General features: G+C 58.8%; 43 protein-coding genes and 1 pseudogene. 20 read left to right on the top strand and 24 right to left on the bottom strand.

What is annotated here, in order from left to right:
* The first annotated feature begins 5 nt into the window (after positions 1 to 5).
* From IAE50_RS18905 to pqqF, 9 genes are all read left to right on the top strand, one after another.
* Positions 6 to 848 carry a 23S rRNA (adenine(2030)-N(6))-methyltransferase RlmJ gene (locus IAE50_RS18905; RefSeq protein ID WP_128481943.1) on the top strand — a complete coding sequence of 281 codons (843 nt, stop codon included), beginning with the start codon at positions 6 to 8 and terminating at the stop codon, positions 846 to 848.
* A gap of 84 nt (positions 849 to 932) precedes the next feature.
* A complete protein-coding gene (gorA, locus tag IAE50_RS18900; protein ID WP_200580950.1) occupies positions 933 to 2,285 on the top strand; it encodes a glutathione-disulfide reductase in 1,353 nt (450 codons plus the stop codon).
* Between the two features lie 56 nt (positions 2,286 to 2,341).
* Positions 2,342 to 3,382: a dipeptidase gene (locus IAE50_RS18895; protein WP_200580949.1), complete on the top strand. Its 1,041-nt coding sequence runs from the start codon at positions 2,342 to 2,344 to the stop codon at positions 3,380 to 3,382.
* Positions 3,383 to 3,422: 40 nt separating this feature from the next.
* Positions 3,423 to 3,494, top strand: coding sequence for a pyrroloquinoline quinone precursor peptide PqqA (gene pqqA / locus IAE50_RS18890; RefSeq protein ID WP_071789594.1), 72 nt, complete (start codon positions 3,423 to 3,425; stop codon positions 3,492 to 3,494).
* A 55-nt stretch (positions 3,495 to 3,549) separates the two neighbouring features.
* A complete protein-coding gene (gene pqqB, locus IAE50_RS18885; protein ID WP_200580948.1) occupies positions 3,550 to 4,461 on the top strand; it encodes a pyrroloquinoline quinone biosynthesis protein PqqB in 912 nt (303 codons plus the stop codon).
* Between the two features lie 8 nt (positions 4,462 to 4,469).
* Complete coding sequence (gene pqqC / locus IAE50_RS18880) at positions 4,470 to 5,225, top strand: pyrroloquinoline-quinone synthase PqqC (RefSeq protein WP_076769366.1); 756 nt, start codon at positions 4,470 to 4,472, stop codon at positions 5,223 to 5,225.
* Entirely contained in the window at positions 5,225 to 5,503 is a 279-nt protein-coding gene (gene pqqD, locus IAE50_RS18875; RefSeq protein ID WP_076769365.1) for a pyrroloquinoline quinone biosynthesis peptide chaperone PqqD, read from the top strand. The genes pqqC and pqqD overlap by 1 nt, the downstream gene beginning before the upstream one ends.
* Positions 5,496 to 6,629, top strand: coding sequence for a pyrroloquinoline quinone biosynthesis protein PqqE (gene pqqE / locus IAE50_RS18870; protein ID WP_094422491.1), 1,134 nt, complete (start codon positions 5,496 to 5,498; stop codon positions 6,627 to 6,629). Before pqqD ends, pqqE begins: the two co-directional genes overlap by 8 nt.
* Positions 6,630 to 6,631: 2 nt before the next feature.
* The gene (gene pqqF, locus IAE50_RS18865; protein ID WP_200580947.1) at positions 6,632 to 8,815 is read left to right on the top strand and encodes a pyrroloquinoline quinone biosynthesis protein PqqF; all 2,184 of its coding nucleotides are present in this window, start codon (positions 6,632 to 6,634) and stop codon (positions 8,813 to 8,815) included.
* Positions 8,816 to 8,824: 9 nt separating this feature from the next.
* Here the strand turns inward: pqqF and IAE50_RS18860 are convergent, their stop codons facing one another.
* From IAE50_RS18860 to IAE50_RS18850, 3 genes are all read right to left on the bottom strand, one after another.
* Positions 8,825 to 9,259, bottom strand: a complete 435-nt coding sequence (locus IAE50_RS18860) for a putative T6SS immunity periplasmic lipoprotein (RefSeq protein WP_157737692.1) — start codon at positions 9,257 to 9,259, stop codon at positions 8,825 to 8,827.
* 2 nt (positions 9,260 to 9,261) lie between these two features.
* Positions 9,262 to 9,795 (bottom strand): type VI secretion protein, encoded by a 534-nt coding sequence (locus IAE50_RS18855; protein WP_232045140.1) that lies wholly within the window; start codon positions 9,793 to 9,795, stop codon positions 9,262 to 9,264.
* 205 nt (positions 9,796 to 10,000) lie between these two features.
* Positions 10,001 to 10,894: a LysR family transcriptional regulator gene (locus tag IAE50_RS18850; protein WP_200135016.1), complete on the bottom strand. Its 894-nt coding sequence runs from the start codon at positions 10,892 to 10,894 to the stop codon at positions 10,001 to 10,003.
* A gap of 131 nt (positions 10,895 to 11,025) precedes the next feature.
* Here IAE50_RS18850 and aguB point away from each other — a divergent pair, with 131 nt between their 5' ends.
* The 3 genes from aguB to IAE50_RS18835 all read left to right on the top strand — a co-directional run bounded on the left by aguB (position 11,026) and on the right by IAE50_RS18835 (position 15,086).
* On the top strand, positions 11,026 to 11,913 hold the full coding sequence (aguB, locus tag IAE50_RS18845; RefSeq protein WP_094422496.1) for an N-carbamoylputrescine amidase: 888 nt from the start codon (positions 11,026 to 11,028) through the stop codon (positions 11,911 to 11,913).
* Entirely contained in the window at positions 11,913 to 12,995 is a 1,083-nt protein-coding gene (gene aguA, locus IAE50_RS18840) for an agmatine deiminase (protein ID WP_200580945.1), read from the top strand. Before aguB ends, aguA begins: the two co-directional genes overlap by 1 nt.
* A gap of 408 nt (positions 12,996 to 13,403) precedes the next feature.
* Positions 13,404 to 15,086 carry an alpha,alpha-trehalase gene (locus IAE50_RS18835; RefSeq protein WP_200580944.1) on the top strand — a complete coding sequence of 561 codons (1,683 nt, stop codon included), beginning with the start codon at positions 13,404 to 13,406 and terminating at the stop codon, positions 15,084 to 15,086.
* A 111-nt stretch (positions 15,087 to 15,197) separates the two neighbouring features.
* Here IAE50_RS18835 and IAE50_RS18830 read toward each other — a convergent pair whose 3' ends face one another.
* Positions 15,198 to 16,790, bottom strand: a complete 1,593-nt coding sequence (locus IAE50_RS18830; RefSeq protein ID WP_200580943.1) for an STY4199 family HEPN domain-containing protein — start codon at positions 16,788 to 16,790, stop codon at positions 15,198 to 15,200.
* Between the two features lie 277 nt (positions 16,791 to 17,067).
* Between IAE50_RS18830 and IAE50_RS18825 the strand changes: the two genes are divergently transcribed.
* A complete protein-coding gene (locus IAE50_RS18825; RefSeq protein WP_076769361.1) occupies positions 17,068 to 17,466 on the top strand; it encodes a YdeI family stress tolerance OB fold protein in 399 nt (132 codons plus the stop codon).
* Between the two features lie 42 nt (positions 17,467 to 17,508).
* Here the strand turns inward: IAE50_RS18825 and IAE50_RS18820 are convergent, their stop codons facing one another.
* Entirely contained in the window at positions 17,509 to 18,267 is a 759-nt protein-coding gene (locus tag IAE50_RS18820; RefSeq protein WP_200580942.1) for an SDR family NAD(P)-dependent oxidoreductase, read from the bottom strand.
* Between the two features lie 118 nt (positions 18,268 to 18,385).
* On the opposite strand from IAE50_RS18820, the gene IAE50_RS18815 reads away from it, so the two are divergent.
* The 3 genes from IAE50_RS18815 to IAE50_RS18805 all read left to right on the top strand — a co-directional run bounded on the left by IAE50_RS18815 (position 18,386) and on the right by IAE50_RS18805 (position 21,968).
* Positions 18,386 to 19,288, top strand: a complete 903-nt coding sequence (locus IAE50_RS18815) for a LysR family transcriptional regulator (protein ID WP_200580941.1) — start codon at positions 18,386 to 18,388, stop codon at positions 19,286 to 19,288.
* Positions 19,289 to 19,400: 112 nt separating this feature from the next.
* Positions 19,401 to 20,381 carry an inner membrane protein YhjD gene (yhjD, locus tag IAE50_RS18810; RefSeq protein ID WP_370569036.1) on the top strand — a complete coding sequence of 327 codons (981 nt, stop codon included), beginning with the start codon at positions 19,401 to 19,403 and terminating at the stop codon, positions 20,379 to 20,381.
* A gap of 270 nt (positions 20,382 to 20,651) precedes the next feature.
* A complete protein-coding gene (locus IAE50_RS18805; protein WP_042713238.1) occupies positions 20,652 to 21,968 on the top strand; it encodes an MFS transporter in 1,317 nt (438 codons plus the stop codon).
* 38 nt (positions 21,969 to 22,006) lie between these two features.
* Here the strand turns inward: IAE50_RS18805 and IAE50_RS18800 are convergent, their stop codons facing one another.
* Both IAE50_RS18800 and pdeH read right to left on the bottom strand, forming a co-directional pair.
* A complete protein-coding gene (locus tag IAE50_RS18800) occupies positions 22,007 to 24,061 on the bottom strand; it encodes an AsmA family protein (protein ID WP_200580940.1) in 2,055 nt (684 codons plus the stop codon).
* Between the two features lie 67 nt (positions 24,062 to 24,128).
* Entirely contained in the window at positions 24,129 to 24,899 is a 771-nt protein-coding gene (gene pdeH, locus IAE50_RS18795; protein ID WP_042713240.1) for a cyclic-guanylate-specific phosphodiesterase, read from the bottom strand.
* Between the two features lie 231 nt (positions 24,900 to 25,130).
* Between pdeH and IAE50_RS18790 the strand changes: the two genes are divergently transcribed.
* A complete protein-coding gene (locus IAE50_RS18790; RefSeq protein WP_200580939.1) occupies positions 25,131 to 26,060 on the top strand; it encodes a sugar kinase in 930 nt (309 codons plus the stop codon).
* Positions 26,061 to 26,109: 49 nt separating this feature from the next.
* On the opposite strand, the gene IAE50_RS18785 is transcribed toward IAE50_RS18790, so the two are convergent.
* The 10 genes and pseudogenes from IAE50_RS18785 to bcsR all read right to left on the bottom strand — a co-directional run bounded on the left by IAE50_RS18785 (position 26,110) and on the right by bcsR (position 42,181).
* On the bottom strand, positions 26,110 to 26,481 hold the full coding sequence (locus IAE50_RS18785; RefSeq protein WP_375287630.1) for a putative T6SS immunity periplasmic lipoprotein: 372 nt from the start codon (positions 26,479 to 26,481) through the stop codon (positions 26,110 to 26,112).
* Between the two features lie 75 nt (positions 26,482 to 26,556).
* Entirely contained in the window at positions 26,557 to 28,047 is a 1,491-nt protein-coding gene (locus IAE50_RS18780; RefSeq protein ID WP_042713242.1) for a pitrilysin family protein, read from the bottom strand.
* A gap of 216 nt (positions 28,048 to 28,263) precedes the next feature.
* Positions 28,264 to 29,550, bottom strand: a complete 1,287-nt coding sequence (locus tag IAE50_RS18775; protein ID WP_124967047.1) for a dicarboxylate/amino acid:cation symporter — start codon at positions 29,548 to 29,550, stop codon at positions 28,264 to 28,266.
* A gap of 213 nt (positions 29,551 to 29,763) precedes the next feature.
* Positions 29,764 to 31,410: pseudogene (locus IAE50_RS18770) on the bottom strand (EAL domain-containing protein); the annotation flags it as partial.
* A 219-nt stretch (positions 31,411 to 31,629) separates the two neighbouring features.
* A complete protein-coding gene (gene bcsC / locus IAE50_RS18765) occupies positions 31,630 to 35,118 on the bottom strand; it encodes a cellulose synthase complex outer membrane protein BcsC (RefSeq protein WP_200580936.1) in 3,489 nt (1,162 codons plus the stop codon).
* Positions 35,100 to 36,206 (bottom strand): cellulose synthase complex periplasmic endoglucanase BcsZ, encoded by a 1,107-nt coding sequence (gene bcsZ, locus IAE50_RS18760; RefSeq protein ID WP_200580935.1) that lies wholly within the window; start codon positions 36,204 to 36,206, stop codon positions 35,100 to 35,102. Before bcsZ ends, bcsC begins: the two co-directional genes overlap by 19 nt.
* Before the next feature lie 6 nt (positions 36,207 to 36,212).
* Entirely contained in the window at positions 36,213 to 38,609 is a 2,397-nt protein-coding gene (gene bcsB, locus IAE50_RS18755) for a cellulose biosynthesis cyclic di-GMP-binding regulatory protein BcsB (protein WP_200580934.1), read from the bottom strand.
* Between the two features lie 25 nt (positions 38,610 to 38,634).
* Positions 38,635 to 41,238 (bottom strand): UDP-forming cellulose synthase catalytic subunit, encoded by a 2,604-nt coding sequence (gene bcsA, locus IAE50_RS18750; RefSeq protein ID WP_200580933.1) that lies wholly within the window; start codon positions 41,236 to 41,238, stop codon positions 38,635 to 38,637.
* Positions 41,235 to 41,981: a cellulose biosynthesis protein BcsQ gene (gene bcsQ / locus IAE50_RS18745; protein WP_094422523.1), complete on the bottom strand. Its 747-nt coding sequence runs from the start codon at positions 41,979 to 41,981 to the stop codon at positions 41,235 to 41,237. Before bcsQ (IAE50_RS18745) ends, bcsA (IAE50_RS18750) begins: the two co-directional genes overlap by 4 nt.
* Positions 41,982 to 41,992: 11 nt before the next feature.
* Positions 41,993 to 42,181: a cellulose biosynthesis protein BcsR gene (bcsR, locus tag IAE50_RS18740; RefSeq protein ID WP_023482010.1), complete on the bottom strand. Its 189-nt coding sequence runs from the start codon at positions 42,179 to 42,181 to the stop codon at positions 41,993 to 41,995.
* 172 nt (positions 42,182 to 42,353) lie between these two features.
* Between bcsR and bcsE the strand changes: the two genes are divergently transcribed.
* Genes bcsE through bcsG form a run of 3 tightly spaced genes read left to right on the top strand, consistent with a single transcriptional unit; the run spans position 42,354 to position 45,779 of the window.
* The gene (gene bcsE / locus IAE50_RS18735) at positions 42,354 to 43,913 is read left to right on the top strand and encodes a cellulose biosynthesis c-di-GMP-binding protein BcsE (protein ID WP_200580932.1); all 1,560 of its coding nucleotides are present in this window, start codon (positions 42,354 to 42,356) and stop codon (positions 43,911 to 43,913) included.
* The gene (gene bcsF / locus IAE50_RS18730; protein ID WP_023482035.1) at positions 43,910 to 44,110 is read left to right on the top strand and encodes a cellulose biosynthesis protein BcsF; all 201 of its coding nucleotides are present in this window, start codon (positions 43,910 to 43,912) and stop codon (positions 44,108 to 44,110) included. Before bcsE ends, bcsF begins: the two co-directional genes overlap by 4 nt.
* Positions 44,100 to 45,779 (top strand): cellulose biosynthesis protein BcsG, encoded by a 1,680-nt coding sequence (gene bcsG, locus IAE50_RS18725; RefSeq protein WP_200580931.1) that lies wholly within the window; start codon positions 44,100 to 44,102, stop codon positions 45,777 to 45,779. Before bcsF ends, bcsG begins: the two co-directional genes overlap by 11 nt.
* A 269-nt stretch (positions 45,780 to 46,048) precedes the next feature.
* Here the strand turns inward: bcsG and IAE50_RS18720 are convergent, their stop codons facing one another.
* The 7 genes from IAE50_RS18720 to bcsO are packed head-to-tail and all read right to left on the bottom strand — an operon-like array spanning position 46,049 to position 57,091.
* Complete coding sequence (locus IAE50_RS18720; protein WP_200580930.1) at positions 46,049 to 47,044, bottom strand: glycosyl hydrolase family 8; 996 nt, start codon at positions 47,042 to 47,044, stop codon at positions 46,049 to 46,051.
* Between the two features lie 8 nt (positions 47,045 to 47,052).
* Complete coding sequence (bcsD, locus tag IAE50_RS18715) at positions 47,053 to 47,529, bottom strand: cellulose biosynthesis protein BcsD (RefSeq protein ID WP_232045453.1); 477 nt, start codon at positions 47,527 to 47,529, stop codon at positions 47,053 to 47,055.
* On the bottom strand, positions 47,526 to 51,488 hold the full coding sequence (locus IAE50_RS18710) for a cellulose biosynthesis protein BcsC (protein ID WP_200580928.1): 3,963 nt from the start codon (positions 51,486 to 51,488) through the stop codon (positions 47,526 to 47,528). The genes bcsD and IAE50_RS18710 overlap by 4 nt, the downstream gene beginning before the upstream one ends.
* Positions 51,485 to 53,740, bottom strand: coding sequence for a cellulose biosynthesis cyclic di-GMP-binding regulatory protein BcsB (bcsB, locus tag IAE50_RS18705; RefSeq protein ID WP_200580927.1), 2,256 nt, complete (start codon positions 53,738 to 53,740; stop codon positions 51,485 to 51,487). Before bcsB (IAE50_RS18705) ends, IAE50_RS18710 begins: the two co-directional genes overlap by 4 nt.
* Positions 53,737 to 55,854 (bottom strand): UDP-forming cellulose synthase catalytic subunit, encoded by a 2,118-nt coding sequence (bcsA, locus tag IAE50_RS18700; protein WP_200580926.1) that lies wholly within the window; start codon positions 55,852 to 55,854, stop codon positions 53,737 to 53,739. Before bcsA (IAE50_RS18700) ends, bcsB (IAE50_RS18705) begins: the two co-directional genes overlap by 4 nt.
* 14 nt (positions 55,855 to 55,868) lie before the next feature.
* Positions 55,869 to 56,672 (bottom strand): cellulose biosynthesis protein BcsQ, encoded by an 804-nt coding sequence (gene bcsQ, locus IAE50_RS18695; protein WP_200580925.1) that lies wholly within the window; start codon positions 56,670 to 56,672, stop codon positions 55,869 to 55,871.
* Entirely contained in the window at positions 56,663 to 57,091 is a 429-nt protein-coding gene (gene bcsO, locus IAE50_RS18690) for a cellulose biosynthesis protein BcsO (RefSeq protein ID WP_200580924.1), read from the bottom strand. Before bcsO ends, bcsQ (IAE50_RS18695) begins: the two co-directional genes overlap by 10 nt.
* Positions 57,092 to 57,671: the final 580 nt, after the last annotated feature.

Here is a 57,671-nt window from a genome sequence, read left to right as displayed (position 1 = left end):
ACGCTATGCTCAGTTATCGCCACAGCTTCCACGCGGGCAACCACGCCGACGTCCTCAAACACACCGTTCAGAGCCTGATCATTGAAGCGCTGAAAGAAAAAGAGAAACCGTTTCTCTATCTCGACACCCACGCAGGCGCGGGGCGTTATCAGCTCTCCGGCGAGCATGCGGAGCGCACCGGTGAATATATGGAAGGGATTGCGCGCATCTGGCAGCAGGATGACCTGCCTGCCGAACTGGAACCCTACATGAATGTGGTGCGTCACTTTAACCGTGGCGAGCAGCTGCGTTACTACCCAGGTTCACCGCTGATTGCCCGCCAGCTGCTGCGCGAGCAGGACACATTGATGCTGACCGAGCTGCATCCGAGCGACTTCCCGCTGCTGCGCCAGGAGTTCCAGAAAGATGAACGCACTCGCGTGGCGCGCGCCGATGGCTATCAGCAATTAAAAGCCAAACTGCCGCCGGTCTCTCGCCGTGGTCTGATCCTGATCGACCCGCCGTATGAGATCAAAACCGACTATCAGGCGGTAGTGAGCGGTATCAGCGAAGGCCACAAACGTTTCGCCACCGGCGTGTACGCCCTCTGGTATCCGGTAGTGATGCGCCAGCAAATCAAACGCATGCTGCGCGATCTGGAAGCCACCGGCATTCGCAACATCCTGCAAATCGAGCTGGGCGTGCGCCCGGACAGCGATCAACGCGGCATGACCGCCTCCGGCATGATCGTGATTAACCCGCCGTGGAAACTCGAAGCGCAAATGAACAACGTGCTGCCGTGGCTGCACAAGAAACTGGTCCCGGCCGGTACAGGCCATACGCTGGTAAACCAGGTAGTAGCAGAGTAATCGCAGCCATCGGTGGCGCATTACGCCCGGCGCGTTACAATCGCGCCACGACTGTCGACTTCGTTCAGGATTAAGGAAACGACCATGAGCAAACATTATGACTACCTCGCCATCGGTGGCGGCAGCGGCGGTATCGCCTCGATCAACCGTGCCGCCATGTATGGTCAAAAATGCGCGCTGATCGAAGCCAAAGAGCTGGGCGGCACCTGCGTTAATGTCGGCTGCGTGCCGAAAAAGGTGATGTGGCATGCGGCGCAGATCGCCGAAGCGATCCATCTTTACGGCCCGGATTACGGTTTCGACACCACGGTGAATCACTTCGACTGGAGCAAACTGGTCGCCAGCCGCAGCGCCTACATTGACCGTATTCACACCTCTTATGACAACGTGCTGGGCAAAAATAACGTGGATGTGATCCGCGGCTTTGCGCGCTTTGTCGATGCCAAAACTGTGGAAGTGAACGGCGAGACGATCACCGCCGACCATATCCTGATCGCCACTGGCGGTCGCCCGAGCCACCCGTCGATTCCCGGCGCGGAATATGGCATTGATTCCGACGGCTTCTTCGCACTGCCCGCGCTGCCGAAACGCGTGGCGGTGGTAGGCGCAGGCTATATCGCCGTCGAGCTGGCGGGCGTGATCAACGGCCTCGGTGCCGAAACGCACCTCTTTGTGCGTAAACACGCGCCGCTGCGCAGCTTCGATCCGATGATCACCGAGACACTGGTGGAAGTGATGGCGGCAGAAGGCCCGAATCTGCACACCCACGCGGTGCCAACTGCTGTTGTGAAAAACGGCGACGGCAGCCTGACGATCACACTGGAAGATGGCCGTTCGCAGACCGTTGACTGCCTGATCTGGGCGATTGGCCGCGAACCGGAAACCGATAACTTCAACCTTGCCGCGACTGGTGTGAAAACCAACGACAAGGGCTATATCGAAGTGGATAAGTTCCAGAACACCAGCGTTCCCGGCATCTATGCGGTGGGCGATAACACCGGCGCGGTTGAGCTGACGCCGGTTGCCGTGGCGGCGGGTCGTCGCCTCTCCGAGCGCCTGTTTAACAACAAGCCGGACGAGCATCTGGACTACAGCAATATTCCGACCGTGGTCTTCAGCCACCCGCCAATCGGCACCGTTGGTTTAACCGAACCGCAGGCGCGCGAGCAGTATGGCGACGACCAGGTGAAGGTCTATAAATCCTCCTTTACCGCGATGTATACCGCCGTCACCTCTCACCGCCAGCCGTGCCGCATGAAGCTGGTCTGCGTCGGGCCAGAGGAGAAGATTGTCGGTATTCACGGTATCGGCTCCGGGATGGATGAGATGTTGCAGGGCTTCGCCGTGGCGCTGAAGATGGGCGCGACCAAGAAGGACTTCGACAACACTGTCGCCATCCACCCAACGGCGGCAGAAGAGTTCGTCACCATGCGTTAATGCTCCACGCAAACTGGCCCCCGCGGCCAGTTTTGCTTTTACACAAGGTTTGAAAGATGGCGGCGCAACTCCCCGTGTTTGATGGTCATAACGATCTGCTGCTGCGGTTGTGGCTGGAGCAGCCAGACACCTCTGTCGCACAGGTTTTCAGCGGCCTTAACGGCGGCCATCTCGATTTTCCCCGTATGCAGCGCGCCGGTTTTGCCGGCGGGCTGTTCGCCGTCTTTGTGCCTCCCATTCGTTATATCGCAGAGATGCGCGGCATCACGCCCGCTGAAGCGCAGGCGCTGCACGATCCGCTCCACATCACCCACCAGCAGATCGATCTCTTTTACCGCATGGTCGACGCCTCAGAGGGCAGAATGCGCGTCTGCCACAGCGCACAGGAGATTGCGCAGTGCCTGCAAGAGGGCACCATTGCGCTGGTGCTGCATATTGAAGGTGCCGATGCCTTAAACGCAGAGTTAGAGCCGCTTGATGCGCTGGTCGCACGCGGCGTGCGCAGTATTGGGCCGTTCTGGAACCTGCCGAATGTGTTTGGCGAAGGGGTAAACGGCCGCTTTCCCGGTTCGCCGGATACCGGGCCGGGCCTGAGCGAGGCGGGCAAACGGCTTATCCGTGCCTGCAACCACCGGCGAATTCTTATCGACCTCTCGCATATGAATGAACGGGCGTTCTGGGACACCGCTGCCCTCAGCACTGCGCCGCTGGTCGCCAGCCACTCCAATGCTCACGCCCTCTGCCCGCAGCCGCGTAATCTCACCGATGCTCAGCTGGAGGCGATTGCCGCCAGCGACGGGCTGGTGGGCGTTAACTTCGGCACCGCCTTCCTGCGTGAAGATGGCAAGCGCGACGCCCGCACTCCTTTACACAAAATTTTCCAACACATCGACTATCTGCTTACTAAACTTGGTGAGGATCGTGTAGCATTCGGCTCCGACTTTGACGGCATCGACCTGCCGGAAGAGTTGGGCGATGTCACGGGGCTACCGCGACTCATGGCCCTGCTGACATCGTCTGGCATCAGCCAGCCGTTGGCAGAGAAACTTGCCTGGCGCAACTGGCTGCGAGTTCTGAATATGACCTGGGGTAACTGAATTACGCGGGTTACCTCCTCTCATCCCAAGGAGTTACGCTATGTGGACTAAACCAACGTTCGTGGATCTGCGCTTAGGTCTGGAAGTCACTCTCTATATTTCCAACCGCTAAACGCGCCCGCCCGCCTTGCTGCGGGCTTCCTCTTTTTGCTTACCGGTTTACACAGATGCTGATTACTGTTTTAGGTTCCGCAGCGGGCGGCGGCTTTCCCCAATGGAACTGCAACTGCCCGAACTGCGCGGGAGTGCGTAACGGCACAATGCAAACCTCAGCGCGCACGCAATCGTCGATTGCGATAAGCGATGATGGCAAAGACTGGGTGTTGTGCAACGCCTCGCCAGATATCAGCCAGCAATTACGCACCACGCCTGCGCTGAACAGACCCGAACAGCTGCGCGGTACCGCCATTGGCGCCATTATCCTGACCGACAGCCAGATTGATCACAGCGCGGGGCTGCTAAGCCTGCGTGAAGGCTGCCCACATCAGGTGTGGTGCACACCGGAAGTGCATGATGATCTCAGCACCGGCTTTCCCGTCTTCCCGATGCTCAGCCACTGGAACGGCGGGCTGCAACATCACCCTGTTCAGCCGCTGGCGCGCTTCCAGGTGGCGGTTTGCCCGCAGCTGCACTTTACCGCTATCCCGCTGTTGAGCAATGCACCGCCCTACTCGCCTTACCGCGATCGCCCGCTACCCGGGCACAACGTGGCGCTGTTTATTGAAGACAGCAACAGCGGGCAGAGCCTGCTTTACGCGCCGGGTCTCGGCGAGCCAGACGAGACAATCATGCCGTGGTTGCAGCGCGCCGACTGCCTGCTGATCGACGGCACGCTGTGGCGTGATAACGAGCTGAGCGCCACCGGCGTTGGCGGCCACAGCGGCAAAGCGATGGGTCACCTGGCGTTAGCCGAAGAGCAGGGTCTTGCAACTTTGCTCGCGACGCTGCCCGCCCGTCGCAAGATTTTAATTCATATTAACAATACCAACCCGATCCTGAATGAAGCCTCCCCGGAACGAAAAAGCCTTGAGCAACAGGGGATTGAAGTGAGCTGGGACGGGATGGTTATCGCGCTATAAGAGGTTTCATGAGTGAAGCAATATGCCTGACGCCCGAGGAGTTTGAGGCCGCATTACGGGCGAAGGGTCAGTACTATCATATTCATCACCCTTATCACATCGCGATGCATAACGGTGAAGCCACGCGGGAGCAGATCCAGGGCTGGGTCGCCAACCGCTTCTACTACCAGACCAGCATTCCGCTGAAAGACGCGGCGATCATGGCCAACTGCCCGCATCCGGAAGTGCGCCGCCAGTGGGTGCAACGTATTCTCGATCACGATGGCGAGGGGGAAAGCGAAGGCGGTATCGAAGCGTGGCTGCGTCTTGGCGAAGCGGTGGGGTTAACCCGCGAAAGCCTGCTCTCGGAAGAGCGGGTGCTGCCGGGCGTGCGTTTCGCGGTGGATGCTTACGTCAACTTTGCCCGCCGCGCCTGCTGGCAGGAGGCGGCATGCAGCTCGCTGACCGAACTCTTCGCGCCGCAGATCCACCAGTCACGCCTCGACAGCTGGCCGCAACACTACACGTGGATTGAACCGCAGGGGTATGACTACTTCCGCAGCCGTCTCGGCCAGGCGCGACGCGATGTCGAGCACGGTTTATCACTGGCGCTGGAGTGGTGCGACACCGCTGAAAAGCAGCAGCGAATGCTCGATATCCTGCAATTTAAACTCGACATCCTCTGGAGCATGCTCGATGCGATGACCATGGCCTACAGCCTTCATCGCGCGCCCTATCACACCGTCACCGCAGACGCGGTGTGGCACACAAGGAGACTGGTGTAATGCACATTCAGGCACATCACATTCCCGCCTTTCGCCGGGGCTACCGTTTACAGTGGGAAGCCGCGCAGGATTGCCATGTGATCCTCTACCCGGAAGGGATGGCGAAGCTGAACGACAGCGCCACGGCGATCCTCTCAGAAGTCGATGGCATTAAAAGCGTGGGCGAGATTATCGCCACGCTGGAGGCGCGTTTTCCCGACGCCGAAGAGCTTGCTGCCGACGTGCTCGATTTCCTGGCGCAGGCCTATGCACAGAAGTGGGTGATTTTCCGTGAGTGAGGCCGCCAAAAGCGTCAATCCGCCGCTCTGGCTGCTGGCGGAGCTGACCTATCGCTGCCCGCTACAGTGCCCCTACTGCTCCAACCCGCTCGACTTCTCGACCCAGGAGCAGGAGCTGACCACGGCGCAGTGGATTGAGGTGTTTCGCCAGGCGCGGGCGATGGGCAGCGTACAGCTTGGCTTTTCCGGCGGTGAACCGCTGCTGCGCAAAGATTTGCCGGAGCTGATTGCCGCCGCGCGCGGGATGGGGTTCTACACCAATCTGATCACCTCCGGCATTGGTCTGAGCGAGAAGAAGCTGCACACCTTTGCCGATGCCGGGCTGGATCATATCCAGATCAGCTTCCAGGCCAGCGATCCTGAGCTGAATGCCGCGCTGGCGGGCAACGAAAAAGCCTTTCATCAGAAGCTGGCGATGGCGAAAGCGGTCAAAGCGCTCGGCTACCCGATGGTGCTGAACTTCGTCTTGCACCGGCACAATATCGACCAGATCGACCGGATTATCGCCCTGGCGTTACAGCTGGAGGCCGATGACGTTGAACTGGCGACCTGTCAGTTTTACGGCTGGGCGCAGCTTAACCGTGAAGGGCTACTGCCGAGCCGCGAGCAGATCGCCCGCGCCGAAGCGGTGGTCAGCGACTACCGGGCGAAGATGGCGGAAAGCGGCAACCTGACCAACTTACTGTTTGTCACCCCGGACTACTACGAGGAGCGCCCAAAGGGCTGCATGGGCGGCTGGGGGGCGATCTTCTTAAGCGTGACCCCGGAAGGCACCGCGCTGCCGTGCCACAGCGCGCGCCAGCTGCCGGTGAAGTTCCCCTCAGTGCTGGAGCACTCGCTGGAACACATCTGGTATGACTCCTTCGGCTTTAACCGCTATCGCGGCAACGACTGGATGCCGGAGCCGTGCCGCTCCTGCCCGGAGAAGGAGCAGGACTTTGGCGGCTGCCGCTGCCAGGCCTATATGCTGACCGGCGACGCAGCGAATGCCGACCCGGTATGCAGCAAATCGCCGCATCACGGCACCATTCTCGCAGCGCGTGAAGAGGCCAACCATAGCCGCATCGGCGTGCATGAACTGCGTTTTCGCAACCGCGTTAACTCGCAACTGATTGTCAAAGGCTAACCATGCAGACCCGACAGCTCCACCTCGACAATGGTTTGCACGTCACCCTGGTGCATCAACCCGACGCGCGCCAGGCGGCAGCACTGTGGTGCGTCGACGCTGGCAGCCTGCAAGAGCCGCAGGGCTGGCCGGGGCTGGCGCATCTGCTGGAGCATATGCTGTTTCGCGGCAGCCTCGGTTTTCCCCAGGCGCAGCGCCTAATCAGCTGGGTACCGTCGCAGGGCGGGCGGCTTAACGCCTCAACCCGGCTGGCGCAGACGGCCTACTTTTTTGAGGTGCCTGCTGACCTGCTGGAGCCGGGGCTGTTACGCCTTACCGATATGCTGGTGACACCGCAGCTTAATGAGAGCGAGATCCTCGCAGAAGCCTCGGTGATCGACGCAGAGTATCTCCTGTTGCAGCATGATGCTGAAAAACGGCGCGAAGCCGCTCTGCTAAAGATGCTGGATGGCGATGGTCAGCTGGCGCGTTTTCGCATCGGCAACCACGCAAGCTTTGGCGACGAAGCCGCCCCGCTTCAGCAGGCATTGCAGGCTTTCCACCAGCAGCACTATCACGCCGGGAACCTGCGCCTCTTTTTACAGGGGCCGCAAACGCTGGAGAATCTCGAAGCGCTGGCGCGCTGTAGCGCCGCGCCGCCCCCCTCAGGCAGAGAGGCCGATGTCGTTATGCCGCTCGCCCTTGCACAGGGCGATTGCGCGCTGCATCAGCCGCGCGAAACCATGCTGGTGCTGAGCTTTACCCCTCCCGCCGCCGTCAGCGGTGCGCTGCGTCTGCTGGAAACCCTGTTGCTGGATGAAACCGCAGGCGGGTTGATGGAGACCTGGCGCCAGCGCAACCTGGTAACGGCCATCAACCTGCAGGCCGATTGCCTGAATAGCGAAACCCTCTGGCTGCGACTCACCTTTACGCTGCGCGATGAGAGCGTCAGCGCCGCACAGGTTGAAGCTCTCTTCTTCCACTGGCTGGATGCCGTCAGCGCCCTGAGCGAGGCGCAGTGTCAGGCGCTATGCCGCTTTACGCAGCACACTTTTATGCAGCTTGCGCCGCTTGAAGCGCTGCGTGCGCGCGCCATTGGCCTGCTGCCGCCCGATCCCGACGGCTGGCCTGCTTTGCTGGCAGCCCTTACCCCGGCAAACGCCAGCCGGTTATGGGCCTCGCCTGAGGTGAACGGAGAAACCGTGGAGAGCCAGGGTTTCTCCCTGATGCTGGCCCCTTTTGTCCCGCAAACAGCACCTGATGAACCAGTCTCGTTTACCCCCTTCCCGACGCCTGCGCCGCTGCATGCGCCTGCGCTCCCTTCCGCCACTGCGCCGCTGGCGTGGCAACCGGCAGAGGGCGACGCTTCACTGCGGCTGCGACCACAGCCCGCCACGGCGTTTAGTGATGAAACCGGCTGGTGGCTGGCCTCGCGCCTGCGCCCACTCAGTGCATGGGCGGCTCGCCAGGGCGGCGTGTTGACCGTGCAGCGTGAGCAGGGGATCTGGCAGCTTCACCTCTGCGGAGAGCCGCTGCTGATGCAGTCCCTGCTGGCGGAAATTACCCAGATTTTGCAGCGCGAGGATGCTAACGCCGGAGTGCAGGCGCGCCTTGCGCTGGCGCAGGAGACCGCCCGCGAGATGCAGGGTAGCGCCGTGCGCCGCTTACTGGCGCAATTGCCGCGCGAACTGACAACCTCTGTTGCTCAGCCCACTCAACAGGGCTGGCAAGCGCATCTGGCGGGCGGCGACGCGGCGCTGCATCAGGCGCTCTCCCGCTTGTTAAGCGCCTTTATCTTTCCTGTTGAGACCGAAACCGACGCGCCGCCGCTTATCGCTCCCGGCAAACACTTCACGCTGGATACGCAGGAGGAGGACAACGCGCTGCTGCTGTTCCTGCCGGTTGAAGAGGAGATTGCGGAGATGCAGGCACTTGTCCAGCGCTATCAACCGCTCTTTTTCCACCAGATGCGTGTCGAGCGCAGCCTCGGCTACGTCGCCCAGTGCCAGTGGTACTACTGCGCGGATCGACAGGGTGTGCTGGTGGTGATGCAGTCGCCGACTCACTCCGCGGATGCGCTACGCGAAGAGGCGCAAGGGTTCTTTGTGCAGCAGGCCAGCGCAACGCCCGGCCCGCAAGCCGAGTGGCTGGCGCAGCAGATGCTGAATGCCTGGCGCGGCACGAGCGGGAAAGCAGCAACCGTTTAGTGAAACGCGTTAAAACTCGCTGTCGTTAACGGCGATAGGTTTCGCATGGCCTGCGTCAATCGCGAAGGCAACGTTAAAGCGACGCGTATTAAACGCCGTGGTCTGCGCTTTGGCTTTCGAGGAGAGCACAAACGTCGCAATGAATTGCCCGCTGTCAGGGAATTTATAGAGGCTGGGTGGAATACACATTTCGCCCTCTTTTACCGCTAACCGCGGCGCTTGTTGATACCAACGCTCTTTATAAGGGGTGGTGCGCGGCGCGATGGAAATAAAGGCGGGCTGATAATCTTCAGCGTCTTTAATGGTGAAACAGACCTGAGCGTTTTTTACCATCACCGGGGCGGTTTCTGCGGGCTTATAGCGCTGATCGACACGGTCGCCCATCGGGCAGCCGCTAAGTAGAGGCAAACATAATAAGGGGAGGAAGGCGTAATAGTTTTTCATTTTTATAACCCTGTGGGAAAGTTTCTTAATGCAACTTTATAGAGACTCTTTAATTCTTCTTCATACTGCACAACATTTTTCAGTGTTACTACTCCTGCGGTTTTTAATTCAATCCACTTCCGCAGCCCATACGTTTCAAGTATGAAATAGTCAGCGACAATTTGAGCCTGCTGCTCAAGAGGATATTGCGCTAATTTGCGTCCATCTAATCTGTAGCCATAGTCTGCGCGCCAGCTGTAAAGTCCGCGTAAGAAGACTTGCATCCCCCTCTCTCGCTGCCATACATGCATCATTTCGTGGATAAAAAGATGTTGTAGATCAGCCTCTTTTGTCGAAAAGTCATCCCGATACCATTCGCGAAAATAGATTTCACCGTTGGGTGACATTACATAATTATCAAACTGCAAGCCGAAAGGTAAATAGCTGTCATGGTGTATCCAGACAGTATGATAACGAATAGCGTTACCGAAAACCGATCTGGCCAACCGAAGCTCTCCTAAGGTCAATAATCTAAGGGTTCCCTCTTTTTTGCTCATATGTAACTCCATGTATTAATTATTTTCTTCCTGCGAGCCAATATAACGCCACGCCGGAATGCATTCCAGCAGGCATATTTATTCCGGAATTTATTTAGAATCAAGCCCCAAAAATTGAGACCAAAAAAGAAAGAGTCTAAACATTCACGGAGTAACTATTTGGTAGAAGTGCTGTGGAAGCGGCTTACGTTGAGATTCTGCCCTCCTATATCCGCACCGTTTTTAATTCATCGATCAGCCACTGCACGGCGGGTTGGTAGTCATAGAGGCGGTGCGAGAGCAGCAGTAAATCATATGAGGGCGCGCCTTCCGGTAGCGTCATGATGCGCAGCGGCAACATTTTTGCCAGCTCCTGGGCGATACGAAACGGGACGCACATTAAATATCCCGATGCCACCGCCACACGGCCGCCGACGGCGTAGCTTTGCACTACTGTTGCCAGCGGGCGGTAGAGGTGCTGCGATAAGAGCCAGTTGTCGATATGGTCCGCGCCGGAGCTAACGGCGGGCAGGTGGATTTGCGCCTCGCTGACCAGATGGCGCATCGTCAGCTGCTCCGGCAGATCGTTGCGCTCAAGCGAGGCAATGGCGACAAAGTGATCGGAGATAAGCCGGTGCTTATTAAAGTAGTGCGGGATGTGCTGCACATTTTCGACGCCGATAAATGCATCCAGCTGCCCGTTCTCCACGCGTTCGACCTTGATCGTCTCCGAAAGAATATCCACCGAGAGCCGCACATTCGGCGCGATAGTCTTAAAGCGCGCGGTGAGCACCGGCATAAACATAAATTCGAAGTAGTCGACCGCGCCAATATAGAAGGTGTGCGCGTCACGCGCCGGATCGAAGTGGCTTGGCCCGCGCGTGGCGGTATCAAGCTTGCTCAGCGCGCTCTCAATCACCGGGATCATCCGCGCCGCATAGGGCGTCGGCTCCATGCCGCTGTGGGTGCGAATAAACATCTCATCTTTCAGCTGTTCACGCAGGCGGTTAAGCGCGTGGCTAAAGGCCGACTGGGATAAATTCGCCTTTTGCGCCGCGCGGGTGACGTTTTTCTCTTTCGCCAGAATCGGAATAAGGCGCAGCAAGTTTAAATCGACCACTATTATGCATCCTGTTCATGTTTTCATGATAACAATACATTTTATTCATAACGCAGATCGTTGCTATAGTTTGCGCCACAACAAGTGCTGAAATTTTGCACTAACCGAACCGAGACCTACGGGAGATGTTTATGAGAAATGTAACTGTCGCCGCCACCCAAATGGCATGCACCTGGGATCTGGAGAAAAACGTACAGAACGCTGAGCGTCTGGTACGTGAAGCTCACCGCCAGGGCGCGCAGGTGATCCTGATTCAGGAGCTGTTCGCCGCGCCTTACTTCTGCATCGATCAGAGCCCGGAGCACTATGCGCTGGCGCAGGAAGTGGACAACAGCCCGCTGATTAAACATTTCTCTGCCCTGGCAAAAGAGCTGGAAGTGGTGCTGCCGCTGAGCCTGTTTGAAAAGAGCAACAACGCCTACTACAACTCGCTGGTGATGATTGATGCCGACGGCAGCGTGCTCGACACCTACCGTAAAACGCACATTCCGAACGGCCCGGCATACCAGGAAAAACAGTTCTTTATCCCGGGCGACACCGGCTTTAAAGTGTGGAACACCCGCTATGCGAAGATCGGCGTCGGCATCTGCTGGGATCAGTGGTTCCCGGAAACAGCTCGCTGCCTGGCCCTGCAGGGCGCGGAGCTGATTTTCTACCCGACCGCTATCGGTTCAGAACCGGCTTACCCGGATATCGACAGCCAGCCGCACTGGACCCGCGTCCAGCAGGGCCACGCTGCCGCAAACGTTGTGCCGGTTATCGCCTCTAACCGTATCGGTACCGAAGCCAGCAAATATATTGAAGGCCTGGAAATGACCTTCTACGGCTCCTCTTTCATTGCCGATCAGACCGGTGAGCTGGTTGAGCAGGCAAACAAAACCAGCGAAGCCGTGCTGGTGCACACGTTCGATCTCGATGCTATTGCCGCACAGCGTGCCTCCTGGGGCCTGTTCCGCGACCGCCGTCCGAATATGTACACCGCGCTGGCAACATCTGATGGCAGCGTAAGGAGCAAGTAATGTCACAGCTGACCATGCCGGTAAAAGACGGATTCAGCATGCCCGCCGAGTGGGCGCCGCATCAGGCCGTGTGGATGATTTGGCCCTACCGTACGGATAACTGGCGTGCCGACGCCGCGCCCGCGCAGCAGGCTTTCTCTGCGGTGGCAAAAGCGATCTCCCGTACCACGCCGGTCATTATGGGCGTGCCGGCAGCGGAAATGGCGAAAGCACGGGCAGCGATGCCCACCGACGTCACGCTGGTGGAGATGGAGAGCGACGATGCCTGGATGCGTGATACCGGCCCGACCGTCGTGACCAACGCTGCCGGCGAAAAACGCGGTATTAGCTGGACATTTAACGCATGGGGCGGCCTTAACGGCGGTCTCTACGCCAGCTGGGATCGCGATCAGTTAGTGGCTGAGCAGGTAGCAAACTACCATCAGATGCCGTGCTATCACACGGACCTGGTGCTGGAAGGCGGCTCGATTCACGTTGATGGCGAAGGTACCCTGCTGACCACCGCGGAGTGTCTGCTTAACGCCAACCGCAACCCGAACCTGAGCAAAGCGCAGATTGAGCAGCAGCTGCGCGACTATCTTGGCGTATCGCAGATCATCTGGCTGCCGGACGGTGTGTTTAACGATGAGACCGATGGTCATATCGATAACATGTGCTGCTTTGTGCGCCCGGGCGAAGTGGCTCTGCACTGGACCGACGATGAAAACGATCCGCAGTACGCCCGCTCCATGGCAGCGCTTGACGTTCTGCAAAGTGTGGAAGATGCGCAGGGTCGTCGCCTGAAAGTGTGGAAAGTGCCCTCTCCGCAGCCGCTTTACGCCAGCGCGGAAGAGACATGCGATGTTGAGAAAGGTACGGCGATTGAGCGTCACGAAGGCAACCGCCTGGCGGGCTCCTACGTTAACTACCTGGTCAGCAACCAGCAGATCATTTTCCCGCTGCTGGACCCGGCGACCGATGGCGCGGCGCAGGCGCTGTTTGCTGAGATGTTCCCGGATTTCATCATCACCGGCGTGCGAGCTCGCGAGATCCTGCTCGGCGGCGGTAACATCCACTGCATCACGCAGCAAATCCCCCGCTAACACCCTTCCCGGCGGCCTCTGTCGCCGGGAGTCGCCACTCTTTATTTCGCGCCGTATGGCGGGTATTGCAACATTGCTCTAACGTAATAAGAGCGTATTCTGATTTCTTTCCCCAGCGATAAAATGAACGACCCTGTTCTGCGGTGGTCAACTGCGTAATACCGGGTTAATTCACAAATCGTTGCAAAACGAATGCTCCGAAATTTACCACTACTTAAAGCACAGGAATAAGTGACTTATTCGTGCTTTATCAGCCAGTTGTGGATTTTTAGCTGCTGTAAGGCCGATTTCAAAACGTGATCATCCGCACACTTTGATCACCAGAGATCGAAGCGAATGTCTAAGCTTTATAGATAGCCGGGCAACACCCGTAGTTTTTTACGACGACATCCGGAGGCCAACGTCACTATGTTCAACCAGAAACTACAAAGCGCAGAATTAATGGAATGGGTATTCGAAGATGAAACCTACGACACCGATCCGTGCGAGTTAAAACTGGATGAAATGATCGAGGCGGAACCGGAACCGGAGATGATTGAGGGGATGCCCGCATCTGATGCGCTCACGCCTGCCGATCGTTATCTGGAACTGTTTGAGCATGTGCAATCATCGCGCATCTTCGCCGACAGCAAAACCTTCCCTGACTGTGCGCCGAAGATGGATCCGCTCGATATCCTGATTCGCTATCGCAAAATTAAACGCAAACCGGAATTCAACTTACGCCAGTTCGTGAAGGCGCACTTCTGGATGCCGGAAAACTACGCCAAAGAGTATGTCTCCAACCCGGAAAACTCGCTGAAAGAGCATATCGACCAGCTGTGGCCGATCCTCACCCGCGAGCCGCAAGACCATATTCCGTGGTCCTCCCTGCTGGCGCTGCCGCAATCCTATATTGTGCCAGGCGGGCGTTTCCGTGAGACCTACTACTGGGACTCCTACTTCACCATGCTGGGGCTGGCAGAGAGCGGGCGCGACGACCTCCTGCGCTGTATGGCCGATAACTTCGCGTGGATGATTGAGCGTTACGGGCATATCCCTAACGGCAACCGCACCTACTACTTAAGCCGTTCGCAGCCGCCGGTCTTTGCACTGATGGTCGAACTGTTTGAGGAGGATGGCGTGCGCGGTGCGCGGCGCTATCTCGACCATCTGCTGATGGAGTATGACTTCTGGATGGATGGCGCGGAGTCGCTGGTGCTGAACCAGGCTTACCGCCACGTGGTGCGTATGCCGGACGGCTCGCTGCTTAACCGTTACTGGGATGATCGCGATACGCCGCGCGATGAATCGTGGATTGAAGACGTAGAGACCGCGCGTCACTCTGGCCGTCCGCCGAATGAGGTGTATCGTGACCTGCGTGCTGGTGCAGCCTCCGGCTGGGATTACTCCTCCCGCTGGCTGCGCGATGCGCACCGCCTGGCGAGCATCCGCACCACGCAGTTCATCCCGATCGATCTGAACGCGTTTATGTTTAAGCTCGAGAGCGCGATTGCCAACATCTCCGGGCTGAAAGGCGACCGCGAGCGTGAAGCGCTGTTCCGCCATAAAGCGAGCGACCGCCGTGCGGCCATCAACCGCTATCTGTGGGACGACGAAAGCGGCTGCTTCCGCGACTACGACTGGCGTCGCGAGGAGATGGCGCTCTTTTCTGCTGCGAGTATTGTGCCGCTCTATGTCGGCATGGCGACTCACGAACAGGCTGAACGTCTGGCAGAAGCGGTTACCAACCGTCTGCTGACACCGGGCGGGATCCTGACAACGGAGTATGAAACCGCCGAGCAGTGGGATAAACCTAACGGCTGGGCACCGTTGCAGTGGATGGCGATTCAGGGCTTTAAGCTCTACGGCAACGATGAGCTGGGCGACCAGATTGCCCGCAGCTGGCTGAAGACGGTGAATGTTTTCTATCATCAGCACCATAAGCTGATTGAGAAGTACCATATCGCCAGCAGCACGCCGCGCGAAGGTGGCGGCGGTGAGTATCCGTTGCAGGATGGTTTCGGCTGGACCAACGGCGTAGTACGCCGCTTGATTGGCCTCTACGGCGAGCCCAAAGTGGACGAACCGGACGACAAGCCGCAAGAGCAATAACGCTGCACATTCCGTAGGCCTGATAAGGCGGAGCCGCCATCAGGCAGTGTTTGCCGGATGGCGCTAGCGCTTATCCGGCCTACGGGGTTACACAAACCGTCCAGCCTTTACTCAATCAATGGCGTTATAAATGGCGGTGTGCGTCTCTGCCCATTTACGGTTCTCATCGTTCGGACTGGCGTCATAACGCAACTGCGCCTGCTCCATCTCATAACGCTGGCGATCGACCACCGGTTTGGTGGTGCAAAATGCCTGCAGATAATTTTTGGTGATGGAGGTGAGCGGCTTATTGTTCGCCACCATCTCATGGGTCAGGGTGGTAATAAAACGTCGGCACGGGCGCTTCTCATCCATCTGTAACCGGTAGCGCAGCAGCAGATCGAGCACATCGTTGTAGTCCGAAATCACCGCATGTTCAGTCCAGGAGAGTTTCCAGTTCATGCCGGTACGCAAAAAGAGCGACACCACGCGAGTATCGTTGCGGTCGATAGCCGAGCGGAAGTTGTTCTCATCCCGCGGCAGCCCCATTGAGCTGAGCTCCTCTTTCGCCGACGGTTTCTGACGCTCCTCAGCAATGGGTACCGTAATATTGGTCTGACGTGCCACCGGCGCGGAGACGCCGCCCATAAAGAGCCAGAAAGCCCCAATCGCAATCACCAAAGCGACGACGCCCACTGCGCCCCACAGCACGCCAGAGACCATCTGTTCACGCTCTTCGCGGCTGCGCACCTGGCGGGTCGCCGGTTTATCAATACTGTCGCGAATCGGTTGGTTATCGCCGCCCGCGGCGCGATCCTTTTTGCGCGCCTGCTCCCAGTAAGCATCCAGCTCACCTGCCGCCTCTTTCAGTAACGCCGCGGGGTTAATTTTGCCGCGCCCCTCATCAAAGGCGCGCTGTACTGGCCCGGCGATCTGTGGATAGTAGCCCTCGAGCATCGCTAACTGGTTAGAACTCAGCGCATTGCCGGCGATAACGCTGGCGCGGATCTCGCGCACATCATCTAACAGGGTTTGCAGGGTTTTACGCGGTTCGACAAACAGGCTCAGACCGGACGCATCGTTAAACAGGCTGGCGTAGCGCTGACCATACTCTTTTTTATCCACCAGCAGCAGCGCCAGCTCGCTAAACAGCATGCCGCTTAACACATCATTGCGGTCGCCGAGGCGCAGCCAGCGGCGCACGCGATCGGCGCCAAACTGTGTTTTCAGGTGATTGCGCAGACGCTCCGCATCGGGCCACGCCTGCATCACCAGCCCTTTCATCATCATCTCCATCGCGCGCAGGTGTTGCAGCCCGCTCTGCTGCTGGAGCGGATCGTTAGGGCCGAGCGCGGTGCTGTAGGTCAGCAGTTTCTGCTTTTTACGCAGGTTCTCCAGCGCGGCGATAAAGCGCAGCGCGGCAATAAGCTGGTTTTCCGTGACGCTCTGACCGTTTTCATAGCGTGGCACCAGCTGTTGCAAGTGACGAAGCTGCAACGTAAATTGCGTTAACTCCGCATCGTTAAGTTTGAGTCTTTTCGCCACCGCTCCCCAACCACCCAAACTGAGGCGCGCAACATCAAGCTGTTCCAGAAACCAGCGCGGATCTTTTCCTTCATCAAAATGCACATTCAGCAGCAGCAAAATTTCGACAGAAGCCTGGCGAATAATAGCGATGCATTTTTCAAACTGTTCACCTGTATTAACAGGGGCAGGAGTTGTCATTATTTTCCCTTAAGTACAACTTAAGACATATTGCGCTGACCCGGTCAGCGGGTAATTTTTTCTTTAGTTATTAGTCGCTAAAAGATAGCTCAGCGGTGGCTGATTATCAGTGATACCTGTTTCAGAATAATAAAAACAGCCCCAAATATTCACGATATTTATTTTTTTACCCGCGGCCGCTTTTTTTATAAGACCAGGAAAACAGATAAATCGCCTGTACAGTTGCCCGCTCTCTGCCAGGCTTAAAGTCGTGTACTGGTAACAATCAGGAGAAGTTATGAAAAAAATCGTGCTTTCCGCCTGCTTAGCAGCTCTCTTTTCGATGTCAGCATTTGCAGATGAGGCACCCGGCCTGAAAGCGGATAAAGCCCCGCCGCCGCCACATAAAATGGATGACGGTTACCGGGGCATTGAAGATGCGCGCAGCATGAACGTTAAACAGGCGAAGAGCCTGCATGACGGCGCGTCCGTCTCGCTGCGTGGCAATTTGCTGAAGAAAGAGGGGAACGATCTCTATCAGTTCCGCGATAAAACGGGCCATATCCAGGTGCAAATTCCGATGGCGGTGTTTGAAGGTAAATCCTTCTCACCGGACGATCTGGTGGGCATCAGCGGCTCGCTGGATAAAAAGCAGAAGCCCGTGCGCGTGAAAGTCACGCACTTCCAGGTGGAATAAGTGGCCGCCCGGTAGCCTTCAGGCTGCCGGGCGTTATGCGCATTACAGGAACATCCCGCCAGAGACCTCCACCCGCTGCGCCGTCATCCATGCCAGCTTATCGCTAAGCAAGGCAGCAATCGCATCGCCAATATCATCCGGCTGCCCAACCCGCCCGAGCGCCGTCTGCGAAGCGATATAGTGATGAACCTGCTCGTTGTCCCGCACCACGCCGCCGCTAAAATCGGTCGCTATCGCGCCTGGTGCGATGATATTTACCGCAATACCGCGCTCGCCCAGCTCTTTCGCCTGGTAGCGGGTCAGCACTTCCATCGCCCCTTTCACCGCCGCATAGCTGGCACGTCCCGGCTGGCAAAAGCGCGTTAGCCCGGTAGAGACATTCAGAATGCGCCCGCCGTTTTTGATCAGCGGCAGCAGTTTCTGCGTCAGGAAAAAGGGGCCTTTAAAGTGGATGTTGACCATCTCGTCAAACTGCGCTTCACGCGTCTCGGCAAAAGCGGCCTGAATGCCGGTTCCGGCATTGTTCACTAAATAGTCAACGTTATCGCGCTGCCATACTGTTTGCAGCCGCTCCTGCACCTGCGAGACAAAATCATCAAATTGGCTGATATCGCCGACATTCAGCGCTAATGCTGTCGCCTTACCCCCTTTTCGCTCAATCTCATCCACGACTTTTTGCGCTTCAGCCTGGTTGGTGTTGTAGGTCAGGATGATGCCGATTCCGCTCGCCGCCAGCTTGAGTACCGCGTTTTTACCCAGCCCGCGGCTGCCACCCGTTACGATTGCGATAGGTTGTGTCATATATAGCTCCTCATTGTTGATAACCTGCACAACAAAAAGCTTATTGGCTGCACGGTAAACAATAAAGGTGCTAAATTACGCTTTACTGTTTCATAAATAACAACAATAGTGCACAGTGATGGATAAAATTTACGCAATGCAGCTTTTTGTCCGCGTCGCGGAGCTTTCCAGCTTCTCTAACGCGGCGGAGTCGATGGGGTTACCAAAAGGAAGCGTGTCGCGCCAGATTCAGGCGCTGGAAACGGAGCTTGGCACGCAGTTGTTGCACCGCACCACGCGCCGCGTGCAGCTGACGCAGGATGGCATGGTCTATTACGAGCGGGCGAAAGATCTGTTGGCGAATATTGAGGAGCTGGACGGGATGTTCCTGCACGATCCCTCAAGTATCAGCGGGCGTTTGCGGGTGGATATGCCGGTCGCGGTGGCGAAAAATTTAGTGATTCCGCGGTTGCCCGATTTTTTGCAGCACTACCCCGGCATTGAGCTGGAACTGAGCAGCAGCGATCGGCTGGTGGATGTGATCCGCGAAGGGTTTGATTGCGTGGTGCGCGTTGGCACGCTGAAAGATTCCGGCCTGATTGCGCGCCAGCTTGGCAGGCTGTCGATGATCAACTGCGCCAGCCCCGATTATCTGGCGCGTTTTGGCTACCCGGAGTCGCTGGAGGACCTCTCCTCCCACGCGCTGGTGCATTACGCCGTCAACCTCGGGGCGCGCCCGCAGGGCTTTGAAGTGTGGCTGGATAAGCAGACGCGCTGGGTGAAAACCGGCGGTATTCTCACCGTCAATAGTACCGAAACGTACCACGCTGCCTGCGTGGCAGGGCTGGGCATTATTCAGGTGCCGCGCGTCGGCGTGCGCGAGGCGTTACGCAACGGAAAGCTGGTGGAGATCTTGCCGCAATATCGCGCCGAACCGATGCCGGTTTCGCTGATCTACCCGCACCGGCGCAACCTTTCGCGACGCGTACATCTGTTTATGGAGTGGCTCTCAACCGTGTTGAAGGATTATGTCGACCAGTAGCGACTATAATTCTGCATACCACACATTCAGGAGAAGGAAATAAAACCTGATGAAAACGGAAGATGTCGAAAAACGTCCCACGCAAGACCTTGAGTATGAGCCTGTCAGGAAGATGGCAGAAACACCGGAAAAGCCGGAAAAAGAGACCTCTGATAAAGATAGCGGGGCGATTGCCGCCGTGACCGATACGGCAAAGAAGATCCAGCGTAAACCGTTGGTGGCGCATCTTATTCGCGCCACAGAGCGCTTTAACGACCGGATGGGTAACCAGTTTGGCGCGGCGATTACCTACTTCTCCTTCCTGTCGATGATCCCCATCATGATGGTCTCGTTTGCCACCGCCGGGTTTATCCTCGCCTCGCATCCGACGCTGCTGCAGGACATCTTCAATAAGATCCTGCAAAGCGTCAGCGACCCGACCATGGCCTCGACGCTGAAAAATACGCTGCATATCGCCGTAGAGCAGCGTACGACCGTCGGGATTGTTGGTTTTGCTATCGCGCTCTACTCCGGGGTGAACTGGATGGGCAACCTGCGGGAAGCGATTCGCGCCCAGTCGCGCGATGTCTGGGAGCGTAACGCGCAGGATGAAGAGAAGATTTGGGTAAAGTACTTCCGCGACTTTATCTCGCTGATTGGTCTGCTGGTGGCGCTGGTGATTACCCTCTCCATCACCTCGGTGGCCGGGGCGGCGCAGGAGCTGATTATCTCCACGCTGCACCTTGATTACATCGACTGGCTGAAGCCAGCGTGGGGGCTGATTGGCCTGATGATTTCGGTGCTCGCCAACTACCTGCTCTTCTTCTGGATCTTCTGGCGGCTGCCGCGCCATCGTCCGCGTAAACGCGCGCTGATCCGCGGTACGTTTATCGCCGCGATTGGCTTTGAAGTGATCAAAATCGTTATGACCTGGACCCTGCCATCGCTGGTGAAATCCCCCTCCGGCGCGGCATTTGGCTCGGTACTGGGTCTGATGGCGTTCTTCTACTTCTTCGCCCGCCTGACGCTTTTCTGCGCGGCGTGGATTGCCACTGCGCAGTATAAAGATGACCCACTGATGCCGGAAGGTCGCCGTCGTCGCACCGCTAAATAAGCTATCGGGCTGATAGATAGAATGAAAATATCAGCCCGATCCATAATTCCAGCATGAAAATCCAGTCCGTAACTTTTATTTAACCGAAAACCAGTTTTATCCACTAACTTCTAAAATGTGTGAAGCATTTCATAGATGTGAAATCACAGGTCTGAAAATTATTCGCTTTTTGCCGCTTTTTTGCCCGCCCGCCGGGTTTGTTACAGATTGAAATAACGCTTTTGCTGTGGCTAATATGCTCGTTCGTTCGCCTAAAAATAAGAAAACATTATGCAAGCTACAGCTACAACCTTTGACAACGAGCAGGAAAATCCCCCGGTAAACTCGCGCAAAAAAGTCGTCGTCGCCTCGCTGATTGGCACCGCCATTGAGTTCTTCGATTTCTATATTTACGCCACCGCCGCGGTTATCGTTTTCCCGCATATCTTCTTTCCCCAGGGCGACACCACCGCAGCCACGCTGCAATCACTGGCAACCTTCGCTATCGCCTTTATTGCCCGCCCTATCGGCTCCGCCGTTTTCGGCCACTTTGGCGATCGCGTCGGGCGCAAAGTCACCCTCGTCGCTTCGCTGCTGACCATGGGTATATCTACCGTCGCCATCGGCCTGCTGCCGGGTTATGAAACCATTGGCGTGATGGCACCGCTGCTGCTGGCGCTGGCCCGTTTTGGTCAGGGCTTAGGTCTGGGCGGTGAGTGGGGCGGCGCAGCGCTGCTGGCCACCGAGAACGCGCCGCCGCGTAAACGCGCGCTGTATGGCTCCTTCCCGCAGTTGGGCGCGCCTATCGGCTTCTTCTTTGCCAACGGCACCTTCCTGCTGCTCTCCTGGCTGCTGACCGATGAGCAGTTTATGCAGTGGGGCTGGCGCGTGCCGTTTATCTTCTCTGCCGTGCTGGTGCTGATTGGTCTCTATGTTCGCGTCTCGCTGCATGAAACCCCGGTCTTCGCCAAAGTGGCCGCCGCGAAGAAGCAGGTTAAGATCCCGCTTGGCACGCTGCTGACAAAACATGTGCGCGTGACGGTGCTGGGCACCTTTATCATGCTGGCGACCTATACGCTGTTCTATATCATGACCGTTTATTCGATGACCTTCAGCACCTCGCCGCAGGGCTTAGGTATGCCGCGCAATGAAGTGTTGTGGATGCTGATGATGGCGGTAATTGGTTTTGGCGTGATGGTGCCGATTGCCGGTCTGCTGGCGGATGCGTATGGGCGTCGTAAGAGCATGATTGTCATCACTACGCTCATCATTCTCTTCGCGCTGTTCGTCTTCCCGCCGCTGCTGGGCTCCGGTAGCCCGGCGCTGGTGATGACCTATCTGCTGATTGGCCTGAGCCTGATGGGATTAACCTTCGGCCCGATGGGCGCGCTGCTGCCGGAGCTGTTCCCGACGGAAGTGCGCTATACCGGTGCCTCGTTCTCCTATAACGTCTCGTCGATCCTCGGCGCCTCGGTAGCGCCTTATATCGCCACCTGGTTGCAGGCAAACTACGGCCTGATGTACGTCGGCTTCTACCTGGCGGCAATGGCGGGGTTAACCCTTATCGCCCTGCTGCTGACCCACGAAACCAAGCATCAATCCCTCTGATGATTCCCCCTCTCTGTCACCAGAGAGGGGTTTCACCTTTAGCGTTTCATCTGTGACAAAATCGCCTGGCACTGGTTCTCTTCGCCTTCCGACGGGGAGATAAGCGCCAGCAGTGCGGCGGCTGGCGTCACCAGTGTTGCCAGCGCTGCCGCCACTGCGCCACGGGCAATCAGCGGACCCGGTTTCACACCGGCCTGCGGGTTCTTAAAGCTGCCGCGCACATAGAGCGGTGAACGCAGCGTCACGATGCGCACCCCTTTGCTCTCCGGGTTGATGGTCAGGTCGAGCTGTTCCGAAGCCATGCTGGCGGTGCCGGTAATGTTAATCAGCGCGTTTTCCGTATCGAAGGCGAAGATCTGCGGCCGGGCAACGCCGTTAACCAGATCGAGGTTAGCCGCCGCGCAGTTGACGCGCACTTCATCATCGCCAAACAGTTGACCGACCACATAGTTCCCGACGTTGAGGCCGACGATCTCCATCAGGTTGCGGCTTATCAGCCCGTCGTTCATCAGCAGTTTCAGGTTACCGTTGCTGGTGCCGAGCAGGGCCGCTACCGAGTTGCCGACGCCGCGGAATTCAGCATCACCGTTCATCTCACCGAGGGTTTTCTGCATCAGCTCAACATCGGGCATCAGCTGTTTCAGCTTCAGCTTACGCGCCTGAATAGTGGCGCTACCCTGCATCGGCTTCTTATCCCCTTCGAGGTGAATGTTCGATGAAATAATGCCGCCCGCGAGGCCAAACTTCAGCGGTTGCAGGCGCAGGTCGGCGTTTTTCAGCAGGATATGGGTAGTGAGATCGCTAATCGGCAGCGAAGAGCCGTGCTCAATGCGGCGGCCTTTAAAGCGCACATCCGCATCCATCACGTTCCACTTATCCGTTTCAAAGCGATCGTAAGGCAGCACTTTGTCGGCAGGCTGCACCGGTTTCTCGCCCTTTTTCTGCTCCGATTTCTTCGACTGCTCGGCCCCTTTACCGGAATCGACGCCAATCAGCGGCCCGAGATCCGCCAGACGCAGCTGGCGCGACTCGACATCGCCCTCCAGTTTCGGACGCGGTTTGCCATTGGTATAGGTCAGCGTGCCGTGAATATCACTCTCGCCGATATGGCCGTTGAAGTTGCGATAGTCGTAGACCGCGCCCTTCTCATCATTGAGTTTCGCCACCAGACGACCATCCGTTTCAAACGGCGGTGTATCGGGCAGCAGCACGCCGGTCAGTTCATAGAGATCGCCCAGCGAATCGCCGCCAAACTTCAGCTTCAGATCGACGCCGCCCATATTCATCGGATCTTTCACCGTGCCGACAAACGCCACGCGGGTGTTACCGGAGCGGAAATCCGCCTGCACCGGGAATGGCGTCGTTTCGCTGCGCAGCGACAGCATGCCACCAATTTTACCTTCGCCGCTCAGCGGCTGGTCGTTGTAGCGCCCTTTCGCCTTCAGGCCGAAGACATAATCGCCCGCTTTGTTGCTGTCATCCTTTTTACCGGTCACTTCGCTGAACGGCAGCGGTTTGCCCAGCGGATCGACCTGAATGGTCAGGTCGGCACGGCTTACCGCGTCATCAATGACGATTCGTCCTTTATCAAACAGGATGTTATCGAGACGGAATGACCAGGAGGAGGGTTTAGCGTTGGCATCGGCGTTCTCATCCGCCGCGAGGGTAAAGGTCCAGTTGTTGAGCTTTTCCGAGCGGCGAATCAGCCGCGCATCGGGCTGTTGCAGCTTGATCCACGGCAGGTAAACGGTTTTGGTAAACAGCGCTAACGGCGAAATCGTCGCGTCTACGCGCGGCAGGTGCACCATGGTGATCTCATCGATCCCCGGCGGGTTACCCAGAATAATATCTTCGGCGTGAATATGCGGCCACGGGATCCAGCTGCGCCAGCCGGTCTCCTCTTTTTGCCGCGCCCAGTTAACGCCGAGATCGCCGCGGATCGCGAAGGGGCGATTCAGCTCAGTGGAGACTTTTTCATTGATGGTGGGTTTAAGCCGGTTCCAGTCAAATGTCGCAATGATGACGATGGCCACCACAATCACCAACAGCAGCGTCGACACAACCGCCGTCACTATTTTGCTCGTTCTTGTCATTGATATGCCTTTTCCTTTAAAGCCTTACCTCTCATAAAGATAGTAGACCTGACGGAAAGGGCAGCGGTTAAAGATCGAGTATTACATTCTCAAGATTGGCCAGCGGAACCGGACGCGAGAGGAAATAGCCCTGCGCGGCAAAGGCGGGCGAGTTTTGCACATCGCGCCACTCCTCCAGCGTTTCAACGCCTTCGACGATCACGCCCTGGCAGTAGTGGTTCATCAGTTGCAGCAGCAGGGTGAAGAGATTCTGCCCTTCCGGCGTTTTGCGCAGCATCATAAAGAGCTCCCGCGCGATTTTGATGTAGTCATAACGCACTTCGCTCAGCGCGGAGAAGTTGGCCATGCCGGTACCAAAATCATCCAGCCATAGCGGGCCAATCTCGCAGATGGAAGCAAACGACGAGTCCTGCGGTAAGCCAATATGCTCCACCAGTTCGAAACGGATCCACGGCAGTGAATCGACCAGCGCCATGACGTCACCATACTGCCGCATCGCCAGCAGCGTTGGGCCATCGACATTCACCGACGCCAGCACGCCGTGCTGCGCAAAGAAATCTTTCTGCTTCGCCAACAGCGCAAGCTGTTCATGCACCACATCAATACGCTGGCGCACCGGCACTTCTGAGAAGTAGCGATCGGGCGCGATACGTTTTTCCGGCTGCGAGGGGTGAGTTACTACGGTCAGCACTTCAATCGCCATCAGACGACCATCGGTTTTATAGATGGGCTGGTAAGTGTACGCACGCTCGCACTGCAGCCAGTAACGGTGCTCGTGCAAGCTTTCGACATTCATATGAGGAATGTCTGGCGGCGTGTTGACCTGCTGTAACGTCATTTCTGCTGTCCTGTCGATGGGGATGATCTGGAGGAACTCGTCAACAGGTTATCGGCGGGTGTTCTGAGAACTTTACCTCGGGTTACCCGGCAAAATGGAAAAAGCATAGCGTGCTAATTGCAGGTAATACGTCTTAGCTCAAAAAAATAGTGGAACGATGTTTTAATATAGTTGACCACAAAACAGCCCCATCGCACACTAGCGATAATTTATCTGATTCAGGTTACGACTATGTCCAGGAAAATTGCCGTCATCGGCGAATGCATGATTGAGCTGTCACAAAAAGGCGCAGAAGTTAACCGTGGCTTTGGTGGCGACACGCTGAACACCTCTGTTTATATCGCCCGCCAGGTTAATCCGTCGGCGCTGGCGGTGCATTACGTTACCGCGCTCGGTACCGACAACTTCAGCCAGCAGATGCTCGACGCCTGGCAGCAGGAAGCGGTTGATACCAGCCTGACGCAGCGTATGGAGAACCGTCTGCCGGGTCTCTACTACATCGAAACCGACAGCAGCGGCGAGCGCACCTTCTACTACTGGCGTAACGAAGCGGCGGCGAAATTCTGGCTGGAGAGCGAGCAGTCGGCGGAAATTTGCGAAAAACTGGCGACCTTCGACTACCTCTACCTGAGCGGTATTAGCCTGGCAATTCTCAGCCCCGGCAGCCGGGCGAAGCTTCTGTCGCTGCTGAAAGAGTGCCGCGCCAACGGCGGCAAAGTGATTTTCGATAACAACTACCGCCCGCGCCTGTGGGCGAGCAAAGAGGAGACCCGCGAGGTCTATCAGCAGATGCTCGCCTGCACCGATATCGCCTTCCTGACGCTGGATGATGAAGATCTGCTCTGGGGCGAGCAGCCAGTGGAGACGGTGATTGAGCGCACCCAGCAAGCGGGCGTCAGTGAAGTGGTGATCAAGCGCGGCGCGGACTCCTGCCTGGTGGCAATTGCTGGCGAAGCGGTGATTGAGATCCCGGCGGTGAAGCTGCCGAAAGAGAAGGTGATCGATACCACAGCAGCGGGCGACTCCTTCAGCGCCGGTTACCTTGCCGTGCGCCTGACCGGCGGCGAGGCTTCTGAAGCGGCGAAACGCGGACATCTTACCGCCAGCACCGTTATCCAGTATCGCGGCGCGATTATTCCGCGCGAGGCAATGCCGGAGTAATAACGTTAAGTCGCCCCGTCGTTATGCGGGGCGACCTGTTTTAGTTCTGTCACTCATTCACCACCAGCTTCTTGCCCTGCTTCGATACTGAAAATCGAGCCTCATATGAACGTAACCCTGTACCCACAGAGACGTTATATTTATTGCCCTCTTTGAAGGCAAAGCCTTCCAGGCCAGAAATGCATTTGCCAGGCTCAAGCAACTGCGGCGCTGTGGCATATGATTTTTCATAGACTTGCCGGGCGTTGGTGATATCCCAGACCCATATTTCCAGCGCCTTCTCTCCCGCATCGGGTTCTTCTACCGACACACAGAGCTGGTTATTTACCGCCGTAGATTGCGCGATGCGCATATTGATGCGATCGCCCATCGGGCAACCTGCGAGAAAGAGAGGTAGAAGGAGAGAGAGGTATTTCTTCACCACAACAGCCTTGTTTTAGATGAACTACTCTGGATATTCATTGGGGCCGCAGTTACGGCCCCATTTTATGCTTACTTACTGCTGCGGCGGGATATCCGACACATCCGGTCGCACATCCTCGCTGGCGGCGGCGGGCGCGGCGGTCTGCGGTTTCATCACCTCGTCCCACGTTGCCTGCAGATCCTGCATGTTATGCTCCGGCTCGCCTTTCGGCTGCATCAGCACCAGCGTCATCTCCTGAGACAGCTGCTGGTGCAGATCCTGGTTCAGCATCTGCGGCGTCAGGTTGTCGAGAAAACGCTGGCGCAGTTTCTGGTACTGCTCCGGCGCGATATCCACCACCTGGTTTTGCAGGGAACGCATCCGCTGGCTGATGAGAATATCGGTATCGGCGCGCGCATAAGTGGCAAACAGCTTTTGCAGTTCGAGGGATTTCTGCGCAATCAGCGCCTTCAGCTCCTCTTCCGGCAACCCTTTCTCCCGCACTTTCGCCAGCTCGCGCGCAATTACGCCGGTGTTGGCGTTCAGCTTGTCGTTTGGCGAATCAACGTTAATGGCGCACTGCGCACGCTGGAACAGCACGCGGCAGTCGAAGCCGAGGCTCAGATCTTTGGCATTGTTCTTGTTGAGGCTCTGCTGAACGTGCCAGAACAGCGCTTCACGGGCTAAATCTGCCCGCCAGTAGCGCTCCAGCTCCGCCGATTCGCGGATCGGCTGCCAGGCCGACTCCCACATGATCGACAGGCGATCCTGGGTGACCGCCTCGCTCATCAAGCTCACCGGCTGATGCGGCAGCGGCGAAAGCGTCGCCACCGGGGTCGGCGTATGGCGTTTGCCTTTCAGTTCGCCAAAGGTTTTGGTGATCTGCTCGGCGACCGCGCGGCTGTCGACGTTACCGACCACAATCAGCGTCATCGCATCCGGCGTGTACCATTTTTCATAGAAATCTTTCAGCTGCGCGGCATCGACCGGCGCTTTCACTTTTGCCGCCGGATCGTGGCTTAGCAGCGGCGACCCTTTCAGGCGGTAGCGCCACCAGCTCTCTTTGGTGTCGGCAGGCCAGGTCGCGACCATATCATTGCTGCTCAGCGCGTAATTTACCGTCTCTGGGGTAACGGTCAGTTTCCCGGCGGCATCGGCCAGGTAGACCATCGCCTCTTTCAGCAGATCGCTGCGGTTATTCGGCAGGCTGAGGTTATAGAGCGTGTATTCGTAGGAGACCAGCGCCGGCGGCAGCGGGCGTTTCGGGTCAATACCCTGTTGCCAGAGAGATCGCACCTGCGCCGGTTCGAGGCGGCCGCTATGGGTTAAGGCAACGCGGGGAATAACGTGACTGAAACCGCTCTGCTGCGCATTTTCGGTGAGCGAGCCGGTATCAATCGAGAGTCGGATTTCAATACGATCGCTGGGGCGCTGCGGAGTGGAGAGAACCTGCCACTGGAAACCATTCGCCAGCTTGCCTTGTTGCCATGCCGGATCGGGCTGGAGCGCCTCTGCCTGCACATAACCGGCCGCTGCCAACATCAGCAACCCGCCTGTTAACAATCGAATTTTTGTGCCCTGCATGAGAACCCCTAATCAACATTCCTGGTTAAAAAGTATGCCGCCCATAGGTCAATGGACAGACATAAAACACTCCGCTTTTAGACCGCAGGAAACGCAAAACGTCACAGCGCGAAGTGAAGAATCCCGAAAATTCAGCGTGAATTGTGACGGAAGCAAGGGGGTAATTATGCTTAGCTGCCCGTAGTCAGACAAGGACTACGGGCGTAAGTCTTGAAATTATGAAGAGATTTCTGACGTTTTTGCGGCGCTGGTTCGATTATTAAGCGTATCGTTAAGCTGTTTTTCATCCAGCTCTTTAACCCATTTCGCCACCACAATGGTCGCCACGCCGTTACCGACCAGGTTGGTCAGCGCACGCGCTTCGGACATAAAGCGGTCAATACCGAGGATCAGCGCCAGGCCCGCAACCGGCAGGTGGCCAACCGCAGAGAGCGTTGCCGCCAGCACGATAAAGCCGCTACCTGTAACCCCGGCCGCCCCTTTGGAGGAGAGCAGCAGCACCACCAGCAGGGTGATCTGATGGAAAATATCCATATGGCTGTTGGTCGCCTGGGCGATAAACACCGCCGCCATCGTCAGGTAGATAGAGGTGCCGTCCAGGTTAAACGAATAGCCGGTCGGGATCACCAGACCCACCACCGATTTGCGGCAGCCCAGGCGCTCCATCTTCTCCAGCATGCGCGGCAGCGCTGACTCCGAGGAGGAGGTGCCCAGCACAATCAGCAGCTCTTCGCGGATATAGCGAATGAATTTGAAGATGTTGAAGCCGGTGACGCGGGCGATGGAGCCAAGCACAATCACCACAAACAGAATACAAGTGGCGTAGAAGCAGATGATCAGCTGACCCAGCTGCACCAGCGAGCCGACGCCATATTTGCCGATGGTGAAGGCCATCGCCCCGAACGCCCCGATGGGTGCCAGGCGCATAATCATGTTGATGATGCCGAAAATCACCTGCGAGAAGCTTTCGATGACGTTAAAAATCAGCTGGCCTTTGTGGCCCAGGCGATGCAGGGCAAAACCAAACAGCACGGCGAAGAGCAGCACTTGCAGGATGTTGCCGCTGGCGAAAGCGCCAATCACGCTCGCCGGGATGACATCCATAATAAACGCCACAATCCCCTGCGACTGCGCCTGTTCGGCGTAGACCGCCACCGCCTTGGCATCGAGGGTGGAGGGATCGACGTTCATCCCTGCGCCGGGTTGCACGACGTTGACGATAATCAGGCCGATGATCAGCGCCAGCGTACTGACAATTTCAAAGTAGAGCAGTGCCACCGCGCCGGTACGCCCGACCGCTTTCATGCTCTCCATACCGGCAATACCGGTAACAACGGTACAGAAGATAACCGGCGCGATGATCATCTTGATGAGCTTCACGAAGCCATCACCAAGGGGTTTCATCTGTGCGCCGAGTTCAGGGTAGTAATGGCCAAGCAAAATACCGATAGCGATCGCTGTCAGGACCTGAAAGTAGAGACTTTTAAACAGGGAGGTTTTCATAAGGTGTCCTTGAGATTAACCTCAGGCTTTATAGGGTTTTCGGTTAGCCTGCGGATTAAAAATAACACCCGTCCTGAATGACAGAAATGTGCTTACGGCGTTTCTGAAACAAGAATGTTAAAAACTTTGAGCTGACTCGCACAATCTCGTAACAAAGTAACTATTTTAATCAACGCCCGCAGCGGCCAGATAGCGCTTCTCAAAGGCATCTGGCGATACCGCCTCATCCTTAGCGGAAAAGAGCTGACGTTCGCAGATATCAAGACGCAAACTCTGAGGCGGAAGATCGTAGTGGCGCAGCCGCTCAGCAACACCGGCAACATTCGCCTGCTGCAACAGTGCCTCAGCAGGAAGCGCAACCGCCAGCGGCAGCGTAATGCCCCGTGCCTGCCAGTCGGCCAGCAGGTGACACGCCTCTTCCAGCATCCAGTCGCACACTTTGCCCGTCAGCCCACAGGCCTCGATTTGCGCGAACAGTTCGGCGTCTGCGACCTCGTTATCATCAGACTTACGTAAACGCAGCAGCGCACGGGCGCTGACCACTTTGCTATCCGGCTGCGCCCGTAGCGGTTGCAGCCAGAGCGCAAAACGCTGCTGCTCAAGAGCAGAGAGAAGGTCAGCTTCCTGCAACAGCCAGCGCTGGGCCGCTTCGCGCTGCTGCGCATCGAAGAAGTGGATCTGGTTTTTACCATTTCGCTGGGCGGCGGCAAGCGCGGAAGTGGCCTGCTGCATAAGCGCCTGCGCAGAGTGCGTGCTGCCCGTCATTGCCACCCCAAGGTTGGCGTGAGGGCGCAACTGAATGCCCTTCAGCGGCACACGCTCGTTGATAACAGTGAGCACTTGCTTACTTAATTTCATCGCCTGCCAGGGCTGCTGAATGGCGGGCGCGAAGAGGGCAAAATCGCTGATATTAAGCTGCGCCAGCAGCATACCCGGCGACAGCACCGATTTAAGCTTCTCCACCAGCGTCAGCAGCAGCACTTCACGCTGATCTTCATGCAGCACCCCGGCGGTGTCGCGCAGGGTGTCGCTGGAGATTATCAACAGCGCCGCGCGCGCATCGGCAGTGAGGGCCTGCTCAAGCAGCGCCAGCAGGACGGCTTTATTCGGCAATTCGGAGACCGGGAAGCGCACCGTTTGCGTATGGCTCTCCTCCTGCTGATGCTGTAGCTGCTGCTGGTTGCGGTTATAGCTGCGCACGATGCGGCCAATTTCATCATCTTTATGATGGCGCGGCAGCGGCAACTGGTGGCCGGGGAGCGCCTGCGGCGGGATCTCATCCAGTTCGCGGGCGATTTTACGCAGCGGATGCATCACCAGCCGGTTGATACACCAGGTGAGCGCCACGGTCAGCATTAACGTCAGCAGTAAGTAAGCCGTCACTAACGTCGACAGGGTACTGATCACAAACTTATAGACGCGGTACGAGTCTGCCTGCAGCACAAGGTAGGCCAGCGGCTGCGGGTTGACCGGGCGCTCAAGCGAGTAGATAGGCAGTGAAATCTGGATCGGCAACTCAAACATGCGGGTAATGGTTACCGGCACCGGGCGCTCGGGAATAAAGCGCATGCGCAGCGCCTGGAACTGGTTGGGCAGCATCACGTCGGCGCGGCTTACCACCCCGGCGGGCTTAATCTGTTTGATGATCGCTTCGGCTTCAGGAATATCCGCCTTTAAAATTGCCGCCGAGAGGGGTTCGCGCACAGAGCGGGCGATACTTTCCAGTTGCGTAGCCGTGTTATAGCGATTCTGCTGCAGGAAATGGAACAGCAAAATAACGCAAAAAATAAGCACAAAGAACATGGAGACAACAGCAACCATGGCCATTTGTTTGATGGTTAAAGAACGGCTAACACGCAAAATCACTCTCCAGAGAAACAATCGGCGCAGAGGATGGGTCAGGATGACTCTGCCGCCAGAGTATACTCTATCGCAGGGCGATTAAGATAAGGGGCTACGCAGATTCTCATTGGCCCGCGAGTGGCGCAAAAAGATGTAATAACCTTTTGAATCTTATGCGATTAACCGCCGCGCAACGCAGCCGATGCGCGGCGATCTTCCGCCAGGAATAGTCTATTTTTACCAGTCGGCCTGCGGCACCAGCGGTTGCAGCGGCATATCCATGTCGCCCTGCCAGCCCGCGCCGGAGTAGCGCACATAAATCATCCCGTGGCTTGGGGTGTAATCTTTCGCCTGCTGAATATCAATGCCCGCACCGACAAACCAGTTGTTGGTCACCCGCCGCTCGACCAGCGCCCGCGCCGTATAACCAAAGCCGTTACTGTGGCTTCCCGTCTCCGGTACACCGCGCAACTGGTCGCGGAAATCAGCCGGAAGCAGGCCAGCACGCGGATAGCGCGGCATGGTTTTGTTACGCGAATGAGACCACGACGCGGAACCGCCCAGCTCCCACGACCAGTTCTCCGTGCGTTGACGCCACAGCACCGGCACCGCGAACGAGAGGTACTCCTGCGGGCTGTAGTAACCGCCCTGGCCCAGCGTGTAGTTACTCAGGTCTTTGTCGTAGTGCCAGATCATGTTGTTCAGGCCGACGGTAACGCGACGATTATTCTCGTTAATCAGCTTGTAGTAGTAGCCGGTCATCCAGCGCACGCGCCAGTTATCGTCGACGTTTTTCCCCTGCAGCGTATCCGCGCCGAGGCTTGCCCAGACGCCGTTCGCTTCACCCTTATCGTAACTGAGGCTCAGCGTCGCGCCGTTGGCGCGCACCCCGCCCCAGGTTTTCCCGGTGTTGGGATCTTTCTGCCCGCCAAAGGCCAGCAGCGAGCTGGAGATAGCGCGACGGTGCAGATCAACGGTATAACCGAGCGGCCCGGCATCTCCGCTGTAGCTCACGCCGCCAACCACATCGACAACGTTAAAGCCCATCGGCGTAGTACCGATATCCATCCCCCAGCGTTCGTTACGCCAGCCTGCGCCGATACTGACGCCGCGATCGGACTGATGGCGGTTACCGCCCACGCAATCAATGTCTCCACAGGTACCAAAGTTCGGGCTGTAGGTACCATCGGCATTCTGGCTGAAGGTGCCCACATCCATATCCACCATGTCGGCGCGCAGCAACAGCCGCCCGTCCGCCAGCGGCGTATCCGCCTGCAACATGGTGGTGTGGCCTTTCAAATCGGAATAGCCGCCGGTGCCGCTGGAGCCGGAGTACTCATGTTGCAGCGTGACGTTGAGATCCTGCTGGCGATAGAGATCCGCCGCATCGCTACGCACGCCGCGCTTCAGCCAGTCATCGCGCTCATCGTTGCGCGTCAGGCGAGTAAAGGTGTCGTTATCGGCAGGGCGCTGCGGCGTAATGCCTGCGGCGACCATCGCCTCTTTATAGTGCTCCAGCGCCTGTTGCGGCGCGCCGTTCTGCGCCTCAAACCGTGCGGCATCGCGCAGCACCAGCGCGCTCTCCATCGACGGCGGCTGTGCTTTGGCCTGCGGCACAATGGCGCTGAAAATGCGTTGTGCGCTGGCGCTATCGCCAAGCTGGTTCTCTACCAGCGCCAGTCGCCGCTGGGTGTTGATCGAGGGCGGTTCACCGCTGGCTGAGGCGGCAGGCAGTTTCGCCAGCTGCGTCCGCGCCGCCAGCGGATTGCCGCTGTAGGCATAGAGTTCAGCCAGCCCGAGCAGGGCCTCTTCGTTAGCCGGTTCCCGCTTGAGCGCCCGCTGATAGTAATCCTGCGCCTCGGTGGCATCGCCGCGCTGCTGCGCCCAGTCGGCAACGGTTAAATCGAGCCGCGTGCTCGCCGGCTGCTGAGTTAATAGAGCGATAGCCTCATCTTCGTGGCCGCTGTCGCGCAGGCGGTTCGCCCGCTCCAGCAGTTGATTGCTTTGCAGCCGGTCGGCCAGCTCCTGAATATTGCTGTTCCACTGCGCCTTCGGCAGCGTGTTGAGATGATCCAGCGCCGCCTGCGAATGCTCGGTGCCGGAGAGATAGAGCCCATAGGCGTAAACCTGCTCCGCATCGCCCGCTTTCTGCGTCGCCAGTTGCCGCATCAGGCTGTCCGCTTCGCCCGCCTGCCCGGCCTGGCGCAGATCGCTCGCCAGCCGGTAGGTGATCCAGACACTGCCCGGATCGAGCGCCAGCCGCTGGCGTTGCAGCGCGGCGGCCTGCGCCCACTCGCCTTTGCTCTCCAGCGCTTCGGCCTGCTGCGCTAAGCGGTCATTATTCAGGCCGCGTTCAATATCGTCGATGCTGCGCCGCTGGCTGGCGTTAAGGGAGCGGATAAAGCTTTCGGCTTTTTCCGGCGACTCGGCGCGGTAAATATTGGCCAGCCCGCGCACGGCATTGGTGTTTTCACTGTCCATGCGCAGCGCCTGGCGGTAGAAGGTTTCCGCCGCGGCGTTATCTTTGCGCGCTGCCGCCGCGTCACCAAGGCCGAGCACCGCGTAGCTGTCGCTATTATCCGTTGCCGTTGCCTGCTGGTAGTAACGCTCGGCCTGCGCCGGATTATTGGCTTTTAACGCCGCATCGCCCTGCTGGATCAGCAGCCAGTAGCGGTTGGTTTGCAGCAGGCTGTCCCACTTGCTGCGATTGCCGCTGTTCGGATCCATGGCGATCGCTTTTTCAAACTGCGCCACCGCGCGGGCGCGATCGCCGCGTTGGGAATAAGCCTGGCCCAGCGCGCCGACGGCTTCGCTGTCGGCACTGTTAGCATTAACCGCCTGCTGTAGCTCACCAATCGCTTTCCCGCCCTGCCCGGCATCGACTGCCGCAAGGCCGGTCGCACGGGCGCGAAACGCCGGGTCAGCCAGCTGTTTTTGCTGCGCCGCCAGCAGGGAACGGGCGTTATCGACCGTGTCGCCAGCGGAGAAGAGAGTCAGAAAATGTTGTAGCGCTTTCACGCTGGCATCGCTGACCGGCATGCGCTGGATCTGCTGATACCAGAGCCCGGCTGCGGTGTCGCGCCCGGCGTTCGATTTCGCCATCTCCTCCAGCAGCGCGTAGCCCTCGGCATCGCGCCCGTCGGCAAACAGCATCTGCGCCAGTCCGCCCTGCAGCTGCGCATTCCCCGGGTTACGGCTGTTCAGCGCCTGCAACCGGCTGACCGCCTCGTTGTGGCGCGCCGGCACTTTTGCCACCAGCAGCCAGTACTCAACGGCGATATCGCCCTCCGGCGGGTTGCCTTTAAACAGCGCGTCATAGGCGGCAATCGCCTCTTGCGTGTGGCCGGTGGTGGCCTGTAAACGCGCCTGTTGCAGCGTCTGGCGGCCTTCAGCCGAGGAGAGCGCCATGGTGGTAACCGACGCTTTATAGGCGCTGGAGTCCGGTGCCAATTGCTTTAAGCGGTCGAGCTGTTTCTGCGCACCGGCACTGTCGCCCTGGCGCAGCAGATAGCGCATACGCGCCGCTACGACTTCAGGGTTATCAGGGTCGATCAGTTCAAGGCGATAGAGCGACTGGCGCACCAGATCTTCGCGGCGGGCGCTTTCGCCCAGACGCACCTGCGAGAGCAACTGCTGCTGCGCGCTGGTCGGCTCGGCCGCCCCGGCGGCAGGTGCCAGCGAGAGGCCGATTGAAACACAAAGAAAACTTACGACGAACTTGTGCATTCCGCGCCCCAGTCAGGTTGTAACTCACCGCGAGAGGTGAAGCGAAAACGGTGTTGATCCCAGCCCTGGCCGAACAGCGTCAGCACCGCGCTGAAGTAAGCATCATCGCCAGGATAGTGGTCAGCAACGCGCTGGCGCTGCACGGCCTGCGCGTCACGATCCTGCAAGAAGGGAAGCATCGAGGCAGAAAAACCGACCGGGCCATCGCCGCGGATCTGCCCGCTGGCAACATCCACCTTCTCCGGCACCACGCCATTTTTAATGGTGGCGGCCGCCATCGGCTTCAGTTTGTTGAGCAGGCGCGCTTTCTGCGGATCGGCATCGTTCATCATGCCGACCCAGAGATAGACGCGGATGGCATCGTAGCTGCTGACCAGCGTTTTACCTAGCTGTAGTTGCCACCCCTTACCCTTCTCATAGCGCACCCAGTCCGGTGAGAAGCCTTTCGGCGCGGTCTCGAGCAGCAGGCGCAGGTTGGTTTCACGCAGCGTCGACCATGGCGCGCCAAAGCGAGTGAAGTAGCTCGCCAGCTGCGGCGGGAGATAGCTCGGATTAAAGCGCCACGTTGTCGGTTCAGCAAAGCTGACCTTGCCCGGCAGCAGCATGGAACCGAGCCCCGGCACCGTCACTACTTCCTCTTTCGCAATCCGCGTCAGCAGGGATTTACCCAACTGGCTGTAGCGATCCTCTTTCCACAGCCTGCCCGCCTCCAGCAGCGACCAGGCGATCCAGATATCGGCATCAGACGCGGAGTTGGTGTCGAGCACTTCCCAGCCGTTATCAGCCTTCTTGCCCCACAGCCAGGCGGGAAGCTGCTTGTTCAGCGAGCCGTCGGCGAGATTATCTTCGGTCCAGCGCAAAACTTTATCGAACATGGCGCGATCGTTCGCCGCCAGCGCGAAGAAGAGCGCATAACTCTGCCCTTCCGAGGTGGTGATTTTGCGCGAATCGCTCGGGTCGATAACGCGCCCGCCGTCGCTGATATAGGCCTGTTTAAAGTGGTCCCAGGCCGGCCAGCTACAGGCGGCGCGAACGTTCATCGCCGCCATCACCAGCATCACCATCACCACCCAGCGTACGCTTTTCATTACCGTTTACTCATGATCCGAAGGGTCAAGACGGCGGCGGCTAATGATACGCAGCAGGCGCCACAGCACCCACGCCATCAACACCACACAGACCGCAGCCAGCACCGCCAGCAGCACCGGATGGTTCGCCAGCGCATACCAGATGCGCTCAAACCACGGCAGGTGGCCAACATAATAAATATCGCCAACGCGCAGGCCATTTACCCCCGATTCACGGATCACCGTCACCGAGCCGTAGATCGCCGCGCGCTTGCCGCTGTCGTTAATCGCGCCGTTCAGCAACTCATAACCGCGCGGGCTATCGGCAAGCAGCGCCACCACGCTACGCTGGTCGTTGTAGGGTGACTGGAAGCCGATAATCGCCGCCATCGGGCCATCAGAAGTAATGCCGGTTTGCGTATCGGCCTGGCGGTCGGCGGCATCCGGCACAATCGAGGCGAACGGCGTCTGGCGCAGCGGGGTTTTTACCCAGCTCTGCGCGGCATTCACCAGCAGATCGATATGCTTATCATCTTTCAGCTCAGGCGGAATGGCACCGATAATCATGATATCGGCGTCTTTATCCTTGATCTGGTTGCCATCGCTGGTTAACTGCACGTTAATTGCCGGGAAACCGGTCTGCGCGCCTACCGTGCCCAACGAGTCAAGCAGCGTGGAGACCTGTGCCGGGGTCGGCTGCGGCGGCGTCACAACGATGGTTTGCGACAGATCCGCCATGCGGCTGAACGGGAAGCCCGCATTAGCAAAAGCACGCAGATCCGGCATCGCGAGGAAGTGGTAATACTTCGAGAAGTCGATAGTGGAGTCATCGCCAATCACCACGCGGTTCGGCACCTGCTGGAAAGTAACGCAGTTATCAATCGTGCCGCCCGGCATCGGGTTCATATACTGGAAATCGAAGCGCAGCTGGTTCACCGCGCCGAGTTTCAGCGCCGGAATGGAGACATCCGTTTTGCTGTCGAGCAGCCCTTGCAGCACCGGCAGACGCAGCAGCAGGTTGTTGCTCTCCTGGGTGCCGGTCAGGTTGAAGTATTGCAGGAACTGGTTATTCAGGCTGATATCCATCCGCGAGCCATCTTTGGTCGGCGGCGCGGTATAGCGATAGTTGAGGTTCATGTCGATGCCGGTGCTGCGCAGCAGATAGAGATCCGGCGGCAGGTTCAGCGACAGGTTGATAGACGACGGCTGAAGGCCGGTCGCCTGCAACTGCTCTTCGTAGCCTTTCAGCTCGCCAAAGGTCACCGCGCGGTCGGTGCGCACCCAGTTTGGCGCATCGTAAGGCTGGCGGGCCAGCAGCGGTTTCACCTCATCCACCGTCACGCTCTCGCCGCGGAACAGCACATTGCCCTGGGCAATGCCTTTCGCCGCCTGCAGCAGATCCTTATCGTCACGCCCGCTGATCACCAGCAGCTTCAGGTAAGGGTTGTTCGGGTGGTTAACCATTGAGATGGTCGGCCCCTTCGCTGGCGGCAAATCTTTAAGGAAATCAGGACGCTTATCGTTGGTGGCAAAGATAATGGCGTTGCTCTCCGGCAGCGCGTTATAGGAGACCGGGAAGGTCTGCCCGCGCCAGCCGGTGCGTGAACCGAACCACGAAGCGACAATCGCCGCCGCCTGCTGCTGCGCGATATCGGGCGCGCTGGCAAAGACTACCGGCAAGGTCAGCGGGCGGTTATCGCGCGGGTCGTAGAACGGGATCGGGAAGTGGGAGAGATCGTTTTTCACCGACAGCTTCTGGTAGGTGAGAGCCAGCGAACTGCTGCGCCCGATATCGAGCCACAGCGTTGAGCTGGCCGGGTTTTCACACACGTCGCGATAGTGGCCGACAAACTCCAGCCGCACACGGTTAAAGTCGGTGATAAACAGCGGGTTGATCGGCATCTGCGCCTGGGTTTTCTTACCCAGTTGCTCTTTGGTCACCGGCAGCACGCCCATCAGCTCATCGTTGAGATAGACCTTCAGCTGCGACTGCACCGGTAACAGCGACGGCGACGGCGTGTACTCAAGGTTGAGCACCGCATTCGAGACCACTTCATCGCTGCGCGTGCCGAACTCAATCCCGCCATTCGGGTTGATACCGCGCAGCACCATGCTGCCCGGCGGCGGCGCGATCTCGGCGAAGGTGAGCTTCACATCGCGCGACGGCGCATTGGCGGCCACCACGGGCGCATTCGCCCCCTGTACGCCCGGCATCACCTGGCCGATAACGGTCTGGCCTTCGGTCGGCATGGTTGGCGTAACGCTCTCCGTCTCTCCCGGCGCAGGCGTGACCACCGGTTGAGTCGCTGGCGCGACGGCGGGCACGCTCGGCGCGGGTTGCGCAGGCGCTGCGTGGGTCATCATTGGGGCCAGCGTGCTCATCCCCACTGCCACTGCACACATCCAGGATAATTTTCTTTTCATCGCGTATTCATCATTGTTAAGCCAATCACGTCATCGGTTGCTGCACGGCCACATTCCGTTCCGGGCGGCGCGGAATAAATGACACCACCCAGGACACCAGCGCGGTGAGCGAGCGGAAAATCACTTTGACGGACGATGGAGCAAATTCCGCGAGATGGCGGTAGCCGCGGAAACCCAGTTTTAAAATATCCAGCAGGCTCTCCAGAGGTTTATCCTCCGGGAAGCTGTCCTGCCATAGCGCCCAGGTATCGGCGCGGGCGAAGGTACACTGCACAAAATCGATATGCTGTTTGGTGGTCAGCGGCAGCAGTTGCAGACCCACTTCATTGCCGTTAACGCGCGCTACGGTCGCCGGGAAGGCGTACTCCTGCTGGCCGCGTTTAAGCAGCAGGCTCACCTTCTGCCCTTCCAGCACCTGCGCCTGGCCGTTGATCTTGATGCCCAGCCCACCGTCAGAGAAGTCCTGCACGGTACAGGAGAAGAGGTGCCCATCTTCACGGGCAATCGCCGCGGGCATGGTCATCTCCACGCGGTGCGCGCGGCGTACCTGTTTGCTCTCCACCGACACCGCCACCGCGCCGCCGAGGATCACCATGTTGTAGAAGACCCACGCGATACTGACGAAAACCGTGAGAATTTCATTTTCCGGGCCGTAGAAGTAGCGCCAGATGCCGACCGCCACGCCGAGCAGGTTGAGCAGCACGAGGAAGATATAGGGGCGCGAGATCACCCAGTCGACATACTCCTCTTCGACCAGCCCGCCTTTAGCGGTAACGTTGAACTTCCCTTTGTGCGGGTTAATCAGCGCCACCAAAGTTGGCGGTGCGATATACCACGCCAGCACCGTTTCGTAGATCTCACTCCAGAAGGAGTGACGGAACTTGCCCTGGATTTTCGAGTTGGTCAGGCTGGCGTGCACCATATGCGGCATCACGAAGAGCGCGATCATGATCGCCGGGGCATAGATGATGTAGGCATGCAGCAGCAGAAACGCCAGCGGCGCGGTCAGGAAGATAAGCCGCGGAATGCCCGACAGGAAATGGAACATGGCGTTGACGTAGCAGAGCCGCTGGGCAAACTTCAGCCCTTTGCCCATCAATGGGTTATCGAGGCGGAAAATCTGCACCATGCCGCGCGCCCAACGGATACGCTGGCCGATATGTGCCGAGAGGCTCTCGGTCGCCAGCCCCGCCGCCTGCGGAATACGCATATAAGCAGAGGTATTGCCGAGGCGGTGCAGACGCAGCGAGGTGTGCGCATCTTCCGTTACCGTCTCAACCGCAATGCCGCCAATCTGGTCCAGCGGCCCGCGGCGGATCACCGCACAGGAGCCGCAGAAGAAGGTGGCATCCCACATATCGTTGCCATCCTGCACCAGGCCGTAAAAGAGCGTGCCTTCGTTCGGCGTTTTACGAAAACGCCCGAGGTTACGTTCAAACGGGTCCGGCGAGAAGAAGTGGTGCGGCGTCTGCATCATCGCCAGCTTCTTCTCTTTCAGGAACCAGCCCATGGTCATCTGCAGGAAGGAGCGCGTCGGCACGTGGTCGCAGTCGAAAATCGACACGAACTCCCCTTTCGCATACTTCAGGGCGTTGTTGATGTTACCCGCTTTCGCGTGCTCATGGCTGGTGCGGGCGATGTACTCGACGCCGACCTGTTTGGCGAACTGGCGAAACTCTTCGCGGCCGCCATCATCCAGAATCCAGACCTTGAGCTTATCTTTCGGCCAGTCGATACCCAGCGAGGCGTAAATGGTGTTTTTCACCACGTTGAGATCTTCGTTGTAGGTCGGGACAAAAATATCGACCGACGGCCAGAGCGACATATCTTTCGGCAGCGGTACCGGCTGGCGGTTAAGGGGCCAGATCACCTGGAAGTAGCCGAGCACCAGCACAATCCACGCATAGGTTTCAGCAAACAGCAGCACCAGGCCGCACACCAGGCTGACCGGGTCGTCCCAGTTGAGGGTCGAGGTATAGCGCCACCAGATGTAGCGGCAGGAGACCGTCAGGGAGAGCACCACCAGCATCAGCACCGAGAAGCGCCCCGGAATGCGCCGCACCAGCAGCGCCACGCCCCACAGCAGAATCAAAAAGACGAATTGCGACAGCGGGTTAAAGGGCTGGGTAATACATAAAATGGCGAGCAGGAACGAGAAGACCACCACGGTGCCAAGAATAATGCGCCGCACTTTCGGGTTGATGTGCCCCAGCTCTTTTTTAGCGTCGAGATGACCGGTGCGCTGCGTCATGCGCTCCGGCAGCGTTTCAAGGAAGTTATGCCAGCGCCCGCGCAGCACGCGAAGACGGGCAAAGTGCTGGCGACGCGGCGATCTCGGCTCGCCCAGCGGGAGCGTCACCATCAGCCACAGGGTCTGAATCAGGTAGCGCGCCGGGTCGAGCGGGCGCGGACGGTCGGGATCGATATGCGGAAACCAGTGGTTCTGCTGCGCGCGCAGCTGCTGCCAGCGCGGGTGCTCCAGCGGGATAAACATCCAGGCGAGGATCGCCCAGAAACAGCCCAATGCCGCGCTAAAACGCGGTGCGCCATGGTCGCGATAATGCTGATAGCGCGCGTTCAACCGCGCGCCCACTGGCGAAATAAGCAGCCAGGTGGCAAGGCGAATCATGCCTCACTCCCCTGTGCAGCAGGCGCGAAATGGAGCAGACACCAGTTGGCCAGCGTCAGGATCTCCTCGGCCGCCAGCGCATCGCTGCGGTACTCACCGAGCGGCTGCTTCGAAGCCAGGCACTCCGCCATCGCCTCATCGCGGTGGATCACCATCGGCATCATGCGCGGCTGGCTTTGCAGCCACACCTGCCAGAGATCGTCCTGCAACTGGCTGCCAATACGCAGATCGTTAATTAACAGATGCGCGCCGGTGGGCAGCGGCTGCTGGTGCAGGCGCACATGGCAGTTGGTATCGGGCTTGATAATGGTAAAAAGATTGTCGCAGAGATCGATAAAGTGCCGCGCCAGCGGTGATACGCCGTGCGGCAGGTCAATCAGCACCCATTGATAGTGCTGCTGGGTTTTTAACCCTTTCAGCGCGGAGGTCAGCTGTGCGGCCACGGCGTCAAGCTGCGCGGCATTCTCCCACTCGTTGGCTGCCAGGCGGCCAAACGGCAGCAGATCGAGCTGGGTGGTGTAGCGCATGCCGGCATCGCGCCACTCGTTGCCGTCCAGCAGTGACCGCGCCCAGCCGGTTGGGTTCTCATACTCGACGTTAAATGAGAGGCGCAGAAGGTTATCCGGGCAGGCATCAATTACCAGCACCGACTCACCTAAGAGTTGCAGTGACCAGGCCAGAGCCGCGGTGATCGAGGTCGTCCCCACGCCACCACGGATCCCCTGTAGTCCCAAGATGGTCATCCACGGGTCCTTTATTGTTGACGGGCTAATTCAGCCAGCAGCGGCCAGCGTTTAATCGCAGCGGCCAGTTGTTCGCGCTGGGAAATATCGGCATAGTCGATTTCAGGCAGGGAAAATACCCGGCTAAGCACCAAAAAATCGTTCTGGAATGTGTAACCCAGAGTCGGGTCAGATTGCGTAACGGGTTCATTTTTTTTCATGTTGGCCCGATCCCAGTTGCATATAAAATGATGTAAGAAGTCACAAGGCATCGTGCCCAAGAAAATGCGTTTACATGCTAAATCTGATGTTCTTTAATTTCAATGTTAGGTTTATTTCTCGGCTTTCGCTAGTAAACTGAGTTACAGATAAATTCGCTGCAAGAGGGACACCGTGAACCCCATATTTTCTATCGGCATCCAATCATTATGGGACGAATTGCGTCACATGCCTGTGGGCGGGGTCTGGTGGCTAAATACCGACCGTGAACAGGACGCACTGAGCCTGCTTAATCAAACCCTTGCCGCGCAGGATAAAGCGGCGAAAGTCGCGGTAGCGGGCATGGGTCACGACCTGCAAAACCTCATTAAATTAGATAAAAATCACGGCCCGGAAAAAATCGAGCTCTTCTCCATGCCAAAAGAGGAGAATAGTCTATACTTTTTCACCCGCGATTTGCTCAGCTCTATTGACCCGGACAAATATTTAGTGTTCCTGCTCTGTGCGAATAATGCCTGGCAGAATATTCCCGCCCCTAAATTACGTAAATGGTTAGAAAAAACTCACGCCTGGGCGAAATATAATAACTGCACCCTGGTGGTAATTAACCCTGGCAGCAACAACGACAAGCAATCCTCGATTCTGATGAGTGAATATCGCTCGCTTTTTGGTCTGGCGAGCCTGCGTTATCAAAATGGCATTCCGCTATATGATGTAGCGTGGTGGTGTAATGAAAAAGGCATCAGCGCTCGTCAGCAATTACTGCTCACCGAAGTTGAGGGGCAGTGGCAATTAGCCAAACAGGAAGAGGCTTCCGTTCAGCCACGCAGCGATGAAAAACGGATTTTAAGTAATGTCGCCGTGCTGGAGGGCGCGCCGCCGCTCTCGGAACACTGGTCGGTGTTTGCCACCAACGAGGCGCTGTTTGAAGAGGCGCGCGCCAGCCAGGCAGCGACGCTGATTTTCGTCCTCGCGCAGAATAGCCAAATCGACGGCCTCGCGCGCCAGATCCACACCCTGCGCCGCCAGCGCGGCAACAATCTCAAAATTATCGTGCGTGAAACCATCGCCAGCCTGCGCGCCACCGATGAGCGCCTGCTGCTCGGCTGCGGCGCGAATATGGTGATCCCGTGGAACGCGCCGCTGTCGCGCTGCTTAACGCTGATTGAGAGCGTACAGGGTCAGCAGTTTACGCGGCTGGTGCCGGAAGATATCTCCACCCTGCTGTCGATGACGCAGCCGCTGAAGCTGCGCGGCTTCCAGCCGTGGGAGGTGTTTTGCGATGCGGTGAGCAATATGGTCAACAACACGCTGCTGCCGCCGGATGGCAAAGGGGTGCTGGTGGCGCTGCGTCCGGTGCCGGGCATTCGCGTTGAGCAGGCGCTAACGCTCTGTCGGCCAAACCGCGTCGGCGATATCGTCAGCATGAGCGATAACCGGCTGGTGCTCTTCCTGTCTTTCTGCCGGGTTAACGATCTCGATACCGCGCTGAACCACATCTTCCCGCTGCCGACGGGCGATATCTTCTCTAACCGCATGGTGTGGTTCGAAGATAACCAGATTGCCGCCGAAGTGGTGCAGATGCGCGCCCTGCCGCCGGAGCGCGCCTCAAAGCCGCTGCCTGCCACGCGTCAGGAGAAGAAGTTGATTAATGCCGAACACGATGGCACCAGCTGGCGTCGTATCCCCCAACCGCACCGGTTATTAAGCGATGTGACGGAGCCCTCCTCATGATGTCAATCAGCGATATTATTCAGCTTATCGTGCTTTGCGCGCTGATCTTCTTTCCGCTGGGCTACCTTGCGCGCCACTGGCAGCGCCCGTTACGTACCGCGCTCCGTTTAACTTTTACTAAACCCCGCTATGTAAAACCGATTGGCGTTTTACGCAGGGATCCGCACGCCAAGGCAGACCGTAAACATGACAAATAATCCGATCCCCTCCTCTGCGCCGTCGCCGCTGTGGCAATACTGGCGCGGCCTTTCCGGCTGGAACTTCTACTTTCTGGTGAAGTTTGGCCTGCTGTGGGCCGGCTATCTTAACTTCCACCCGATGCTGAACCTGGTGTTTATGGCCTTTCTGCTGGTGCCGCTGCCGCGCCTGAGCCTGCATCGCCTGCGCCACTGGGTGGCTGTCCCGCTCGGCTTTGCGCTCTTCTGGCACGACACCTGGCTGCCGGGGCTTGAAAGCATGATGAGCCAGGGCACGCAGGTGGCGGGCTTTAGCGCCGATTACCTGCTCGACCTGGTAACGCGCTTTATCAACTGGCAGATGATTGGCGCAGTGTTTGTGCTGCTGGTGGCGTGGCTCTTTTTGTCGCAGTGGATACGCGTCACGGTGTTTGTGGTGGCGATCATGATCTGGCTGAACGTACTGACCTTAACCGGCCCGGCCTTTAATCTGTGGCCTGGTGGCCAGCCGACTACCACGGTTACCACCACCGGCGGTTCGCAGGCAGCAACGGTTGCCGCTGCGGGCAATACGCCGGTAGTCGGCGATATTCCGGCGCAAACGGCCCCGCCAACCTCAGAAAACCTCAACGCATGGCTTGCCAGCTTCTATGCGGCGGAAGAGAAGCGTCAAACTACCTTCCCGACGCAGCTGCCTGCCGATGCGCAGCCGTTCGATCTGCTGTTTATTAATATCTGCTCCCTGTCGTGGGCCGATATTGAAGCCGCCGGTCTGGCGTCGCACCCGCTCTGGTCGCACTTCGATATTGAGTTTAAAAACTTTAACTCGGCAACCGCCTACAGCGGCCCGGCGGCGATCCGCCTGCTGCGCGCCAGCTGCGGTCAGCCGTCGCACAAGAATCTCTATCAGCAGGCGAATAATCAGTGTTATCTCTTTGATAACTTGTCGAAACTCGGCTTTACCCAACAGCTGATGATGGATCATAACGGCGAGTTTGGCGGCTTCCTGAAAGAGGTGCGCGACAATGGCGGCATGCAGGCACCGCTGATGAACCAGGCGGGTCTGCCACCGACGCTGCTCTCCTTTGACGGCTCGCCGATTTTTGACGATACCGCAGTGCTTAACCGCTGGATGGAGTCAGACAGCTTCAAGCAGGGCAAACCGACCGCCACCTTCTATAACCTGCTGCCGCTGCACGATGGCAACCACTATCCGGGCGATCGCAAAACGGCGGATTACAAACTGCGGGCGCAGAAGCTGTTTGATGAGCTGGATGCCTTCTTTACACAGCTTGATAAGTCCGGGCGCAAAGTGATGGTGGTGCTGGTGCCGGAGCACGGCGCGGCGTTGCAGGGGGATAAGATGCAGGTTTCCGGCCTGCGCGATATTCCAAGCCCGTCGATTACCAACGTGCCGACGGCGATTAAGTTCTTCGGCATGAAAGCGCCGCATCAGGGCGCGCCGCTGGTGATTAACCAGCCGAGCAGCTTCCTGGCGGTGTCGGAGATTGTCACCCGCGTGCTGGATGGCAAAATCTTCACCGAGGATAGCGTCGACTGGGATAAGTTGATTGGCAATCTGCCGCAAACTGCGCCGGTATCGGAGAACGCCAACGCGGTGGTGATCCAGTACCAGAACAAGCCGTACGTGCGGCTTAACGGCGGCGACTGGGTGCCCTATCCGCAGTAACAACCCTTGCCTGATGGCGCTGCGCTTATCAGGCCTACGAAAACCGCTCCGGTGGTATTCGCAGGCCCGGTAAGGCACCGCCCATCCATACCGCACTTTCCGTAGGCCGGGTAAGGCAAAGCCGCCACCCGGCATCAGGCACCACCCACCCAGACCGCACACTCCGTAGGCCGGGTAAGGCGTAGCCGCCACCCGGCATCGGGCACCGCACATTCACACCGCACACTCCGTAGGCCGGGTAAGGCAAAGCCGCCACCCGGCATCAGGCGTTAATGCTGCTGCGCCAGACAGACCAGCATCTTCAGGCTGGCGGAATAATAATCATCCTGGGCGGTGATCTGCGGCTCACCCGTCGGCTCGCCAAGGGTTAAATCCCGCACCGCCAGCAACCCCTCGTTCATGTTATAAGGCGCATTCTCGTTGGTCGTTACATTGACCCACGCCGGTGTTTTGTTGCGCTCAAACCCCTGCCACCAGCTGCGCCAAGGCGTCAACAACGCGCTCTGCGGATTGTGCCAGGCGATGTAGAGCGGCACGCGAATGGCGTCGTAACTCATGCGCGGCGGCCACTCTGTTGCCGGGCTAAAGGTACCGTCTGCCGAGAGCGACACCCAGTCGGTCGGCAGGCGCGGTTTACCGAAGGCCATCTTGCCCACCATTTTTTGCCCGTCATCAATCAGCTGCTGCCAGATCACCCGGTGGCTGCGGTTGGCGAAATCCTGCCACGCCGGAAAGATGAAGTAGGAGGGGTTCAGCGTCACGCGGCTATTGAGATTAAAGCCTTTCGCCCCCGGCAGCATCACATGATAGCCAGCAAAATTAATCACAGTATGTTTCAGCACCGCCTGGGTAATGGCGTCCGACGCGGCGGTATAGGCGGGCAGATTCCAGCGCTCGCCCGCCTTCAGCAGTGCCCAGGCGATAAGGATATCGCCATCGGTGGCATCGTTTTTATCGGCAATCGGATCGGCCTCCACCGGGTTATAGCGCCAATAAAAGAGGCCGTTTTGCTTGTTTTGCAGCGTGGTATGCGTCCAGCGCCACATGCTGTCGAACGCCGCTTTATCGTTATTGCCGACCGCCATCAGCATGGCGAAACCCTGCCCTTCGGTGTGGGAGACGTTGTTATTGCCGGTATCGACAATCCGCCCGTCGGGCATTAAAAAGCGCGCTTTGTAGCTCTCCCAGGCGGTCGCGGCCTGCGACACGGTGGAAAAGAGCAGGCTGGTTAACATCACTATCGCGGCAAACAGGGGTTTAAACATAGCGAGTCTCACTCTGGGTTGGCGTAGCGAAAGAGAACATCCGAGACAGAATAGAGCGCTTCCCGGCTAAACACGAGGCGCGCATCGCCGCCCTGATCCTGCATCCAGCGGCCATAAAGCCCTTCAAGCACGGCGCAAAAGGCGTGGCACCAGCGCGTCTGCTGTGCTTCATCGCGGGCGACGGGCAGCGCGCGGTGGCGAAAGGTCATGCCGCTGTCGCTGGCCTCAATATCAATTACGCCCCAGTTGAAGGCGGCAAGTCTGGTGTTGATCGCCGCTTCCAGCTCGCCGACGGTAGTTGATGCCATAAGCGGCATCTGCACGGCCAGCGTCTCGCCCATCTGACGCAAAAACGGCAGGCTCTGCGCTTCGCCGACGTTTCTCACCATGCCATCGACCATCACGCTAAGCAGATCAAACCAGCCCGGCGGCGTCTGCTGTTGCTGATGCCAGGCCAGTTCAGGGGTCAAGTTGGTGGTCATTATTTCTCTCCCAACATATACCGTAGCCAGAGGCCTGCGGTGCTTTCGTTATAACTGCCGAAGGTGTCGTACCCGACGTTGCCGCCCACCGACATATTTTTGTTCACGTTGTAATCGAGCCCGGCGCGGAAGTTATAGCCGATGCCGTTTTGCGACGAGCCACGATACTGCGCCTCTTTGATAAAGCCGAGCGCCGCCAGCTGTTCCAGCATCCCCTGCGCCTGCGGGGAGGTCGGGAAGTAGTCGCTCTTATCCTGGGTGTAGGATTGATACCCCACCGCCCCGCCAAGGCGCACTCTCCAGTTATCGATCTTCTGCGTGAAGTCCACCGGCAGCGAGACGCTGACGTAGTTCTGCGGGCTGAAGTAACCGCCCTGGCCGAAGGTGAAGTAGCTGAGGTTTTTTGCGTAATCCATCCAGCTAATGCTCAACCCGGTCTGCAACTGGCGGAAATCATCATGCAATGGGCGTAAATAGACCCCGGCGTTAGCGTTAAGGCTGTTGTTGCTGGCGACGTTTTCGCCGAGATAGCTGTAGCCACCGCCGCCAACATAGAACCCGGCATCGCCATCATCGTAGCTCAGCTGCGCGCTACCGCCGTTTTTGGTTACCCGTCCCCAGCGCTCGCCGGAGAACTTATCCTGCAAGCCGACGTAGGAGAGCAGGCTGTCGGTCACCGCGCGGCGCTCGCCGGTGAGGATCAGCGTCAGGTAGTTGGTCAGCTTCGGCGACCACTTCACGCCGCCCACCAGCGTGCTGAGATCTTCCCCCAGCGGCGTGGTGCCGATATCGAGCTTATAGCCCTCGCCGCTCAGCGCCATGTTCAGCTCGACGCCGTTGCCGTTCTGCGCATCGGTCGAGGCGCGGATCGGATCGTTATAATTTTTCTTGTAGGTCGACTCGCTCAGGCTCTGTAAACGGCTTGAGCCGAGCAGCGTGCTGAGGTTGTCGAAGCCCTCTGCGGTAAAGGGCGATAGTTTCCCGGCGTCGGCGTAGCGGGCCAGATCGGTGAACTTATCGCTGCCGTCGGTAGCGGTTGAACTGTTCGCCGTTTTGATGGAAGTCGCCAGATTGGCCGCCGCATCCGCCAGCGGGTTACTGCCGTAGCGCCGCCAGGCATCGCCCGACGCACTGCCGGAACTGAGGGAAACCGGCGTGGCGGTCAACTCAAAGCGCGACTCGCCAAACGGCGAGCTGGACCAGGTAAGCGGCGCTTTCGCCTCCGTCAGCTTGCTGGTGCCCGTCTCGCCATCGCGCCCGCGGATCGCCACCCCGCCCTGCAACCACATACCGGTTTTCTCGTTCATCTGCTGCATCATCTCGTCCACCTGACGCAGGGTGCGGCTTTGCGTGGTCTCGATCGGCAGATCGGTGCGTGCGGTACCCGGCAGTTGGCTACCCGGCTCGCGCGCCGTCTGCGCCACCTGCCACGGCATCGCTTGCCCGTAAGGCGACGGAGTTTTACTGGTGGTGGTGAAGGGGTTATCCGCCAGCAGCACGCCGCCAAGGGTTGGCGTGCCGGTGCCGTTGCTCTCCTCCAGCCCGACCAGCTTGCCGCGCGCGCTGCGTAAATAGGTCATCGCCTGCTGGTGGTTGCCTTTCGCCTCCTCCAGCCGCGCCAGTAACAGCAGGCGGTCCGGCGAGTTGTCGCTGCGCAAGCCGCTGGCGAGAGTTTGCGCTTTCCCGACGTTGTTCTCTGCCAGCGCGACATCAATCGCGCCGACGCGCGCCGCCTGATCGTCGCTGTCGCGGGTCATCAGGTAGTCATAGAGCACGCCCGCTTCTTTATTCATCTTGCCGGACTGATATAAGCGCCCCATCGCGAACATCAAATCGGTGTTCTGCGGGTCGTTTTGCAACGCGCGGATCAACGTGTCGTACGCCGCAGCGTAGTTCCCCTGCTCGCGCAGCCTGTCGGCCTCGTTGATGACATAGCCGTTGCGTACCCCGGCAAGCTGCGCTGGCGTGCTGCGCGCCTGCATCTCGGGGCTTTCAACAAATGTCTGCGCTTCGGCGTTGAGTCCCGCCTGGTTGAGCACGGCAATCTGATCGGCATAATCCCCGGCGTTGCCCTGCACGCCCTGGCGCATATTGCCGCGCACCAGCGCCACCGCCGAGGTGAGATCGCCGCTGCGCGCCAGCATACGCGCCAGTTTCCCGGCATCGACGGGGCTGGCGGGCGACGTTTGCGCCAGCGCTTTCAGGGTGTTGGCGGCAGCGGTCATATTGCCCTGCGCCAGATAGCGCTCGGCGGTGACCATCTGTAAGTTGTAGTTGGCCCGCTGCGCCAGCTCGCGCATCTGTGTCGTCTGGCTGGCTGGCGAAATGCGCCCCAGCAACGCGCTGGCCTGCTGCCAGCCGCCCTGCTCACTGGCAAACAGCGCAGCGGCATAGAGCGCGCTGGCCCCTGCCCCCTGACGCTGCGCGGGCAGCATCACATTCGCCGCCTCGTTCTCCTGCCCGGCCTGCACCAGCAGACGCGCCAGATCGAGACGCAGCCAGCCATCATCCGGTAAACGCGCCACGCCCTGGCGCAGCACGGCAATCGCCTGCTCACGGTTACCGCTGGCCGCCAGCTGTTGCGCTTCGCGGCGCAGCGGATCGCCAGGCGTGCCGCTTACCGTGCGCGGTTGCAGCTTCGCCTGTAGCGCGGCGGGCAAGGTGCGCAGAATAGTTTGCGCCTCGGCGGTTTTGTTCTGCTCACGCAGCACGTAGTAGAGGTTTTCCCGCGCCGGGGCGTTTTGCGGCTCGCTACTCAGTACAGAGCGCAGCGCCTGCTCCGCCTGCGGGTAATCTTTGTTCTGGCGCAGGACATCGGCACGAAACAGCTTCGCCGCGGTGCCGCGATCGCCGTTCTGCTCCGCCAGCGGCGCGGAGATCGCCAGCGCCTGGCTGAGGTTCCCCTCTTTCAGCGCCTGCTGCGCCTGCGCCAGCTGGCCATAAAAGGCGGCATCTTCCGCCTGCGCCCGGCGCTCGTCAGACGCGTCGCCGCCCTGGCTTGCCGCCCGGCTCAGGTACTGCGCCGCCGCCTGGTAATCACCGTTGCGCTGGGCGATATAGCCCATGCCCGCCAGCGCGTCGGCATCCTGCGGGTTGGTTTGCAGCACCTGGGCAAACTGGCGCTTCGCCGCGCTGCTGTCGCCGCTATTCAGCGCCTCAAAGCCTGCGCCCTTCGCCCGCCCGCCGATGCTTTTGCGATACCAGGCCTGCATTTCGCTGTCGTCCGGGTGGCGCTGCAACCAGGTGTCATAAAAACGTTCATCGCCCGCCTGCGGCGCGAGCCACAACAGCGCCTGGCGCAGCCCCTCGTCGGCCTCTTTGCTGCCGCCCGCCATTGGCTCCAGCGCCAGCATCCCTTCGCGGCGCGTCGTCTCCTGCCAGGTGAGCAGTTTGCCGAGCGCGATGCGCGCGGCGTTATCCTGCGGATGTTGCTCAACCAGCGCACGCAGCTGTGCCAGCGCCTGCGGGTAGAGGCTTTTGTCGCTCGCCATGGTGAGGTAATACTCCGGCGCCAGGCTCTGCGGCGGCGTATCGCCGTTAAACAGGCCGTGCCAGGTCTCCAGCGCCGCCGGAATATTGCCGCTGCGCGCCTGCTGGCGCGCGAGGGTTAGCTGCCCCTGCGGCACCTGCGCCAGCGCGTTGGCGTTATCGAGTGCTTGCAGGCTGCCATCGGGCGGGGCGGTTTGCACCAGCCGCGCGCGCCACTGCGCAGCGCTTTTCAGATCGCCATTTTGCTGCGCCCACAGCGCCAGTAAGTAGAGCGCCTGCGTATTGTTGGCATCGACCATCAACACCTTTTGCAGCGACGCCGTCGCCAGATCGTCATGGGATTTTTCATGCCAGTAGTTGGCCTGATCAAACAGCGCTTTTAACGCCGCCTGGTTAGACGCGGCCTGCGCCTGGCCGAGCGCTGCGAAGCTGAGCGCGCCGGAGAGGCAAAATAACGCGGTGACCTTTTTCATTTCTGCTTCTCCGGGTTGAGTCGTTTACGCTCGCGCTGTTTCAGGGTGCGGTAGAGCAGCCCGCCCACCAGCGCGCCCAGCAGCAAGCCGAGCAGCGCCAGCAGCGCCGAGTGCTGGTTGGCATACCAGATAATCATCATCTGCGGCGGCATTTCGCCGCTCGGGAACTGCTCGCCGACGCGGAAACTGCGCACGCCGTTCTCATCGGTGATGATTGCCGCATCGCCGCGAATCCCGGCGTTGATGGTCGCCGAAGAGAGATCGTCATGCAGCTGCGCCAGTTGGGTGTCACTGCTGCCGAGCGCCAGCACCACCAGCCGTTTGCTGCTCCACGGCGAACGGAAGCTGACAAAACCGCGCCACGCTTCGTTGGAAGAAAAATAGCGATCCGCCTCCAGCCCTTCGGCGGCCCAGTCGCCGGTCATCCAGCGCTGCGCCTTCTGCCATGCGCTGGGTTTACGCACGCCGAGCGTGCTGTCATGGGCGGTGAAGGGTGAGTCCGCGAGCAGCGCGCGGTTAAACTCATGCTGATCCATGCCGCTGATCGCCAGCACATCGCGCTTCTCCAGCAGCTCACGCGTCTCGTCGCCGGACGGCATGCCGAGCAGCACGCGGTTGTGGGTTAATGCCGTGCCGGTGGCGTTACCGGCGCGTGCCGCCATATCCAGCAGCGTCGCGAGTTGCGTTTCGCTCGGCGCGGGCGGCAACATCAGCACCGTTTCGGCGTAGTCCGCCAGCCGGGTGAAGGGGAATGAGGCGCCGACGAAATAGGAGAGATTGGGCAGCAGCGCGAAGTGGCGCGTATGGCTGAGATCGATCCACGAATGCTCGTCAATGCGGCTCTTGATGTTGTTATTCAGCAAGGTGCTGCACGGCGCATCCGCCTTCGGCACGATATTGAAGTAGAGGGAGAGCTGGTTGTCGCCATAGATCATGTAGGGCTCAAGCGGCATATCAAACTGCTCCTGGCGGGCATCACCGCCAAGCTTGTGCCACAGCTTCTCCAGCGCGCCCTGCTTATTCACCGGCAGGTTGTGCAGGAAGGTGTTGTTGAGCGTCATGCTCAGCCACGAGCGCTCTTCATCGATCCAGTTCTCGGTCGGGAAGCGGTAACCGATATGCAGCGGAATGGTCTCGCCGTCCCACAAAAAGAGATCCGGCGCGGCGCGAAACGCAACCTGTAACGACGGGTGCCAGATGCCGGTGGCGGTCAGGCTTTGATCCTTACGGATCAGCTCCGAGAGCATTACCGGACGATCGGTGGCGATCCAGCGCGGCGCATCATAGGGCTGGCTCAGCGGCAGCGTCTGCGCCGCGACTTCTGTGACAGCCGTTTGCGCATTGAACTCGCCGCGCGTCAGGCGCCAGGCCGCCGCCCGCAGCGCCTCATCATCTTTGCCCACCACCAGCAACAGCTTATAGACCGGATTAGCCGGGTTATCGATGATCTTCAGCAGCGGCTGTTGGCTCTGCGGCAGCGTCAGGCCGCCGATCTGCTCGCCCGGGTGACCAATCAGAATGCCATTCTTCTCTGGCAGCCTGTCGTGGTACGCGGCAAAGGCGACGCCGCGATAATCGGCCTGAATGCCTAACCATGAGGCAATCAGCGCACCGGCGCTAAGGGCATCAGGGCTCAGTTTCGCGGAAAAAGCGATGGCGATGGCGGCAGGCGTCATCTGCATGCTGTCGAAAAAGGGGCGCGGGAAGTGGCTGAGATCGGCCCCAATATCGAGCTGCTGCCCCTCCAGTTCAAAGCGCGAGTCCGGCAGAATGGTCACATACCTTTTGGTGTCGGCATCGCGCTGGCACTGCGCGGCATCACCGCCGTTGATTTTAAAACTGAGGTTATTGCTGGAGACCATCAGCGCCGCTGGCACATCGAGCTGGTAGCGGGCGGTATCGCCTTCGACGGCGCTCAGCGGCACGGTGCCGAGCGGTTGCCCGTTAAGCATCAGTTGCAGCGTGGCGTTCGCCGCCGCCAGCGCCGGGGAGATTTTCAGGTTCAGCGCCAGCCGCGCGTTAGTGACTACCTGATCGACCGGCAGGGTGAAATCGACGCCGCCCTGGAACTGGCCGCCGCTGAGCGTCAGGCCCTGCGGCTGGCCCATCTGCGCCAGCGACTCGCTTTCGACGCGCGAGGGGGCAAAGGCGGAAACCGCGGGCAGCAGCGCGTCAACGGGCGTCGGCTCGCTGTGTAGCGGCGCGGTGACCAGCGCGCTCGCCAGCAGGGTGAGTAAGGTGAGACGTTTCATACCCGGCTCTCCTCCTGCGCCACGTTCGCCGCTTTTTCACGGCGCAGGCGGCGGTTTTCGCGCCGCGAACGCCAGGTGAGCCAGAAGAGGTCAAAAACGCAGCGCACAATGGTCAACATCGAGCGGAACGGGTTGTCCTGCGGCTTCGGCGGATTGATCCACGCATCGGCGCGCGCCAGCACTACGCGCACCAGTTCGCGGCGGCGCGCCAGCGGAATATCATTAAACATCAAGCGGATGGCGCTCTCATCGCTGGCGACGGTCTGCACTGGCAGGGCAATAGCCCCGGAGTGCAGTAGCAGTTCGATCTCCTCGATCTCATCCTTTAAGTGACGATCGTCCGGCGCGACGATGCGGCAGCCGCCCATCGATAGATCCGCCGTCTGGCTGCGGGAGACAATGCCGCTGGCGTAGTGGATCAGCACCGGGATTTCGACCTCAATACGGATGGTTTTACGGGTTTGCCGCGTTTCGCGCGCTACCGCAATCGCCGCCAACAGGAAGATAAGGCTGTATAACCCCCAGCCGACGTTGAGGGCAATGACGCGCGGATCGACGCCGAAGTAGTCGTGGGCGCAGGCACGGACAATCCCGGCGATCACCCCTGCGCCGAGCAGCAGGGCGATAATCAGATGCGGGCGCACCACGCTGAAGTCGAAGTAGCCGACGTTAAGCAGCCCGCCTTTGTCGGTGACGTTGAATTTGCCGCGTTTCGGAAACAGCATGGTGACCGCCGTCGGCAGCACAATGTGGAAGGCGAGCACCAGGTCGTAAATCTCGCCCCAGAAGCTGTAGCGAAAGCGCCCATTCAGCCGCGAGTTCACATACACCGCCAGAAAGAGGTGCGGCAGCGCATAGGCGAAAATCAGGCTCGCCGAGGAGTGAATAATGTTGAGGTTAAAGAGTAAGTAGGCGAGCGGCGCGGTTAAGAAGGCGATGCGCGGCAGGGCAAACTGGTAATAGAGCATCGCACTCAGGTAGCAGAGCCGCTGTTGCAGGGTCAGCCCGCGCCCGAGCAGCGGGTTGTCGAGACGGAAGATCTGCGTCATGCCGCGCGCCCAGCGGGTACGCTGGATCACATGCAGCACCAGCCGCTCCGTCGCCAGCCCCGCTGCCAGCGGGATATCAATAAACGCCGAGCCCCAGCCAAGACGCTGCAACTTGAGCGCAGTGTGGGCATCTTCGGTCACGGTTTCGACCGCAAAGCCGCCAATCTGATCGAGCGCGCTGCGGCGAATCACGGCGCAGGAGCCGCAGAAGAAGGTGGCGTTCCAGTTGTCATTCCCCTGCTGGATTGGGCCATAGAAGAGTGCCCCTTCGTTGGGAATATTGCGCCCGACCGAAAGATTACGCTCAAACGGATCCGGCGAGTAGAAGTAGTGCGGCGTCTGCACCAGCGCCAGTTTCGGATCTTGCAGGAAACCACCGACGGTGGCCTGTAAAAAGATGCGCGTCGCCACGTGGTCGCAGTCAAACACACAAATTAACTCGCCGTGGGTCAGCTTCATCGCATGGTTGAGGTTGCCCGCTTTCGCATGGGCATTGTCATTGCGCGTGATGTAGCCGACGCCGACATCGGCGGCAAACACCGCGAACTCGCTGCGTTTGCCATCATCGAGCAGGTAGATCTTCAGTTTGTCGCGCGGGTAGTCGAGGCACTGCGCCGCCAGCACCGTGTCGCGCACCACCTCCAGCGGCTCGTTGTAGGAGGGGATATAGACATCGACCGTCGGCCACAGGCTGGTGTCATCCGGCAGCGGCACAATGTCGCGCTTCAGCGGCCAGGCGGTCTGCAGGTAGCTGAGCAGCAGCATTACCCAGACATAGACTTCGGCCAGAAACAGCCCCATGCCGAGCAGCGTTTCGATTTCCGAGTTGAAGTGCAGCGTCTGGGTCAGACGAAAGTACATGTAGCGGGTGGAGAGCAGTACCGACATCGCCACCATCACCAGCGAGACGCTGCGCTTTTTACTGAGAGTCCCGGCGATAAACAGCGCGCCGATGCTGATGAGACCAAAAATATACTGCTTCTGGCTGTCCATCGGCGTGATGATCACCAACAGGGCGAGCGGCAGCATAACCAGCGCCAGCAGGAGAGAGAGGATTTTTTTCATAGTTGTCCTGACGCTTAAAGCCCCGACATGCGCGGCGAGCTGTGCAGCGTGCCGTCGCCAATGTTGACGCCCAGCATGCCAGCGGCGCGTTTGGCGATAAGCTCAATATCAAATGCCGCAGCGGAGGCCGGGCTGAAGTCGAACACCGACTGCTGTGAAGCGTTGGCTTCCACCACGCTTTCGTCGCGGTGCAACACGCCGAGCAACTGGTTGCCGAGGCGCTGCTCCATAAACGCGGTGACATCACGGCTGATCTGGCGGCGGTTATCGCTCTGGTTGAGCACCACAAAGTGGCCCGCTTTCTGGTTCAGCACGTCTCCGGCGAGGCGGTGGTTTTCAATCTGCGGCAGTAGTGAGAGCGAGGCGCTGTCCGCCAGCAACGGAATCAGATGTAAATCGGCCTGCCGCGACAGGGCGGTTAACGCCGCCGAAGGGCCTGTCGGGAAGTCGGCGACAATAATCAGCCCCGGGTAGTTAAGCAGCGTGTTCAGCCCACGGGTGAGGAAGTGCTCGTCATGGGTGAGGCGCTCCTCAAAGTCGCGGCGCTGTGCGTCGGTGGCGTCGCCATAGGGCAGAACAAAAATATTGCCGCCGGCGGTGAGGACAAACTGGCTCCAGTCGGAGGCATCCGCAGCGCGGGCGACATAGCCGCGCGTGTCGGAGAGCGGCACGCCGAAGTGCAGGCGCAGGCTGTTTTGCACATCGAAATCGAGCGCCAGCACTTTGCTACCGTTGCGGGCCAGCGCATAGGCGAGGTTCGCCGCGAGGGTCGTTTTCCCTGTCCCACCTTTCGGCGAGCAGACACAAATCAGCGGCATGCGGCAATCCTTTCTAGCAACGGTTGTAGAGGCTGGTTTTTCTGACTGCGCGGTTTGGTCTGCGAGGGTTTCGCGGCAAACAGCTGCTCGTAATGAATGCTGGCCTCACGCTGCGGCGGCGCGGCCGGGCGCTGTGCTGGCGCGCTTTCGGGTTGGCTGGCGATCGCGGTGTCGCGGATTGGCGAGGGGGTCATTTGTGCTTCAGAAGCGAAGCGCTCGATATCAACAGGTTGTGGAACAGAAGAGGCAACATGCCCACCCAGCGCCAGCCCGGCATTTTCATCAGCGGGCGCGAGCTGGTTGAGGATCGCCCAGTTACCCTGGTCGGCGGCAAGGGATTGGGTAGAGAGGTCTTTGAAGGCGTGATGCTGTTTGCCGCTCTTCTCCCTGAATCTCTGCAAATCATCATAATGCTTCATGGTTGAATCCGTGATTTACGCAATAAACGAGTACTCCCCACCAGCAGGAGAGGCTCTTCTGCCACGCGTAGGGTGATGAATGTGTTTTTATTGGCGGTGCTTTTTATGAGGGTACAGGTGAATGAAACGGCGATGACCTGCGGCCTGCGGTTGCGCTAGTAATTTTAGTGATGCTAATTCTCGCTTTAACTGGCACTAAATATATAAACAATGCTGCTGTTTGCATCTTTTTTTTTAAGCGCGAAGAGGGGCGACAGGGTTAATCGCTGACAATAAATAGACGGGCGATATTTATACGAATACCAAAGGTAAATTAGTTTATTTAAACAGCGCTTATTGGCGAGAAAAGAGCATAAACAGAATAATGCAGCACGAAGAGCCTCTGAAACCGCGTAGGCCTGATAAGCGAAGCGCCATCAGGCATTTTCTCCGCCGCACCATTGCCGGATGGCGGCTACGCCTTATCCGGCCTACAAAACCGAGCCTACAGCAACACCGGTGTGGCTTTTATCTGCGATATGGCAGCGAGGGGGTTGTGTCCCCGCTGAAATCGGCGAACCGAAGCGGGAATGACAAGGTC

The sequence above is a fragment of the Kosakonia sp. S42 genome (genome assembly GCF_016624785.1).
GTDB lineage: Bacteria > Pseudomonadota > Gammaproteobacteria > Enterobacterales > Enterobacteriaceae > Kosakonia > Kosakonia cowanii.
This window is presented reverse-complemented; position numbering and strand designations above follow the sequence as displayed.

Excerpts from the sequence above, each read along its gene's own strand:
- bcsQ (WP_094422523.1), bottom strand. The coding sequence starts at position 41,981 with ATGACCATCTTGGGACTACAGGGGATCCGTGGTGGCGTGGGGACGACC.
- IAE50_RS18835 (WP_200580944.1), top strand. The coding sequence starts at position 13,404 with ATGTTCAACCAGAAACTACAAAGCGCAGAATTAATGGAATGGGTATTC.
- pqqF (WP_200580947.1), top strand. The coding sequence starts at position 6,632 with ATGCAGACCCGACAGCTCCACCTCGACAATGGTTTGCACGTCACCCTG.
- bcsQ (WP_200580925.1), bottom strand. The coding sequence starts at position 56,672 with ATGCCGCTGATTTGTGTCTGCTCGCCGAAAGGTGGGACAGGGAAAACG.
- IAE50_RS18825 (WP_076769361.1), top strand. The coding sequence starts at position 17,068 with ATGAAAAAAATCGTGCTTTCCGCCTGCTTAGCAGCTCTCTTTTCGATG.
- IAE50_RS18800 (WP_200580940.1), bottom strand. The coding sequence starts at position 24,061 with ATGACAAGAACGAGCAAAATAGTGACGGCGGTTGTGTCGACGCTGCTG.
- IAE50_RS18720 (WP_200580930.1), bottom strand. The coding sequence starts at position 47,044 with ATGTTTAAACCCCTGTTTGCCGCGATAGTGATGTTAACCAGCCTGCTC.
- bcsR (WP_023482010.1), bottom strand. The coding sequence starts at position 42,181 with ATGAAAAAAAATGAACCCGTTACGCAATCTGACCCGACTCTGGGTTAC.
- bcsF (WP_023482035.1), top strand. The coding sequence starts at position 43,910 with ATGATGTCAATCAGCGATATTATTCAGCTTATCGTGCTTTGCGCGCTG.
- pdeH (WP_042713240.1), bottom strand. The coding sequence starts at position 24,899 with ATGACGTTACAGCAGGTCAACACGCCGCCAGACATTCCTCATATGAAT.
- IAE50_RS18855 (WP_232045140.1), bottom strand. The coding sequence starts at position 9,795 with ATGAGCAAAAAAGAGGGAACCCTTAGATTATTGACCTTAGGAGAGCTT.
- bcsG (WP_200580931.1), top strand. The coding sequence starts at position 44,100 with ATGACAAATAATCCGATCCCCTCCTCTGCGCCGTCGCCGCTGTGGCAA.
- IAE50_RS18710 (WP_200580928.1), bottom strand. The coding sequence starts at position 51,488 with ATGAAAAAGGTCACCGCGTTATTTTGCCTCTCCGGCGCGCTCAGCTTC.
- pqqC (WP_076769366.1), top strand. The coding sequence starts at position 4,470 with ATGAGTGAAGCAATATGCCTGACGCCCGAGGAGTTTGAGGCCGCATTA.
- IAE50_RS18820 (WP_200580942.1), bottom strand. The coding sequence starts at position 18,267 with ATGACACAACCTATCGCAATCGTAACGGGTGGCAGCCGCGGGCTGGGT.
- IAE50_RS18815 (WP_200580941.1), top strand. The coding sequence starts at position 18,386 with ATGGATAAAATTTACGCAATGCAGCTTTTTGTCCGCGTCGCGGAGCTT.
- IAE50_RS18905 (WP_128481943.1), top strand. The coding sequence starts at position 6 with ATGCTCAGTTATCGCCACAGCTTCCACGCGGGCAACCACGCCGACGTC.
- bcsO (WP_200580924.1), bottom strand. The coding sequence starts at position 57,091 with ATGAAGCATTATGATGATTTGCAGAGATTCAGGGAGAAGAGCGGCAAA.
- aguB (WP_094422496.1), top strand. The coding sequence starts at position 11,026 with ATGAGAAATGTAACTGTCGCCGCCACCCAAATGGCATGCACCTGGGAT.
- pqqB (WP_200580948.1), top strand. The coding sequence starts at position 3,550 with ATGCTGATTACTGTTTTAGGTTCCGCAGCGGGCGGCGGCTTTCCCCAA.
- IAE50_RS18830 (WP_200580943.1), bottom strand. The coding sequence starts at position 16,790 with ATGACAACTCCTGCCCCTGTTAATACAGGTGAACAGTTTGAAAAATGC.
- bcsA (WP_200580926.1), bottom strand. The coding sequence starts at position 55,854 with ATGAAAAAAATCCTCTCTCTCCTGCTGGCGCTGGTTATGCTGCCGCTC.
- gorA (WP_200580950.1), top strand. The coding sequence starts at position 933 with ATGAGCAAACATTATGACTACCTCGCCATCGGTGGCGGCAGCGGCGGT.
- IAE50_RS18805 (WP_042713238.1), top strand. The coding sequence starts at position 20,652 with ATGCAAGCTACAGCTACAACCTTTGACAACGAGCAGGAAAATCCCCCG.
- IAE50_RS18775 (WP_124967047.1), bottom strand. The coding sequence starts at position 29,550 with ATGAAAACCTCCCTGTTTAAAAGTCTCTACTTTCAGGTCCTGACAGCG.
- aguA (WP_200580945.1), top strand. The coding sequence starts at position 11,913 with ATGTCACAGCTGACCATGCCGGTAAAAGACGGATTCAGCATGCCCGCC.
- IAE50_RS18790 (WP_200580939.1), top strand. The coding sequence starts at position 25,131 with ATGTCCAGGAAAATTGCCGTCATCGGCGAATGCATGATTGAGCTGTCA.
- bcsB (WP_200580927.1), bottom strand. The coding sequence starts at position 53,740 with ATGAAACGTCTCACCTTACTCACCCTGCTGGCGAGCGCGCTGGTCACC.
- IAE50_RS18780 (WP_042713242.1), bottom strand. The coding sequence starts at position 28,047 with ATGCAGGGCACAAAAATTCGATTGTTAACAGGCGGGTTGCTGATGTTG.
- bcsB (WP_200580934.1), bottom strand. The coding sequence starts at position 38,609 with ATGAAAAGAAAATTATCCTGGATGTGTGCAGTGGCAGTGGGGATGAGC.
- yhjD (WP_370569036.1), top strand. The coding sequence starts at position 19,401 with ATGGCAGAAACACCGGAAAAGCCGGAAAAAGAGACCTCTGATAAAGAT.
- IAE50_RS18860 (WP_157737692.1), bottom strand. The coding sequence starts at position 9,259 with ATGAAAAACTATTACGCCTTCCTCCCCTTATTATGTTTGCCTCTACTT.
- bcsZ (WP_200580935.1), bottom strand. The coding sequence starts at position 36,206 with ATGAAAAGCGTACGCTGGGTGGTGATGGTGATGCTGGTGATGGCGGCG.
- IAE50_RS18895 (WP_200580949.1), top strand. The coding sequence starts at position 2,342 with ATGGCGGCGCAACTCCCCGTGTTTGATGGTCATAACGATCTGCTGCTG.
- pqqD (WP_076769365.1), top strand. The coding sequence starts at position 5,225 with ATGCACATTCAGGCACATCACATTCCCGCCTTTCGCCGGGGCTACCGT.
- bcsC (WP_200580936.1), bottom strand. The coding sequence starts at position 35,118 with ATGCACAAGTTCGTCGTAAGTTTTCTTTGTGTTTCAATCGGCCTCTCG.
- bcsA (WP_200580933.1), bottom strand. The coding sequence starts at position 41,238 with ATGATTCGCCTTGCCACCTGGCTGCTTATTTCGCCAGTGGGCGCGCGG.